The 55,301-nt window shown below is 55.6% G+C and carries 60 protein-coding genes and 1 tRNA gene (2 of these 61 running past the window's edge); 29 read left to right on the top strand and 32 right to left on the bottom strand.

Going from position 1 to position 55,301, the window contains the following annotated elements:
- On the bottom strand, window positions 1–743 hold the 5' portion of the coding sequence (locus ACZ1HV_RS16095; RefSeq protein ID WP_472715734.1) for an ATP-binding response regulator. Its footprint begins 421 nt before the window's first position; 743 of the gene's 1,164 nt are visible here — the first part of the coding sequence; it begins with the start codon at window positions 741–743; its stop codon lies off the left edge, out of view.
- Window positions 744–932: 189 nt separating this feature from the next.
- Here ACZ1HV_RS16095 and ACZ1HV_RS16100 point away from each other — a divergent pair, with 189 nt between their 5' ends.
- Window positions 933–1,901 (top strand): AEC family transporter, encoded by a 969-nt coding sequence (locus ACZ1HV_RS16100; RefSeq protein WP_472715735.1) that lies wholly within the window; start codon window positions 933–935, stop codon window positions 1,899–1,901.
- Here the strand turns inward: ACZ1HV_RS16100 and gluQRS are convergent.
- A complete protein-coding gene (gene gluQRS, locus ACZ1HV_RS16105) occupies window positions 1,898–2,782 on the bottom strand; it encodes a tRNA glutamyl-Q(34) synthetase GluQRS (RefSeq protein ID WP_472715736.1) in 885 nt (294 codons plus the stop codon). The genes ACZ1HV_RS16100 and gluQRS overlap by 4 nt on opposite strands.
- Window positions 2,783–2,882: 100 nt before the next feature.
- Between gluQRS and ACZ1HV_RS16110 the strand changes: the two genes are divergently transcribed.
- Window positions 2,883–3,524 carry a DNA-3-methyladenine glycosylase family protein gene (locus tag ACZ1HV_RS16110; protein WP_472718461.1) on the top strand — a complete coding sequence of 214 codons (642 nt, stop codon included), beginning with the start codon at window positions 2,883–2,885 and terminating at the stop codon, window positions 3,522–3,524.
- A 7-nt stretch (window positions 3,525–3,531) separates the two neighbouring features.
- On the opposite strand, the gene ACZ1HV_RS16115 is transcribed toward ACZ1HV_RS16110, so the two are convergent.
- Window positions 3,532–4,305, bottom strand: a complete 774-nt coding sequence (locus tag ACZ1HV_RS16115; protein WP_472715737.1) for an alpha/beta hydrolase — start codon at window positions 4,303–4,305, stop codon at window positions 3,532–3,534.
- A gap of 230 nt (window positions 4,306–4,535) precedes the next feature.
- Here ACZ1HV_RS16115 and ACZ1HV_RS16120 point away from each other — a divergent pair, with 230 nt between their 5' ends.
- On the top strand, window positions 4,536–5,579 hold the full coding sequence (locus tag ACZ1HV_RS16120; RefSeq protein ID WP_472715738.1) for a glycosyltransferase family 4 protein: 1,044 nt from the start codon (window positions 4,536–4,538) through the stop codon (window positions 5,577–5,579).
- Window positions 5,580–5,641: 62 nt separating this feature from the next.
- Here the strand turns inward: ACZ1HV_RS16120 and thpR are convergent, their stop codons facing one another.
- From thpR to ACZ1HV_RS16135, 3 genes are all read right to left on the bottom strand, one after another.
- Window positions 5,642–6,178, bottom strand: a complete 537-nt coding sequence (thpR, locus tag ACZ1HV_RS16125) for an RNA 2',3'-cyclic phosphodiesterase (protein WP_298816671.1) — start codon at window positions 6,176–6,178, stop codon at window positions 5,642–5,644.
- 183 nt (window positions 6,179–6,361) lie between these two features.
- On the bottom strand, window positions 6,362–7,414 hold the full coding sequence (locus ACZ1HV_RS16130; protein WP_298816673.1) for an NADP(H)-dependent aldo-keto reductase: 1,053 nt from the start codon (window positions 7,412–7,414) through the stop codon (window positions 6,362–6,364).
- 59 nt (window positions 7,415–7,473) lie between these two features.
- The gene (locus ACZ1HV_RS16135; RefSeq protein WP_298816675.1) at window positions 7,474–8,103 is read right to left on the bottom strand and encodes an arylesterase; all 630 of its coding nucleotides are present in this window, start codon (window positions 8,101–8,103) and stop codon (window positions 7,474–7,476) included.
- Between the two features lie 123 nt (window positions 8,104–8,226).
- On the opposite strand from ACZ1HV_RS16135, the gene ACZ1HV_RS16140 reads away from it, so the two are divergent.
- The 4 genes from ACZ1HV_RS16140 (at window position 8,227) to ACZ1HV_RS16155 (ending at window position 13,358) form a co-directional block, all read left to right on the top strand.
- Entirely contained in the window at window positions 8,227–8,940 is a 714-nt protein-coding gene (locus ACZ1HV_RS16140; RefSeq protein WP_298964448.1) for an ABC transporter ATP-binding protein, read from the top strand.
- A complete protein-coding gene (locus tag ACZ1HV_RS16145) occupies window positions 8,937–11,519 on the top strand; it encodes an ABC transporter permease (RefSeq protein ID WP_472715739.1) in 2,583 nt (860 codons plus the stop codon). The genes ACZ1HV_RS16140 and ACZ1HV_RS16145 overlap by 4 nt, the downstream gene beginning before the upstream one ends.
- A 160-nt stretch (window positions 11,520–11,679) precedes the next feature.
- Entirely contained in the window at window positions 11,680–12,453 is a 774-nt protein-coding gene (locus tag ACZ1HV_RS16150; RefSeq protein WP_298984246.1) for a hypothetical protein, read from the top strand.
- A 167-nt stretch (window positions 12,454–12,620) separates the two neighbouring features.
- Complete coding sequence (locus ACZ1HV_RS16155; RefSeq protein WP_298816683.1) at window positions 12,621–13,358, top strand: Bax inhibitor-1/YccA family protein; 738 nt, start codon at window positions 12,621–12,623, stop codon at window positions 13,356–13,358.
- Between the two features lie 72 nt (window positions 13,359–13,430).
- Here ACZ1HV_RS16155 and ACZ1HV_RS16160 read toward each other — a convergent pair whose 3' ends face one another.
- Complete coding sequence (locus ACZ1HV_RS16160; protein ID WP_298964456.1) at window positions 13,431–13,820, bottom strand: DUF2794 domain-containing protein; 390 nt, start codon at window positions 13,818–13,820, stop codon at window positions 13,431–13,433.
- 551 nt (window positions 13,821–14,371) lie between these two features.
- Here ACZ1HV_RS16160 and ACZ1HV_RS16165 point away from each other — a divergent pair.
- The gene (locus ACZ1HV_RS16165; RefSeq protein WP_298816688.1) at window positions 14,372–14,890 is read left to right on the top strand and encodes a GNAT family N-acetyltransferase; all 519 of its coding nucleotides are present in this window, start codon (window positions 14,372–14,374) and stop codon (window positions 14,888–14,890) included.
- Window positions 14,891–14,903: 13 nt separating this feature from the next.
- Here the strand turns inward: ACZ1HV_RS16165 and ACZ1HV_RS16170 are convergent, their stop codons facing one another.
- Window positions 14,904–15,482: a hypothetical protein gene (locus ACZ1HV_RS16170; RefSeq protein ID WP_298964459.1), complete on the bottom strand. Its 579-nt coding sequence runs from the start codon at window positions 15,480–15,482 to the stop codon at window positions 14,904–14,906.
- 130 nt (window positions 15,483–15,612) lie between these two features.
- On the opposite strand from ACZ1HV_RS16170, the gene ppa reads away from it, so the two are divergent.
- Window positions 15,613–16,152, top strand: coding sequence for an inorganic diphosphatase (ppa, locus tag ACZ1HV_RS16175; protein ID WP_298816692.1), 540 nt, complete (start codon window positions 15,613–15,615; stop codon window positions 16,150–16,152).
- A 37-nt stretch (window positions 16,153–16,189) separates the two neighbouring features.
- Here ppa and ACZ1HV_RS16180 read toward each other — a convergent pair whose 3' ends face one another.
- The 5 genes from ACZ1HV_RS16180 to ACZ1HV_RS16200 form a co-directional block, all read right to left on the bottom strand.
- Window positions 16,190–16,624 carry a metallopeptidase family protein gene (locus ACZ1HV_RS16180; RefSeq protein WP_472715740.1) on the bottom strand — a complete coding sequence of 145 codons (435 nt, stop codon included), beginning with the start codon at window positions 16,622–16,624 and terminating at the stop codon, window positions 16,190–16,192.
- Window positions 16,625–16,674: 50 nt separating this feature from the next.
- The gene (locus tag ACZ1HV_RS16185) at window positions 16,675–16,935 is read right to left on the bottom strand and encodes a hypothetical protein (RefSeq protein ID WP_298816696.1); all 261 of its coding nucleotides are present in this window, start codon (window positions 16,933–16,935) and stop codon (window positions 16,675–16,677) included.
- Window positions 16,932–17,456, bottom strand: coding sequence for a disulfide bond formation protein B (locus ACZ1HV_RS16190; protein WP_298816698.1), 525 nt, complete (start codon window positions 17,454–17,456; stop codon window positions 16,932–16,934). Before ACZ1HV_RS16190 ends, ACZ1HV_RS16185 begins: the two co-directional genes overlap by 4 nt.
- 16 nt (window positions 17,457–17,472) lie before the next feature.
- The gene (locus tag ACZ1HV_RS16195; protein ID WP_298964464.1) at window positions 17,473–18,051 is read right to left on the bottom strand and encodes a YqaA family protein; all 579 of its coding nucleotides are present in this window, start codon (window positions 18,049–18,051) and stop codon (window positions 17,473–17,475) included.
- Window positions 18,052–18,214: 163 nt separating this feature from the next.
- Window positions 18,215–18,299: transfer RNA gene (locus tag ACZ1HV_RS16200), tRNA-Leu, on the bottom strand.
- Between the two features lie 274 nt (window positions 18,300–18,573).
- Here ACZ1HV_RS16200 and ACZ1HV_RS16205 point away from each other — a divergent pair.
- A complete protein-coding gene (locus tag ACZ1HV_RS16205; protein ID WP_472715741.1) occupies window positions 18,574–20,139 on the top strand; it encodes a CYTH and CHAD domain-containing protein in 1,566 nt (521 codons plus the stop codon).
- Between the two features lie 107 nt (window positions 20,140–20,246).
- On the opposite strand, the gene ACZ1HV_RS16210 is transcribed toward ACZ1HV_RS16205, so the two are convergent.
- The 4 genes from ACZ1HV_RS16210 to phnF form a co-directional block, all read right to left on the bottom strand.
- Entirely contained in the window at window positions 20,247–21,719 is a 1,473-nt protein-coding gene (locus ACZ1HV_RS16210) for an amino acid permease (RefSeq protein ID WP_472715742.1), read from the bottom strand.
- Window positions 21,720–21,724: 5 nt separating this feature from the next.
- A complete protein-coding gene (locus ACZ1HV_RS16215; RefSeq protein ID WP_472715743.1) occupies window positions 21,725–23,113 on the bottom strand; it encodes a glutamate decarboxylase in 1,389 nt (462 codons plus the stop codon).
- 301 nt (window positions 23,114–23,414) lie between these two features.
- The gene (locus tag ACZ1HV_RS16220) at window positions 23,415–25,409 is read right to left on the bottom strand and encodes a HAMP domain-containing methyl-accepting chemotaxis protein (RefSeq protein WP_472715744.1); all 1,995 of its coding nucleotides are present in this window, start codon (window positions 25,407–25,409) and stop codon (window positions 23,415–23,417) included.
- 457 nt (window positions 25,410–25,866) lie between these two features.
- Window positions 25,867–26,607: a phosphonate metabolism transcriptional regulator PhnF gene (phnF, locus tag ACZ1HV_RS16225; RefSeq protein WP_472715745.1), complete on the bottom strand. Its 741-nt coding sequence runs from the start codon at window positions 26,605–26,607 to the stop codon at window positions 25,867–25,869.
- A 133-nt stretch (window positions 26,608–26,740) separates the two neighbouring features.
- Between phnF and phnG the strand changes: the two genes are divergently transcribed.
- From phnG to rimM, 13 genes are all read left to right on the top strand, one after another.
- Window positions 26,741–27,214, top strand: coding sequence for a phosphonate C-P lyase system protein PhnG (gene phnG / locus ACZ1HV_RS16230; RefSeq protein ID WP_472715746.1), 474 nt, complete (start codon window positions 26,741–26,743; stop codon window positions 27,212–27,214).
- The gene (gene phnH, locus ACZ1HV_RS16235; protein WP_472715747.1) at window positions 27,214–27,846 is read left to right on the top strand and encodes a phosphonate C-P lyase system protein PhnH; all 633 of its coding nucleotides are present in this window, start codon (window positions 27,214–27,216) and stop codon (window positions 27,844–27,846) included. Before phnG ends, phnH begins: the two co-directional genes overlap by 1 nt.
- A 3-nt stretch (window positions 27,847–27,849) precedes the next feature.
- Window positions 27,850–28,974, top strand: a complete 1,125-nt coding sequence (locus ACZ1HV_RS16240) for a carbon-phosphorus lyase complex subunit (RefSeq protein ID WP_472715748.1) — start codon at window positions 27,850–27,852, stop codon at window positions 28,972–28,974.
- The gene (locus tag ACZ1HV_RS16245) at window positions 28,971–29,900 is read left to right on the top strand and encodes an alpha-D-ribose 1-methylphosphonate 5-phosphate C-P-lyase PhnJ (protein WP_298816724.1); all 930 of its coding nucleotides are present in this window, start codon (window positions 28,971–28,973) and stop codon (window positions 29,898–29,900) included. Before ACZ1HV_RS16240 ends, ACZ1HV_RS16245 begins: the two co-directional genes overlap by 4 nt.
- A complete protein-coding gene (gene phnK / locus ACZ1HV_RS16250) occupies window positions 29,897–30,685 on the top strand; it encodes a phosphonate C-P lyase system protein PhnK (RefSeq protein WP_298816726.1) in 789 nt (262 codons plus the stop codon). The genes ACZ1HV_RS16245 and phnK overlap by 4 nt, the downstream gene beginning before the upstream one ends.
- Before the next feature lie 15 nt (window positions 30,686–30,700).
- A complete protein-coding gene (gene phnL, locus ACZ1HV_RS16255; protein WP_298816729.1) occupies window positions 30,701–31,405 on the top strand; it encodes a phosphonate C-P lyase system protein PhnL in 705 nt (234 codons plus the stop codon).
- 123 nt (window positions 31,406–31,528) lie between these two features.
- Window positions 31,529–32,278 carry a DUF1045 domain-containing protein gene (locus ACZ1HV_RS16260; protein WP_472715749.1) on the top strand — a complete coding sequence of 250 codons (750 nt, stop codon included), beginning with the start codon at window positions 31,529–31,531 and terminating at the stop codon, window positions 32,276–32,278.
- Complete coding sequence (locus tag ACZ1HV_RS16265) at window positions 32,275–33,420, top strand: alpha-D-ribose 1-methylphosphonate 5-triphosphate diphosphatase (RefSeq protein WP_298964007.1); 1,146 nt, start codon at window positions 32,275–32,277, stop codon at window positions 33,418–33,420. Before ACZ1HV_RS16260 ends, ACZ1HV_RS16265 begins: the two co-directional genes overlap by 4 nt.
- On the top strand, window positions 33,413–33,994 hold the full coding sequence (phnN, locus tag ACZ1HV_RS16270; RefSeq protein ID WP_472715750.1) for a phosphonate metabolism protein/1,5-bisphosphokinase (PRPP-forming) PhnN: 582 nt from the start codon (window positions 33,413–33,415) through the stop codon (window positions 33,992–33,994). Before ACZ1HV_RS16265 ends, phnN begins: the two co-directional genes overlap by 8 nt.
- A gap of 289 nt (window positions 33,995–34,283) precedes the next feature.
- Window positions 34,284–35,831: a signal recognition particle protein gene (gene ffh / locus ACZ1HV_RS16275; protein ID WP_298816737.1), complete on the top strand. Its 1,548-nt coding sequence runs from the start codon at window positions 34,284–34,286 to the stop codon at window positions 35,829–35,831.
- Window positions 35,828–36,151, top strand: coding sequence for a chorismate mutase (locus tag ACZ1HV_RS16280; RefSeq protein ID WP_298816739.1), 324 nt, complete (start codon window positions 35,828–35,830; stop codon window positions 36,149–36,151). The genes ffh and ACZ1HV_RS16280 overlap by 4 nt, the downstream gene beginning before the upstream one ends.
- Window positions 36,152–36,168: 17 nt before the next feature.
- Complete coding sequence (gene rpsP, locus ACZ1HV_RS16285; RefSeq protein WP_298816741.1) at window positions 36,169–36,573, top strand: 30S ribosomal protein S16; 405 nt, start codon at window positions 36,169–36,171, stop codon at window positions 36,571–36,573.
- Between the two features lie 47 nt (window positions 36,574–36,620).
- Complete coding sequence (gene rimM / locus ACZ1HV_RS16290; RefSeq protein WP_472715751.1) at window positions 36,621–37,175, top strand: ribosome maturation factor RimM; 555 nt, start codon at window positions 36,621–36,623, stop codon at window positions 37,173–37,175.
- On the opposite strand, the gene ACZ1HV_RS16295 is transcribed toward rimM, so the two are convergent.
- Complete coding sequence (locus ACZ1HV_RS16295) at window positions 37,124–37,561, bottom strand: VanZ family protein (RefSeq protein WP_472715752.1); 438 nt, start codon at window positions 37,559–37,561, stop codon at window positions 37,124–37,126. The two genes, rimM and ACZ1HV_RS16295, sit on opposite strands and share 52 nt — an antisense overlap.
- A 259-nt stretch (window positions 37,562–37,820) precedes the next feature.
- Here ACZ1HV_RS16295 and trmD point away from each other — a divergent pair, with 259 nt between their 5' ends.
- The 5 genes from trmD (at window position 37,821) to ACZ1HV_RS16320 (ending at window position 43,490) form a co-directional block, all read left to right on the top strand.
- The gene (trmD, locus tag ACZ1HV_RS16300; RefSeq protein ID WP_472715753.1) at window positions 37,821–38,531 is read left to right on the top strand and encodes a tRNA (guanosine(37)-N1)-methyltransferase TrmD; all 711 of its coding nucleotides are present in this window, start codon (window positions 37,821–37,823) and stop codon (window positions 38,529–38,531) included.
- Window positions 38,532–38,844: 313 nt separating this feature from the next.
- Window positions 38,845–39,315: a 50S ribosomal protein L19 gene (rplS, locus tag ACZ1HV_RS16305; protein ID WP_298816748.1), complete on the top strand. Its 471-nt coding sequence runs from the start codon at window positions 38,845–38,847 to the stop codon at window positions 39,313–39,315.
- 305 nt (window positions 39,316–39,620) lie between these two features.
- Window positions 39,621–41,033 carry a 3-isopropylmalate dehydratase large subunit gene (gene leuC, locus ACZ1HV_RS16310; protein ID WP_298816750.1) on the top strand — a complete coding sequence of 471 codons (1,413 nt, stop codon included), beginning with the start codon at window positions 39,621–39,623 and terminating at the stop codon, window positions 41,031–41,033.
- 382 nt (window positions 41,034–41,415) lie between these two features.
- Complete coding sequence (locus ACZ1HV_RS16315) at window positions 41,416–41,973, top strand: HNH endonuclease (RefSeq protein ID WP_298816752.1); 558 nt, start codon at window positions 41,416–41,418, stop codon at window positions 41,971–41,973.
- A gap of 146 nt (window positions 41,974–42,119) precedes the next feature.
- Window positions 42,120–43,490, top strand: coding sequence for a pilus assembly protein TadG-related protein (locus ACZ1HV_RS16320; protein ID WP_472715754.1), 1,371 nt, complete (start codon window positions 42,120–42,122; stop codon window positions 43,488–43,490).
- A 68-nt stretch (window positions 43,491–43,558) separates the two neighbouring features.
- Here the strand turns inward: ACZ1HV_RS16320 and acs are convergent, their stop codons facing one another.
- From acs to ACZ1HV_RS16390, 14 genes are all read right to left on the bottom strand, one after another.
- Complete coding sequence (acs, locus tag ACZ1HV_RS16325; protein WP_472715755.1) at window positions 43,559–45,496, bottom strand: acetate--CoA ligase; 1,938 nt, start codon at window positions 45,494–45,496, stop codon at window positions 43,559–43,561.
- Between the two features lie 182 nt (window positions 45,497–45,678).
- Window positions 45,679–46,077, bottom strand: a complete 399-nt coding sequence (locus ACZ1HV_RS16330) for a DUF1761 domain-containing protein (RefSeq protein WP_298964000.1) — start codon at window positions 46,075–46,077, stop codon at window positions 45,679–45,681.
- A 78-nt stretch (window positions 46,078–46,155) separates the two neighbouring features.
- On the bottom strand, window positions 46,156–46,860 hold the full coding sequence (locus ACZ1HV_RS16335; RefSeq protein ID WP_472715756.1) for a hypothetical protein: 705 nt from the start codon (window positions 46,858–46,860) through the stop codon (window positions 46,156–46,158).
- Between the two features lie 32 nt (window positions 46,861–46,892).
- Window positions 46,893–47,510, bottom strand: a complete 618-nt coding sequence (ureG, locus tag ACZ1HV_RS16340; protein WP_298984272.1) for an urease accessory protein UreG — start codon at window positions 47,508–47,510, stop codon at window positions 46,893–46,895.
- Window positions 47,507–48,289 carry an urease accessory protein UreF gene (locus ACZ1HV_RS16345; protein ID WP_363324487.1) on the bottom strand — a complete coding sequence of 261 codons (783 nt, stop codon included), beginning with the start codon at window positions 48,287–48,289 and terminating at the stop codon, window positions 47,507–47,509. Before ACZ1HV_RS16345 ends, ureG begins: the two co-directional genes overlap by 4 nt.
- Complete coding sequence (locus ACZ1HV_RS16350) at window positions 48,213–48,716, bottom strand: urease accessory protein UreE (protein WP_298984274.1); 504 nt, start codon at window positions 48,714–48,716, stop codon at window positions 48,213–48,215. The genes ACZ1HV_RS16345 and ACZ1HV_RS16350 overlap by 77 nt, the downstream gene beginning before the upstream one ends.
- Window positions 48,713–49,318, bottom strand: a complete 606-nt coding sequence (locus ACZ1HV_RS16355; protein ID WP_298963997.1) for a glutathione S-transferase family protein — start codon at window positions 49,316–49,318, stop codon at window positions 48,713–48,715. The genes ACZ1HV_RS16350 and ACZ1HV_RS16355 overlap by 4 nt, the downstream gene beginning before the upstream one ends.
- A 77-nt stretch (window positions 49,319–49,395) precedes the next feature.
- A complete protein-coding gene (locus ACZ1HV_RS16360) occupies window positions 49,396–50,166 on the bottom strand; it encodes a hypothetical protein (protein ID WP_298963996.1) in 771 nt (256 codons plus the stop codon).
- 19 nt (window positions 50,167–50,185) lie between these two features.
- Window positions 50,186–51,898, bottom strand: coding sequence for an urease subunit alpha (ureC, locus tag ACZ1HV_RS16365; RefSeq protein WP_298963995.1), 1,713 nt, complete (start codon window positions 51,896–51,898; stop codon window positions 50,186–50,188).
- A gap of 34 nt (window positions 51,899–51,932) precedes the next feature.
- A complete protein-coding gene (locus tag ACZ1HV_RS16370; protein ID WP_298816776.1) occupies window positions 51,933–52,361 on the bottom strand; it encodes a lysozyme inhibitor LprI family protein in 429 nt (142 codons plus the stop codon).
- Window positions 52,358–52,765, bottom strand: coding sequence for a lysozyme inhibitor LprI family protein (locus ACZ1HV_RS16375; protein WP_298984276.1), 408 nt, complete (start codon window positions 52,763–52,765; stop codon window positions 52,358–52,360). The genes ACZ1HV_RS16370 and ACZ1HV_RS16375 overlap by 4 nt, the downstream gene beginning before the upstream one ends.
- A gap of 15 nt (window positions 52,766–52,780) precedes the next feature.
- A complete protein-coding gene (locus ACZ1HV_RS16380; RefSeq protein WP_298816780.1) occupies window positions 52,781–53,086 on the bottom strand; it encodes an urease subunit beta in 306 nt (101 codons plus the stop codon).
- A gap of 20 nt (window positions 53,087–53,106) precedes the next feature.
- Window positions 53,107–53,409 (bottom strand): urease subunit gamma, encoded by a 303-nt coding sequence (locus ACZ1HV_RS16385; RefSeq protein ID WP_298963993.1) that lies wholly within the window; start codon window positions 53,407–53,409, stop codon window positions 53,107–53,109.
- An 18-nt stretch (window positions 53,410–53,427) separates the two neighbouring features.
- Window positions 53,428–54,339 (bottom strand): urease accessory protein UreD, encoded by a 912-nt coding sequence (locus tag ACZ1HV_RS16390; protein ID WP_298984279.1) that lies wholly within the window; start codon window positions 54,337–54,339, stop codon window positions 53,428–53,430.
- Between the two features lie 316 nt (window positions 54,340–54,655).
- Here ACZ1HV_RS16390 and ACZ1HV_RS16395 point away from each other — a divergent pair, with 316 nt between their 5' ends.
- Window positions 54,656–55,301, top strand: the start of a protein-coding gene (locus ACZ1HV_RS16395) for a D-alanyl-D-alanine carboxypeptidase family protein (RefSeq protein ID WP_472715757.1). It continues 755 nt past the right edge of the window; the window shows 646 of its 1,401 coding nt (coding positions 1–646); its start codon is at window positions 54,656–54,658; its stop codon lies beyond the right edge, outside the window.

Genomic DNA, 55,301 nt, shown 5'->3' on the forward strand with positions numbered 1-55,301 from the left:
GCCGGTTCAGGTCGTCGGTCGATTGTATCTTGTGTTTGCAACGGGATATGTACTTCAAAGCAGCTTCCGCCGCTTTTGGGCTGCGCCAGCCTGAGCAGACCCTTCATTTCTCTTACAAGTTCTGCAGTGCCCCAAAGCCCGAGACCGGTGCCTGGAGCAGAAGCTTTGCCGTGGCGGCCTCGGACAAAGGGTCTGAAGAGACGTTCTCTTTCTTCGGGATCTATGCCTGGTCCGGTGTCCGTGATTGAAAGACTGACCCAGTTATCGTCAATTGCGCGCGAAGGTGAAGGTTCATTTGACGCCACGGTCGACAATTCGACGATTATACCTCCGGTGTCCGTGTATTTTACGGCATTATCCAAGAGCGAGGTGAGCACCCGGCGCAGCGATCCGCCATCGCGGATCAGTTTCTCCCTTGTGTCTTCATCTAAAACAACGTCAAGCGTCAGATTTTTGGCCTCGGCGACCGGGCGAAAGAGATCGGTTACCTCAAGCATGATTTCGGAAATCCGATAGGTAGCCGAAGGGGCGTTTTCATCCTGCTCCCCGGCATTCAGGAGATCGCCGGTGAGCTGTGTCAGGGCGTCAATCGAGCGTATCAGAACCGACAGCTGTTCAGCCTGGGCAATGTCCAGAGATCCTTCACCGATCATTTCGGCGGTCAGCCGCATGGCCGCAAGCGGGGTTCTGAGATCATGGGCCAGAAGCGCAATCTTCGCGCCATCTTCATCATGATTTGCCATGAAGCCCATGTCCTTCGCCAGTTTCACGTCAAAAGGGCTTGCCGAACCATCTGGGAAAAGCCAATCTGACCACATTCGTGCTTACCTTGCGGGCACATCGCTGTCCATCCGGTCCTTCAGGGTCGGCGGTTTCGTCAACTGTTCTGCCTCCAAACCCGGTTGAAAAGCGCTCTTGCGGCGCAGTGTTTCATGCTTGCTCAAAACTTTGCCATTGTTGCTCCGGTTTTCCTGCTCATCGGGATTGGTTATGCGCTTGCCCGTTTCAAGGTCCTTGGTCAGACGGTCAGCGAGGCACTCGGTCAGTTTGTCTACATTGTTGCCATTCCGGTCCTGATTTTTCGCACATTGACAAATGCAGACCTGTCTGCGGGATTTCCAGTTGAGCTTTGGGCCGCCTATTTCGTTGGCGTCGGTGTTGCCTGGGCGCTTGGAACCCTGGTCATTCGGAAAGGCTTCGGACGCGATGCCCGCGCCGGAGCAATCGGAGGAATTTCTGCCGCATTTGCCAATACCGTTCTTGTCGGGCTGCCTCTGGTCGCTGCTGTCTACGGCGACGAAGGCCTGGTACCTCTGCTTCTGGTGATTTCAGTTCACCTGGCAATCATGACGGTGGCAATGGCTATCGTCATGGAACGTGCCGCTGCGGTCGACAGCGGTGAGCCTTTGCCTCCACTTGGCCGGTTGCTTTCAGGCGCGCTGAAGAGCCTGATGAAAAATCCTATTGTTGTCACCATCGCGCTCGCCTTTTTATGGCGTCTCACCGGGTTCGACCTGCCGGATATCGGGCAGGATGTCCTTAACAGGATCGCCGCTACGGCTTTGCCACTTGCCCTCTTGTCACTCGGTATGAGCCTCGTGCAATACGGCATGCGCGGAAATGTGCTTCCGGGTGTTCTGCTCAGCGTGATCAAGATCCTGATCATGCCAGGTGTGGTCTTTGCTGTTAGCGCTTTTGTCTTTCAGTTGCCGCCGCTCTGGACCGCCGTTGCAACTTTGACCGCCGGATGCCCGACCGGTATCAACGCTTATATTTTTGCAAACCGGTACGGAACCGGCCATGCCATGTCGGCCAACGCGATCACCATGACGACACTTTGCGCTATCGTAACGACCAGCCTCTGGATCGGTTTTTTGGAAATCTGGTTCAAATTGAACTAGAGCCCGAGGCGCCGTCGCAGGTCAGCGTGTGTCATGCCTGATGCACGCAAGGATCTGAGGCTCGTATCCTTGTTGGATTTTGACAATTTGCGTCCGTCGACTCCCAGTATCAGACGATGATGGCGATATCGCGGTTCGGGCAGCTCTAGCAATTCCTGTAAGACCCGATGCACGCTGGTTGCGTGATAGAGGTCCTGTCCCCGCAAGATGTCAGTAATTCCCTGGCGCGCGTCGTCAACCACAACGGACAGATGATAACTCGTCGGCGTGTCCTTGCGAGCGAGGATCACATCTCCCCAATCTGCCGCTTTGGCTTCGATCTTCTGATCGGACCGGAACAGCGCTTTGCCCTCTGAACCACCTTCCTGCCAGCTCAGTGACTTGCCAATTTTAGCAAGAGCCTTTGCCATATTCAGGCGCAACGCAAAGGGAGCGTCGCTTGAGGCCCTGGCCTTGCGTTCATGTTCGGCCAAAACGGCATGATCCCCAGGATAGACCGGTGCGCCGTCCGGATCCCGCGGCCAGTGTCTGCCGGTCGATTCGTAGTCGGCGACGAATGTCCGGATTTCGGCGCGCGTCAGGTAGGCGGCATAGACAAGACCCAGGTCCTGGAGGTGTTCAAGTGCCTTGCGGTAATGTTCGAACGCCTGCGATTGGCGAAGCATGGGCTCTTCCAGCGGCACCCCCAACCAGTCGAGATCTTCAAGCATCTCCCGCTCCAGATCCGGTGTACAACGCGCCAGATCAATATCTTCCAATCTCAGCAGAAATCGACCGTTCAACGCATTGGCAGCTCTGACATTCAATAGCGCGGACAGGGCATGCCCGAGGTGCAGATGTCCGTTGGGGGAAGGTGCAAACCGGAAAATGGGTCTGGACATGAAGGTGGTGAGCCGGGTTGACGGATTGGAGTTGGTCGTTCAAGTCCTACCTATCACTCCCTGTCTCTCATGCAAATCTGCCGAAGCCTTCACGCCGACCATGAAACCGATTGCCGCACCAGATGATATCAAGAAAGGTCTGCGTGACCTGGTAGCCCTTGATCCAAGACTTTCGCAAATAGCCTCGGCTGCGGGAGATCTTCCGTTGCGACGCAGAGCTGCCGACTTTGAGGGCCTTGCCCAGATCATCACTGGACAGCAGGTTTCCGTTGCGAGCGCAGCTGCGATATTTGCGCGATTGCAAAAGCTCGTGGTTCCGCTGACGTCAGATCGCCTGATGGACTTTTCGGACGAGGATCTTGCCGGCGCTGGGCTGTCGAGGCCGAAGATTCGGACACTGCGCGCCGTTTCAGAGGCCTGCCAATCCGGTCTGGACCTCACTCAACTGGCCGAGGCACCTGCCGACGAAGCACATGCCCGGCTGTGTTCGATCAAGGGTATTGGCCGCTGGACGGCAGATATTTTCATGCTTTTTTGTGCCGGTCACCCCGATATTTTTCCAAGCGGCGATCTTGCGCTTCAGATTGCGGTTCGTGATGCGCTTGAACTGAAAGAAAAGCCGGATCCCAAACAGCTCGACGAGATTGCGTCAGCCTGGTCTCCACACCGTGGTGTGGCCGCACGTCTATTCTGGGCCTGGTATCGTGTTCAAAAGCAGGGCCGGGAAACACTTCCTGTTTGAGGTTGTCTCAGTTGCCGGTCAATGTATCGACCGATCTCAGCAACAGTTCGATGTCTTGCGGTCTCGACAGACGATGATCTCCGTCCGGAACGACGGACAAGGTCACATCATCTTGCGGCAATGCGTCGACAAGTCGTTCTGCGTGTTGTCTTGGAACGTCGGGATCCTGTGCACCCTGCAGAATTGTGATCGGGCACCCAAGATAGAGCGGTTTGCCGAAAAGCAGGTGCCGACGACCGTCTTCGATCAGTCTGCGCGTAATCACATAGGGGCTTTCGTCATAGGCCGATGGCTGAGACCAGCGTCCGCTGGTCAGGATGGTTTCCCGGATCTCGTCGTTAAATCGCTGTTTCCACATCAGCTCCTCAGTGAAATCGACTGCAGGTGCAATCAGGACCAGTCCCTTGATCTTGCCGGTTTCCTTCCGTTTCAATGCAAGCAGAAGCGCAATCCAGCCTCCCATTGAAGATCCGACCAGGACTGTTTCCTTGTCCGCGAAGCGGTCGAATACGGTTATCGCCTCCTCCAGCCAATCCGTAACGCAGGCATCTTCAAACTTGCCACCGGATTGCCCGTGACCTGAATAGTCAAACCGCATCACCTGTTTGCCGAGACTTTCACCATGAGCAGCAAGCGCCTCGGCCTTCGTGCCGGACATGTCGGATTTGAATCCGGACAGCCAAAAAAGGCCAGGGCCTTCTCCGGGGTCGTTCAAAACCGCGATCTTCCGCAAAGAGTCGTTTTTTCCGACCGAGATGAATTGCGGTTCTGGCGCACCCATATTAAGGCTCTCAACATAGTTTGTTTCTTCTATCCTGCCTTTGGCACACACATCCCGTCTTGAAAAGCACTTTGGAGGCTACACTTGCCGCCCCTGCCCCCGGCCACGACAGTTCTGCAAGTGATCCCGGATTTGAATTCGGGTGGGGCCGAACGCACGACGATCGATGTTGCGCGGGCAATCGTTGAAGACGGCGCTCAGGCATTGGTCGTCAGCGAGGGGGGCAGTTGGTGCCGGAATTGGAATCTTTCGGAGCCGAGCACATCGTGCTTCCGGTGAAGTCCAAGAACCCGGTGACTCTCTGGAAAAATACCAAAAGGCTCGCCTCTCTCATTTCAGAGCGTGGCGTAGACCTCATACATGCAAGAAGCAGAGCACCTGCCTGGTCGGCACTCAGGGCAGCGCGGCGCACGAATATCCCATTTGTGACCACCTACCATGGCACCTACAATCAATCGAATGCGCTCAAGGCATACTACAATTCCGTGATGGCGCGAGGCGATGCCGTGATCGCCAATTCTGAATTCATTGCCAAACTGATTGGCAAAAGACATCCCTTTGCCAAATCCCGCATCACCGTTATCCCGCGCGGGTCAGACCTGAAGAGCCTCGATCCGGATAATGTCAGTGCGTTGCGCCAGCAGGCACTCAAAGACAGCTGGGGCATTCCAAACGGCCATCCGATCATCATGAACATGGCTCGTCTGACGGCCTGGAAGGGACAAGCCGTTGTGATCGAGGCAATGGCGCTTCTGAAAGATGATGGCCTGAGAGAGCCGATTGCGATTTTGGCCGGTGATGCGCAAGGCCGAGATGGATATGTTGCCGAGTTGAAAAAACAGATCGCGGATCATGGCCTTCATGATCGGGTGCGGCTTGTAGGGCATTGTGCTGATGTCCCTGCAGCCATGGCACTGTCGGACCTCGCAGTGGTTGCCTCTGTTGAGCCGGAAGCTTTTGGCCGTGCTGCCGTCGAGGCGCAGGCCGCGTCGGTACCGGTGATTGTTTCCAATCTGGGTGCTGTGCCAGAAACAGTGCTGGCGCCCCCGGACGTCCCGGGTTCTGAACGAACAGGCTGGCGGGTCACCGCAAGCGATCCGGAGGCTCTGTCTGATGCCATAAGGTCGGCGCTGCTTATGGATGACAAATCAAAAAAAGACCTGACAAGCCGTGCTCTTTTGCATGTGCAACAGAATTTTACTGTCGAAACGATGTGCGCCAGGACGCTTGCGGTCTATGAGGGTCTCTTGACCCGCCCTTCCAAGGCAGATTGAGATCAATTTGGTCTTTGCGACGTGAAGTCCGGTCAGTCGTCGATCAAACCGCAGCGATCGGCTCAAGCCGCGAGCGGGTAAGCCTCTTCAACCAGATAGGGTCCGCCGCCTACGCTCGATTTGGCGGAAAACAGGACAAATCTGCCGGCAACAAAGGGCTGTGCCTGAAAGTTGCCGCGCTCGCTGAGCCATTTGGCCACATCTTCGTTGGTTGATGACCTGCAACGGGCGACCGTGACATGTGGAACGTATTTTCGACGTTCTGCGGGCAAGTGCAGCCGTTGAATGAGACGTTCTTGCTCGGCCTGCAATTCCGCGAGCTCTGCGTTCGGCTCGACACGGGCCCAGACTGCATGTGGCTTGCCATTGCCGAAAGAACCGAGCCCGTTCAGCCGAATTTCAATCGGATCCCGGCGGATCCGCTCGAGTGCAGCTGCAACTTCATCTGCTGTCCGGTCATCTATGTCACCGATGAACCGAAGTGTAATGTGAAAGTTCTCGGGATCGATCCAGCGAGCACCCCGAAGGCCTCCCCGGAGCATAGAAAGCATGAGTGCCGTCTCTGACGGAATCTCAAGGCCTGTAAATAGGCGCGGCATGGGTGTTCCCTCCGCTGTCGCTGATGAATCCCATGAGGAATCAACTTCATGAAAATCGCAAGACAAAAATCTAAATCTTTGACAACACGATGAAAATCCCAGCCCGAATGTGAAAATGCCGCGCCAGACGGTCTCTGGCACGGCATCCGATGTCATTTGATTCTCAATGACCAGCAGCTGCAATCAAGGAGCAGGATTGCCGAATTCCTGATGGATCTCGTCGATTTTTTCCAGGACGTCATCGCTGAGAACGAGGTCGGCAGCACCAATGTCTGTTTCAAGCTGATCCATTCTCGTAGCGCCGATGATGACAGAAGTCATGAAGGACCGGGATTTGGCAAATGCGATTGCCAGCTGAGACGGGTCGAGACCTGCTTCGCCGGCAAGTGCGTGATAGGCGTCCACTGCCTGGAGCGTGCGTGGATGCTCATAGCGCTGCATGCGATTGAAAAGCGTTTTGCGCGCGCCGGCCGGCAAGGCACCATTGCGGTATTTGCCGGTCAAATAGCCTTGAGCCAGGGAGGAATAGGCCAAAAGCCCCACATCTTCCCGGCGGGCGATTTCCGCAATGCCCGTCTCAAAGGTGCGGTTGACGAAAGAATAGGCGTTCTGAATGGAGACCACTCGTGGCAGGTCGAAGACATCAGCGGCCGCCAGATATCGCATTGTTCCCCAGGCGCTTTCGTTCGACAGGCCGATATGACGTACCTTTCCCGATTTAACCAGGTCGGACATAACTTCGAGTGTCGATTGGATGCTGTTTTCGTCCTCGGCCGGAATCGCATCCTTCCAGCGTGTCGGCATGGAGCCGAAGCCGGCCTGATTCCGGTCCGGCCAGTGGATCTGGTAGAGATCGATATAGTCTGTCTGAAGGTTCATCAGGCTGCGATCAACAGCCTGCTCGATCTGCTCACGGGTCAGTTTGCTCTTTTCACCGTTCTTGCGGAACCAGTTCATCTCGGAACGGCCAACAACCTTGGTGGCCATGACAACCTTGTCCCTGTTGCCGCTTTTCTTGAACCAGTTGCCAATGATCCTTTCCGTGCGGCCCTGGGTCTCCTTTTTCGGAGGGATCGGGTAGAGCTCGGCAGCGTCAAAGAAATTGATGCCCCTATCGAGTGCGTAGTCCATCTGGGCATGGCCTTCGGCTTCTGAGTTCTGCTCGCCATAGGTCATCGTTCCGAGGCAAAGGGCGCTCACATTGATGTCTGTGCGTCCAAGCCGGCGCTGTTCCATCTGGTCTTCCTTCAATTTTCAAGAAAAGGGCGTTTCTGGCTGCCGAGTGGCGCCAGCCCTTATGACGATTGTGCTTTGGCCAACAGGTCTTCGACCTTTGGCAGAATGTTTTCAACGATTACAGCGACACCATCCGCGTTCGGATGCATGCCGTCCGAGAGGTTCAAATCCGGATTCAGAGCGACGCCTTCCAGAAAAAATGGATAAAGCAGGGCTCCATGGGCCTTGGCAACCTCCGAGTAGATCGGATCGAAGACATCGGCGTATTCCGGGCCAAGGTTTCGAGGTGCAAGCATACCGGCCAGCATCACCTCGATTCCACGCTCGCGCAGACGCGTGGTGATCTCCTCTATGTTCTTTCTCGTAATCTCCGGAGAAATACCTCTGAGGGCGTCATTGGCACCAAGTTCAACAATCACGGCGTCGGTATCCGGCGCAACAGACCAGTCCAGCCTGGAGAGGCCGCCTGAAGTCGTATCGCCACTCACACCGGCGTTGATGACTTCGACAGAATGTCCCCGTGAGTCCAGTGCTTTTTGCAGCTGAGTGGTGAACCCTGCGTCTGACGGAAGCTGATATCCAGCCGACAGGCTGTCGCCCAGAACCACTAGCTTCAGGTCAGCCGCCTGAGCGGAAACCGGATAAAAGGAAAAGAACAGTATAAAGACAACAGTGATAAGACGGTTCACGCTAACATTCTTTCAGGACTGGAATAGGCGCTACATCGGTCCCATATGGTCGCAATGCGACCAAATGTCGAGGGCATGCAGGCGTCGGAACGACGATCCAGTGTCCATTATAGAGGCCTGACGATGACAAATGCACCCGCGATTGCCCTAAAAAACGTTCATTTGACACTCGGTGAAGGTGCCGGGCGTGTTCATATTCTAAAGGGCATCGATCTGGATATTGAAAAAGGAACATCCGTCGGACTTGTGGGTCCGTCCGGCTCCGGTAAATCCACCCTGCTCATGGTTATGGCCGGCCTTGAACGCGCTGATGACGGGTCCGTCAACGTGGCAGGCTCGGAACTCGGGCCCCTGAGCGAGGATCAGCTTGCGCGCTTTCGGGGTCGCAACGTCGGGATCATCTTTCAGTCTTTTCATCTCGTTCCCAATATGACTGCGCTGGAAAACGTCACGGTTCCACTTGAGCTGGCTGGAGACCCCGCTGCCTACGAGAAAGCGGCTGCCGAGCTTGAAGCTGTCGGTCTTGGCCACAGAATGCACCACTACCCGGCACAGATGTCTGGTGGTGAACAGCAGCGGGTGGCGGTCGCAAGAGCGCTGGTGGTTGAACCTGAAATTCTTATCGCCGACGAACCGACCGGTAACCTGGATGACAGCACAGGAACACAGATTGTCGATCTGATGTTTTCTGCGCAGCGTGATCGCAACACAACGCTTGTGCTGGTGACACATGATCCATCGCTGGCGGAGCGATGCGACCGCATGATCAGAGTTCGATCAGGCGAAATCGAAGAAGCGCAGTCGGCCAAATCCGGCATGGAAGAGGTTTCCGCGTGAGCGGCTTTGTTCCCGGTGCGACCGGGTCCGGCAACCAGACCTTTCCTCTGGCAACCCGCTTTGCGTTGCGAGAGCTGCGCGGTGGGCTCAAAGGGTTTTATATTTTTATCGCCTGTATCGCGCTGGGTGTTGCCGCAATCGCAGGCGTGACATCCGTTTCACGGGCACTCACGGAGGGGATCTCGCGTGAAGGTCAGGCGATTCTTGGTGGCGATCTGTCTTTCCGCCTGATCCACCGTGAGGCCGGTGCCGAAGAAGCCGCCTTTCTTGACAGTCTTGGTGCCGTCTCAGGCGTTGCAACGATGCGCGCTATGGCCCGGCGGCTGGATGGATCGGAACAGGCTCTGGTCGAATTGAAGGCAGTAGATGATCCCTATCCCCTTTATGGATCGCTCGACCTTCAATCGGGTCAACCGCTGAAAAACGCGATCTCACAACAAGATGGTGTCTGGGGTGCGGTGGCAGACCTCGCCCTGCTTGCGCGCCTGGACATTTCCGTTGGAGATACGATTGCACTTGGGCGCGCGACCTTGCGCATCTCCGACGTCATCGAAACTGAACCGGACAAGCTTGCCGGTGGCATGGAGTTTGGTCCGAGGCTGATGGTATCAGAAGCGGCGCTTCCCGATACCGACCTTGTCCAGCCCGGCAGTCTGATACGCTGGCACTACCGTGTCCGGATGGATCCGGCCCCCAGCCTTGAAACACTTTCGGGTGTGGTGGAAAGTGTGAAACAGAACCAGCCCGGTGCCGAATGGCGCATTCGCTCGCGTGCGAATGCCTCGCCTGGATTGCAGCGCAGCATCGGCCGGTTCGCCCAGTTTTTGACGCTTGTCGGCCTGACCGCGCTGGTTGTTGGAGGCGTCGGCGTGGCAAACGCCATCCGGGCGTATCTTGAAACCAAGCGGGAAGTCATTGCCAGCTTCAAGTGTCTGGGTGCGACCGGCGGTTTTGTTTTCCAGATTTACCTGGTTCAAATGCTTGTTCTGGCTCTGATCGGCATCGCCATCGGCCTTGTCATCGGCGCTCTGATACCATTTGCAGCCGGTGCGGCTTTGTCCGGCGTGTTGCCTGTTCAACTTGCCGCAAACATTTATCCTGCCGAACTCGGCCTTGGTTTGCTCTATGGGCTTCTGACGGCCCTTGCGTTTGCTTTGTGGCCGCTCGGCCGTGCTCATGATGTTCCTCCGACCGCCCTCTTCCGGGATATCGTAACGGGAGGCTCCAAGTTTCCGCGCAAGCGTTATCTGTTCGCAACCATGGTGACCGTCGTGGCTCTGGCTGCCATTGCAATTCTGCTTGCTCATGACAAGACCATTGCCGGAATTTACATCGTCGCGTCGGCGGGCGCGTTCCTGTTGCTTGTGGTTGTTGCGCGCCTGATCATGTTCGCCGCGAAACGCCTGCCGAGTGTCAGGTCAACGGAGCTGCGTCTGGCTATTGCCAATATTCACCGCCCCGGTGCCTTAACGCCTTCTGTTGTTTTGTCGCTGGGTCTTGGGCTGTCCCTGCTGGTGGCGCTCGCATTGATCGATGGCAACCTTCGCCGGGAATTGACTGCCACGATTGCCGATCAAGCGCCGAGCTTCTTCTTTGTCGATATCCAGAGCCATGAACGCGATACGTTCCAGAGCCTACTTGAGGATGAAGCGCCGAGCGCAAACCTTCGAAGCGTGCCCATGTTGCGCGGTAGAATTGTCAGCTTGAACGACATCCCGTCTGAGGATTTCGTGCCGGCACAAGATGGCTCTGACTGGGTTCTTCGCGGTGATCGCGGCATAACCTACGAGGCCATTCTTCCGGAAAACTCGACGTTGTCGGCGGGAGAATGGTGGCCGGAAGACTACAGTGGCATCCCCCTGGTTTCGTTCGATGCCGAGGCCGCCACAGACCTTGGACTGGTGATCGGAGACAAGGTTACGGTCAATGTGTTGGGCCGCGAGATTACGGCGGAAATCGCCAACATGAGAGATGTTGAATGGCAGTCTTTGGCGATCAACTTCGTCATGGTCTTTTCACCGAATACGTTTGCAGGTGCTCCCCATGCCCATCTCATGACACTCGGCTGGGACGAAGAAGTGCCGACGGATGCTGAGCTGGCGCTTTTGAAAACCGTATCAAACACCTTCCCGACCGTGACTGCGGTTCGCGTCAAGGACGCCATATCCCAGGTCAATGATCTGGTGGCACAGCTTGCCTGGGCCATCCGAGGAGCAAGCTCGATCACGTTGATCGCGAGCGTGCTTGTGCTGGCAGGTGCGTTGGCTGCTGGTCACCGCAGCCGTATTTACGATGCCGTTATTCTCAAAACCCTGGGCGCGACACGCACACGCTTGATCATTGCCTACGGCCTCGAATACGCGATCCTCGGATTGGTGACCGCCCTTTTTGCTCTGGTGGCCGGGGGTGTGGCAGCCTGGTACGTGATTACCCAGATCATGGGTGGATCGTTCGTGGTGATGCCGGTGACGGCTGCTGGTGCGGCACTTGTCGCGCTCGTATTGACGGTCGGATTCGGCCTGATCGGCACCTGGCGCGTGCTGGGTGAAAAGCCGGCCCCGGTTCTTAGAAATCTGTAGAACATCGACTTCCAAGAGCGACCTGATGTGGAAATTATCCATGTCAGGAAACTTTCACGAAAAACAGGCCCTTTCAGACAAACTTCGGCCCGACGCCGCTTGCATGCTGTTTTGATCTTGGCTATCCGACTAGGGCCTAGAGTAAACAGGGGCTTGTGCCATGCTTGAATTCACTAAAAAAACCGTTCTCAAATCACTTGCCAAAGGCGTGGTACTTGCTGCCGTAGCGACCTTTACGTGGGGTCAGCCCGCATTTGCCGAAAGCCCGTTTCACACTGGCGTCTGGCAGCTGAACACAAAGGATGGGCCGCGCGGACTTGTGGTCAGCGACTGGCTGGTGTTCGAAGACGGGCTGCCGAAGCGCTGGCTCTATCGCCGCGCCGGCACCAATGATCAGAACCAGTTCGATTTCTTTACCCGGACAATCAATGACAGCGGCTACACGCCCGTCGGTATTCGTGTTTACCGGACGGGTGAACATGCGATGAAATACACGCTGGCACCTAAGGGTGAAGAGCCGTTTGAAGTTACCGCTGAGCGCTTGTCCATTCCGAACTACAAGAACTCCTGTCTTTCGGTTGAGAAAAAAGGCAACCGGTTCTACAGAAGCTGGAACGGAACCGCGTCTTCAAAACTCAAGAAGTTGAAGCTTTCCAAAAGTCGGCTGACCGTTGACGGGGAAGCTCGTAATGTCACCGTTGAGGAAGTTCGTGTCGGCCGCATGGGCATTATGGAAGACGGCAAACCGTTGGCGTTTTTGACGGATGCCGGTGGCGACTACGCTGTTCTACAGTGGTTCAAACCTGGCGTTTCGGTCGAACAAATGCGGGACAAGGAACGCGAAATCCTCGATTTTGCCTCGGAAGAAGTGGTTCGCAATCCCGGTGGGGACTGCGACAGGCAGATTGCCTCGCGCCTGAAAGCGATGAAATAAGCGCAGAATTCGGACTATTTGGGTTATTGTTGCGGGTTTGAGCGGAAAAGATTACGATTTTTTCAGGAAAACCGTCTTGAGCTTGTGTTCGCATTTTCCCATATGTTGAGGGAGCTGTGCTGCACGTAAGTTCACGTGCTTCTATCTAAGAGGGGAATACCACGACCATGTCGAGCTTTGACCGTCAATCTCAGGGTGCCTACTCGGTTGCCGGCGCACGCGCCGAGGCCGGCATCGATCAGGGCCTACGCAGCTACATGCTGGGTGTCTACAACTACATGACACTCGGCCTCGCGCTGACCGGCTTCCTCGCACTCGGTACATATTTGCTGGCTGTCAGCAATCCTGCCGTTGCACAAACACTCTTTAGTGGACCGATTTACTTCGTTCTGCTGTTTGCGCCGCTCGGAATGGTCCTTTGGCTTTCCGCACGCATTCAGTCGATGAGTGCAAGCACTGCCAGAACAATGTTTCTGGTCTATGCGTCCATCATGGGCATTTCGCTTGCGCCGATCTTCATGGTCTATACCGGTGGCTCCATTGCACGGGTGTTCTTCATTACCGCCGCATCCTTCGGCGCATTGAGCATCTTCGGTTACACCACCAAGAAAGATCTGTCCGGCTGGGGTTCGTTCCTGATGATGGGTCTGATCGGCATCATCATCGCTTCGATCGTCAACATCTTCCTGGCATCGTCTGCCCTGATGTTTGCCGTTTCAGTAATCGGTGTTCTGGTGTTTGCAGGCCTGACGGCTTACGACACCCAGCAGATCAAGGAAATGTACTACGAAGGTGACAGCAGTGAAGTCGCAACGAAGAAGTCCGTCATGGGCGCACTTCGTCTCTACCTCGACTTCATCAACCTGTTCCTGATGCTGTTGTCGCTGTTCGGCAATCGCGAATAAGCTGCACAGAAGTTCAAACCGAAAAGCCCGGCTTCTCGCCGGGCTTTTTTGTGTCTGGGGCGGGAAATCGGATCAGGCGTCGACGACCCGAAGATGCTTCTTCTTTTCAAGGACCTTGAGCACCTGTGCGAGGTCGTGGCCACGCTTCAGAATCATGCCGCCCGTGGCGACCACTGAATATGCGCCTTGACGACGCGCAAGCTTCGGGTCTTTCTCAATTCGAAAAAGCGGCATCTCCGAAGATCGGCGGAATACGGAAAAGACGGCCTTGTCCTTCAGAAGATCGATTGCGTAGTCACGCCATTCACCATCCGCAACCATGCGGCCATAGAGCCGGAGGATGGTATCAAGTTCTTTTCGATGAAAGGAAACAACAGGTCTTGGAGGGGGAGCCGGTTGGCTTTGCGGTGAGAGGGTCAACCTCGCACCGCGCTTAAACGCGCTGTCATCGGCTTCGCTCATTCCGCCTCCATTTCCGTATGCGGTTTCGCTTGAAACGAGAATCATGCCTGACGCCCGCTTGTCACCCAAGCGTCATGATGCGTTGGCATAGGCCCCGATGGCAAGCCCGCAAATGAAAGAACGGCAGATGGGCCAGTTTTTAGGTCAAAATCACCGAGTAAAAACCCGCTGGAATGCGGGTCCTCAATGTAACAGCGGTTTGCCTTGAAAGAACGCCTAAATTTCCTTGATTTTGCCGCATTCCAGCCCTTGGCCAGCCATTTTGGGGCACCATATTAGCAGCATACCCTGATGGGTATGGCCAGTGGGGATCGCGGAATGCATTAGCCCCCCAGCCCCCCGGGGTTCTTGCCGGCCAGCCAGATTTAGTGAGTCAAACATCAGGGCACCTGAAGGGCCGGCGTAAAGCCGGCCCTTTTCAATTTCAGAGCCCTTTGTCGAGCGCCGTCATTCGCGCGCCATGAATCGGGCTGCCGGCGAATTTATCTTTTTGCCAATCGCATTGGATTGCCTCTTTTCCGTCCCGTTGCTTGATGTATCCTTTCAAAAGGATGACTACGGACCTGATTGATCTCCGTGCGGCTCGAGCCGCTGATTGTGAGGCGCTAGCCGGTATTCATAGCGAAGCCTGGCTTGGAGCCTATCGAGGCGTATTGCACGGTGTTGATCTTCAGAAGATGATCTCCCGCCGAGGAACCGGCTGGTGGCGCGGTGCCCTTGCAAGAGGCGTCGAAATCAAAATCCTCAGCATTGCCGACACGCCGGCAGGATATGCAACCTATGGCCCCTGCCGTCTGCATAGAACCGGAATGGACGGCGAAATCTATGAACTCTACCTGAAGCCCGAGTATCAGGGTCTCGGGTTCGGCCGCACCCTTTTTGAAAGCGTTCAGGAAACACTGGCAACCAGGAATCTGTCCGGTATTGCGATCCAGGTGCTCAGCGAAAACAAACCAGCCCGAGCCTTCTACAAGGCCGTTGGCGGGCGGCTTGCGGCAAAGTCCTGGTACCGGCTGGGCGGTCGACGGCTGGAACTGTCGATCTATGTATGGCCCGCCAAGGGCGGTTGAGCCCACCTATTCATCATTGATAATTCCCCGCGTTTCCAATTGTTTCGGGCGGTCTGGAACAGTCGAATTGCCCAGCCATGGTGTCTGCTGCCTGCCTTGCAAGAAAGTTGGCATTCTTGTTCGCTTGCGCGTCAACCCGCGCAATCTGACAGGTCTCGCCGCCCGGTTTCAGCTGGGTGACAATCAGGACGCTGCCTGTCTTGCTGCCATCACCGTAACTTGGAAACCAGCGCAGGATGGTCGCAAATGGACGACCGTCTCTGAGCCGCCATTCCAGTGTGTCATTGACTGTATTGAAGTTCGGCAGGGTTTGACCGGCTGCAGGTTCGTCCGCTGCAAATGGTCCGAAGGAGACAAACATGCGAAGATCGCCCTCGGCGACGTATACCGGTTGATCCTCAAATCCGGGGCATTCCCACGAGCCGCCAAATGTGCCCTCTTCCGCAGCGGTTTCCAACTGCACGCAATTCTGAAGCTGGATTTTGGTATAAGTACTGTCGATGGTTTCTGCGGTGCCGTTTCCTGTTGTCAGCGCCACGACTGCCGCGAAAACGGCCAATATCCGCGATACCTTTCGGAAAAATGGTGACATGGAATCCCCTTGACTGGCTTTTCTGCCATTAGAGGCATGCTCATCAATTAGGTGCAATGCAATAATTAAGGACTTGCACTTATCCGGCTGGGTTGCGATAGACGCAGCACAGATCAACAGGAGTGTTTCAATGCGTATGGACGCTGTGCCGATCGGCAAGAACCCGCCCGAAGACATCAATGTCATCGTCGAGGTTTCCGTCGGCGGTGAACCAATCAAGTATGAGATGGATAAGGAAGCCGGGGCAATGTATGTCGACCGCTTTCTCTATACACCCATGCGGTATCCTGGAAACTACGGTTTCGTGCCACATACGCTCTGTGGTGACGGCGATCCGATCGATGTAGTGGTTGTCAATCAGCGGCCTATCGTTCCAGGCGCGATCATGAACTGTCGCCCGATCGGTGTGTTGCTGATGGAAGACGAGTCTGGTCAGGACGAAAAGATCATCGCGGTACCGTCACACAAGCTGAGCAAGCGCTACGACGCGATTTCAGATGTCACTGATCTGCCGGAAATCACCGTTCAGCAGGTGAAGCACTTCTTCGAGCACTACAAGGATCTTGAGCCCGGCAAATGGGTAAAGGTAACCGGTATGGAAGGCGCGGAAGCGGCCAAGAAAATGATCATTGAATCGATTTCGCGGGCGCAAAAAGAAGCCGCTGAATAAGTTCTGCGCACAAAATCGCTGGAAGCCGTGACTGGGTCTATCGTTCGGTTGCGGCTTCTATTCGTTCCATGTCCTGGTCGGACAGCCCGAAATGGTGGCCGATCTCGTGTATGAGGACATGCGCGACGACGTCGCCAAGCGTTTCGTCCATCGCCGCCCAGTAATCCAGAATGGGCCGTCTGAACAGCCAAATCCGGTTGGGCATCTGGCCGGTGCCGACGGCATCGCCTCCGTGTGCCAGCCCCTGGCCTTCAAACAGGCCCAGAAGATCATGGGGATCCTCGATCCCGAGTTCATCCAGTACATCGTCAGGTGCATAATCGGCCAGGCTGATCTGCAGGTATCCGCAGCGCAGCAGCAAATCATCCGGCAGACCGGCCAGAACTTCGCTGGCCATGGCCTCGAAATCCTTGAGGCCCGGCGCTCTGCGCTCGGACCATCCGCTTCTGCTTATCGGGTTGATAGATGCCATCTTGTTTCCCTAACGGCCCGCAATGCGCGCCGTCGCTCAATTTGTCTTCGCTAACCCATGACGTAGGTAACGAAGAGATAGATCACCAGTCCCAGCGCAAATAGAACACCGAGAGACCGGCCGATCCGTGTGCCGATTATCTCGATCCGGTCTTCCGGATCCTTGTCAGCGGCGTTGAGGTGGTTTTTGGCTCTGTCCGCCATGCGCACGAATGTGGACCCGACAATGGTTTCGCTTTCGGCCTCAACCCTGTCGATTGCCCTTAGCGCTTCTTCGCGCTGCTTTTCCTTTGGGTGCTTGGATCCGCTCATGCGCCTATCGTTGTTTGATTTTCGCGCCGTTTCAACAGGAAAGCGGACAAAAGTGCAAGAGCGGCAAGGCCGGCCGAGGCGACGGCGTTCCAGCCGGCAAAGGATAGGCCGAGCATCCGCCAGCTGGCCTCCGTGCAGCTGACAACGCGTGTCGACTGAAGTGCCTGAAGCATGTTTGCGGCTGAAGCTGGAGCAGCACTCCCGCCGCCGCAGTCATTCGGGCCGTCCCAGAATTGCCACTCTGCGCCCGACTGGTAGATGCCCAACCCAGCGCCATAGGCAAAAACGGTTGCCACCGCCAGCAGGGTCAGCAATGCCAAACCGCCTCGGCCTCGAATATGGAGGATGAGGGCCAAGACAGCGAGCGGCAGGCCAACATAGTAGGGAATTCGCTGTTCCAGACAGAGCTTGCAGGGGATATAGCCGCCGATCAGCTGGAAACCCCAGGCAGTTGCAATGACTGCCAGCCCCGCGACAATAATCAGCCCAATCAGGTTTTGCGCCATCCGGTCCGCCGACATCGCACCCTCGTTCAGTTTAAATGAATTTGATCAACAGGAAGCCGCCGACCAGCAGTACCACAAATATGGTGAACATGAGACCGAGGCGTTTTTCGATGAAGTCCTTGATCGGCGGGCCGAAGACATAAAGCAGCCCGGCGACGAAAAAGAAGCGTATTCCCCTGGAGACAATGCTTGCCAGTATGAACACCGGCAAACTCAAGCCTGCGACGCCAGAGGCAATGGTGATGACCTTATAGGGAAAGGGCGTCAGCCCGGCAATGAAGACAAACCACCAACCCCATTCATTGAAGACGAGCCGAAACTCGTCGAACTTGTCCATTTTTCCGTAGAAAGACAGGATCGGCTGTGCCACCTGCTCAAACAGGAACATGCCGATCAGATAACCGAGGATACCGCCGGCGACAGAGGTCAAGGTGCACAAAAGTGCATACCACCAGGCCTTTTCCCTGCGGGCGATTACCATCGGGATCAAAAGGATGTCGGGCGGGATCGGAAAGAAGGAACTCTCGACAAAGGAAACGGAGCCCAGCGCAGCAGGTGCGCGCGGTCCGGCGGCGAGGGACAGTGTCCAATCATAAAGGCGTCTCAACATGCCGCCTCCATAGCTGGAGAGGGGTTAAAAGTCACCTACGGAAATGAGCGCAGTCCGTCACTTTTTGGGTCACCCGGCACAGGAATGCGGATCGAGTTTGTTTTTGTGGACGGGCAAATGGATTTAACGCGTGGCTGTGAAAATGGGCTGAGCGTTTGAAAAGTGGTGCCCCCCGCCGGAATCGAACCGGCACTCCCGAAGGAACGGGATTTTGAATCCCGCGCGTCTACCAGTTCCGCCAGAGGGGCAACTGACACCGGAGAGGGTGCCTATCACGCAGTCCCGGAGGATGCAAGTGGTTAGAGGAGAAAGCGGCGTGTCCGTTCTGAGCAGTCAGGTCAAACGGGTATCTGAAGCCTCGAAACTGTCCCGGGTATCAGGCCGGTGCTTCGGATAATGCATCTTGAGCCCAAGTGTTTTCCGCTATCCCAAGCGCCGACTGAAATTACTTAGCCTGCGAAGAAAAGCGCAAATTGTGCGCTTTTTCTGGACAAGCGGATTTACCTTGGATAGAAAATTTGCATGAGTAAATCAGGACGTGAAATCGAGCTTAAGCTCGAACTTGACCCAATGGCACAAGATGCCATGAAACGCGCTGGTGCCATTGAAGGTTTTACGGCCAGCCGGTCGGTTACCAAGACCCTGCAATCCATTTATTTTGATACGCCGGATCAGGCGTTGCGCAAGGCCAAGATCTCCTTGCGGGTAAGGAAATCCGGTCGCAGCTGGGTGCAAACGGCGAAACTGGGCACCGGTGTGATGGGCGGTCTGTCATCACCAATTGAATCCGAACACCCGGTGAAGAGCCGTGCCCTCGATTTTTCAGTTATCGAGGATCCATCCGTCCAGGAAAAGCTCATCAACATCATCGGCGACAAGCCTTTGAATGAATGCTTTGAAACGGTGATGAAGCGGACCACCCGCGAGCTGACCCGTGCGTCTGACGGTGCGCATATCGAGATTGCCTTCGATACCGGAAACATTCTTGCCGGTTCCGGGAGCCAGCCGCTGGTTGAGCTGGAAATGGAACTGAAAGCAGGTCCAAGCCTTGCGATCTTCGAAGCGGCGAAAGCGCTATTGAAAGATGTTCCCTTCCGATTTTCCCCTTTCAGCAAAGCCGAGCGCGGCTTCCGGTTTTCCGAAGGCGTTGCGGAGGATGAACGAAAACCGTTTTTTGCCAAAGCGATCAGTTTTTCAAAGGGATCCAGTGTCGAACTTGCGTTCCGCGATGTCCTGCGCTCCTGTCTCACACAGATTTCAGGAAACCGGCTTGCGGTCCTTGCATCGGAAGACCCGGAAGGTCCCCATCAGCTTCGTGTGGGTTTGCGCCGCTTGAGAAGCGCATTCCGGCTTTTCAAGCCTATCCTTTATCCGGCAACAGCTGCGCCACTGGATCAGATGGCGCGCACGGTTGCGGTCGAAGCAGGAGCTTTGCGCGATCTCGATGTTCTGATCGAAGAGATCGTGTCGCCGCTTGTCGACAAGGCTCCGGAAACGCTTTCTTTCGATGCCCTGCTGGACACGCTGAATGCTTTGCGAGGGCAAGACACGCGCAAGACACTGACCGATCATTTGAAATCGGAAGAAGTGAACGCCTTTTTGCTGGACCTTGCCGCCTACACAGAGGGCCGGGGTTGGCTCGATCCGGAAAACTTCGATCAAACGGCACTGCTTGCACAGCCCATCGAAAGCCACGCCAGCAAAGCGCTTGCCAAACAATGGAAGAAGGTTCTGAAATTCGGCAAGCGCCTGGAGGACCTGACGATCCCCGAGCGACACGAAATGCGTAAGTCTATGAAAAAAATGCGCTACGGCATTGAATTCTACGGCAGCCTTTATCCGCAGGAGACGGTCAAACCATTCCTGAAGCGAATGAAGAAACTCCAGGACATTTTCGGCTACCTCAATGATGTCGCCATGGCGGAAAGCTTGCCGGACAAATGCCGCGTCAGCGGAGCGGGCGAACTTGCCGCAACCCAGGCGATCGGATTTGTCATCGGTTGGCATGAGGCTCAATGCCAGTCCAAATGGCAACATGCCAAAGGCTATTGGGAAGCGACACGCGAAACGCCCAAGTTCTGGACCTAGCCGAGCCGTCAAGACTGGGAGACTTGGTCCCTGTAGCTGTTGTATTTGCCTGTGGTCAGGCCATCCTTGCCAAGGATCTTTGCTTTTTCAGTCGCGACACCGGGATCTCACGTTTCTTCCTCTTCCACCTTCACCCAGGAAGGTCGTTTCAGCGCATGTATGAGGATCGGCAGACCGGTGAAAACGACAAAGCCTATCGCCACGACGGCGACATAGCTCGTCGGACTTCCAACCGGCAGCTGGCTGGGCGGAAAGAACGAAGTCACGAAAGCAAAGGCAACGCCGACAAAGCCGATACCCGCAATTGCCATCATCCCTATCATGCCACCTGGTACCTTGTAGGATCGGGGCATTTCGGGATGGGTGATGCGCAGGCGTACCGCAGCTGCATACATCATCATGTACATCACCAGATAGAGCGTAATCGTCATTGCGGAGAGCAGAAAAAAAGCTACCGAGACGTCTTTTAGGAAGAAATAGAGCGAAGCGAGTACCGTTACGATGCAGCCCTGCACCAGCAAGATGACCACCTGAATGCCATTCTTGTTGGTCCTTGCAAGAAGGGGCGGCAGTTCGCCATCGCGCGCCGTACGCAGGAGCCCTCGGCTCGGTCCGGTAATCCACGACATCACGCCAGCAAGTGCCCCAAGCGCAATCAGAAGAGCGAGAACTGGAACCAGCCAGCTTAGGCCGAAACCTCCCAGCGCGATGCTAAAGGCCTGCATTGGCCCCTGGTCCAGCGCAATCTTGTCGGCAGGGACAATTGCGGCCAGGGCCAGTGACCCAAGCAGAAACAGTACCACGATGACAAGCACTGAAAGCAGAATGGCTTTCGGGAAATCGCGATGCGGATCCTTGAGTTCATTGGCGTGAACCGCATGAACTTCAACGCCGGCGAACAACAGCACGATACCGCCCAGAAAAGCGATGGACGATAGTCCGGTGATGTGCGGGAAAAGCCGGATGTGAGCGTGAGCGCCTTCCGCCGCGGCCGGCAGAAACGCGATGACATTGCCTTCGGCGATCCACGCTGCACCAAGAGCGATGATCAGAAGGCCGGGAACGACGGTCCCCAATACAAATCCGATGGATGTAAAGCGCGCCGCGGCGCTGGTGCCGGTCAATGCGATGGCGGTTGCGAACCAGTAGGCGCAGATGATGACCGTTCCTGTATAAATTCCATCATCGGCCAAGCCTGGTTTGCCGATGACGTAAGCCAGAGAAGCTGCCGCAAAGGCCAGTACTGTCGGGTACCAGACCACATTCTGGATCCATTGCAGCCATATGGCGACAAAGCCGGCACGCGCTCCGAAGGGCGCTTTCACCCAGTCGTATACGCCGCCCGTGGACCGGGCGAACATTCCGCCGAGCTCCGCCGCAACAAGTGCGGCGGGAACCAGAAAGATGATTGAGGCAAATCCGATGTAGAAAAGCAGTTCCGTGCCTTCGTCCGCCATTAGCGGCAGGCCGCGCAGGCTGACCACGGCGGCAACCGTCATCATGGCAAGACCAAGCACGGAGATCCTTGCTGCTCCCGAAGTTGCAGGGGCCTTCCCGGCGGGCTGTACTGGTTTGCTCATGAGTTTCACTTCCCGTGATGAAAGGTTGGTCCGGCTTCTATGTTCGACAACGGATTACGGTCCAGGAAAGCAATCGTTCGTTTCATGTCTTCCACCAGCAGCGCCATGAGGTCACGCCCCATTCCGTGTCGAACGAGCACACGCTGCACGACCAGCTCATGCCTGTCTCTGGGAAGCGGGTAGGAGGCGATCTGCCACCCTCTCATTCGCATGCGTTCGGAAACATCGTAGAGCGTATAACCGCGCTCGGTGCTGTTCTTCAAAGAGTAACAGGCCGCCGGCAAACCGCCGTCTCCGTTGTAGAGAATGTCGAAGTGACCGGTTTTTTCCAGTTCGTCTGCCAGGTACTGGGCAGCCGCCGCGCATGAGCCCTGAACATCGGTGTAGCCTTTTTTGCCGAGCCGGAGGAACTGATAGTACTGCGCGATGATTTCACCGGCAGGCCGGGAAAAGTTCAGGGCGAAAGTCGGAACCTGGCCGCCCAGATAATCGACATTGAAGATCAGTTCTTCAGGCAGGTCCTGTTTTTCTCGCCAGACAATCCAGCCGACCCCTAGCGGGGCCAATCCATATTTGTGGCCGGAAGCATTGATGGATTTAACACGGGGCAGTTTGAAATCCCAGACGACGTCCTTGTGCAGGAAGGGTGCGATAAAGCCGCCGGAGGCAGCGTCGATATGCAGCGGAATATCAAGACCTCGTTCGGCTTGGATCTGATCCAGAATGGCCGAAATCTGCTCAACGGGCTCGTAAACGCAGGTGAAGGTCACTCCGAGCGTGGCGACAACGCCGATGGTATTTTCGTCAACTGCATCCGCCACCTGGTCCGGACGCATTCCTAATTCGCCATCGAGGATCGGCAGCTCACGGAGCTCGATGTCGAAGTACCGGGCGAATTTGTGCCAGCAGATCTGAACGGGTCCACAAATCAGGTTTGGTTTGTCGGCAGGCTTGCCTTCCGCTTCGCGCCGTTTGCGCCATTTCCATTTAAGGGCCAGACCGCCCAACATGGCCGCTTCCGAGGATCCTGTTGTTGAGCAACCTTGCGTCGCTCCCGCCTCGGGCGCGCTCCATAGATCGGCCAGAATGTGTACGCAGCGGTTCTCGATTTCCGCGGTCTGAGGATACTCGTCCTTGTCGATCATGTTCTTGTCGACACAGTCCGTCATCAGCTTTTGAACCTGCGGGGATGCGTAGGTGGTGCAGAAAGTTGCCGTGTTCTGGCGAGAGTTGCCGTCAAGAAGCAGCTCATCGTGAATCAGATTGTAGACCGTATCCGCGAGAGAGGAATTCTCGGGCATCCTGTATTTCGGCAAGGGCTGTTCGGATAAGTCGCGAGTGTAGATATCGAAAACTTCGTCACGCCGGCTGGAAGACGTTTGATAGAGAGGCAAGTGAGATCTCCTCTTGGTCACGGTGTCGCGAAAACCACGCACACCGCACCTTAGGCGTGTCCCGAAAGCCCTTCAAGCACAGGTTCACCGCAAATTTAAGAACGGCTCCTTCAACAAGATTGAAACGTAGAGGTGAAAAAGATCAATGGGTTATGCGGGAAAGGCAATCAATCAAGGCCCATCCGGTGCCAACACGCTGCCGGGCAGGTTCTTTGTTCCGCGAAAGTGACCGAGTTGGTCAGAATGACAAAAAAAGGCGCTGTCATGCGCCCCTTTCCTAAGTTTCTCTGTGAAATTGTCTCTATGCAGCACGCACTTCTGACAGGAACGTCTCGATTGTACAGCGCATATCTTCAGCCCTTTGTGCCAGCTGCGCAGTGGCTTCGAGGACGCTATGGGCAGCGGTATCCGTTTCACTGGCTGCGCCGGATACTTTGGCGATCTGTTCGCTGACCACCGTTGTGCCGCGTGAAGCCTGATCCACATTGGAGGCAATTTCCGACGTCGCGGCTGTCTGCTGATCGACTGCGGAAGCGATCGAGGCGGAAACGGTGTTCATTTCCTCGATGATTTCTCCGATTGCCTCGATGCCACCAACGGCGTCTCGTGTCTCTGCCTGGATTGCTGAGATTTTTTGTGAAATCTCTTCTGTTGCCTTGCCGGTCTGGCTCGCAAGTTCTTTCACTTCTGCGGCGACAACTGCGAAGCCTTTGCCAGCCTCTCCGGCGCGTGCGGCCTCAATTGTTGCATTGAGGGCCAGTAGATTTGTTTGCTCAGCAATGTTCTGAATGAGGCTGATGACCTCTCCGATGTCTTCTGCAACGGTTGCCAGTCCACCAATTTGAGAGTTGGTTCTTTTGGCCTCCGAGGAGGCCTTGTCGGAGATTTCCGATGAATGACTGACTTGCTGGCTAACTTCCTGCAAAGAGGCTGCAAGTTCCTCAGTCGCGCTGGCAACGGTCTGAACATTGGTCGTTGCTTCTTCGGCAGCTGCTGCGACGTCACTCGCCTGACCGCTCGTGTCCTGTGCGGTCTGGGTCATCTGAGTGGCCGTTGATTGCATCGAAACCGTTGCACCCTTGACCGAGTTCAGCATATCGCTGATCTGAGCGCTGAACGTTTCAAGGAGTTCCGCAATACGCGCATTCCTCTTTTCGCGTTCCTGCTGTTCAGCTTCCTGGCGGATTGTCAGTTCCTGACGCTGGACCACAGCATCGCGGAACCCGGCCACGGATCTCGCCACATTGCCGATTTCGTCCGGGCGGCGCGCTTCGGCGAATTCAACTGACGTGTCGCCATCAGCAAGCCTGCCGGCGTCACCTACGAGACGTGCGAGTGGGCGCGTAATGCCGAAAGAAATGAATATTGCGAGGGTTATTGCCAGCACGAACGCAAATGCGGATGCGCCGATGATCTGCCATTCGGCGACGAATGCTTCGTGGAGTGTTTTTTGTCCAAGGGCACTGTTGTCTTGGACGGCACTTTCCTTGACTTGTGCAGCCCATCCATTGACCTCAAATCCGGTCTTGTCGAGCACGCCTGTTCGAATTGAATTGCGCTCAACAATGATGTCATGAACGCGCTGGGCCGAAGACCTATAGTCCACGATCATGGGAATTGTAGCTGCCAAAGTTGCTTTGCGTTCCGGGTTTTCGATGCTGTTGTCCAGCAGGGCCAACTCTTGCTCTATGACGCCCATTTCCATCATGGCGCGTTCAAAGTCCGCCGTGTTGTTGGATGCAAGAAATTTTAAAACGTAAAGACGTGCCAGCAGAAAGTCCTGCGACGCTCTGGCCGCAAGGTTTGCGGTTTCGTAGTCACCATCTTCTGTTGCCGTCTCGTTTATGGAGGAAAGATTCTTTCGGGCTATTGGGCCGATCTTGTCGAGCTTGTCCTGAACAAGCACGTCGCGCTCCCGATACAGCGCTATGACCTGTTCAAGGCCGCCGGTAAAGTCGGTCAGACCGGATTTGATCTTTTGAACAAGTTCGACACGCACCGGGTTTCGAATTTCAACCTCGGCCGTTTTGATCCCGTCTTCCATCTGCCGAAGGAACTCGTTTGTGGCTTGAAGAGCCTCCTCTGACCGGGTCTGAATATACTTGTTGGTATTGACCAGAACCTTGGCCATATCGGCATTCATTTCGGATGCCAGAAGGGCGTCACCGCTCATGTCTTCCATGGCGGCAATGTCCTCACCGACCACCGACAAGCTGACATAGGCCCAGATTCCAACGGCGGCGATGAATAAAGCAATGAGCCCAAAACCCATCAGTATTCTATGCTGAACAGTCATTCTTCGAGCCTTTCCAGTCCCTACTTGCCGGAACGGATAGCGTTCAAAGATTTTACGTAAGGTAAAATACGTACTCAGGCAGCATAGGCAGCAATACCAAAAGTTGTATTTGAGACAAAATAATCGTTACAAATAAGAAGTGGAAATATTAATGTATACATCGTAGTAAGAGACTGAATCAGTTCAGAAATACACTCACTCGTGAACGTTGATAGTTTGCTTTTGCTAAGACTGAAGGCCTTGTATCCTTCAAAACAGGTGGCCTATTGCCTTCGAAAACGAAAAGATATTTTTCCATGAAGGAAAAAATAAGCCGGGTTGAACTTCCCAGTTGAGTTTGGGGTAATCGGCGATCTGAAGGAAACCGGACGACACCAATCGTTGAAGGAATCGCATCGCGGTGTTTCCTGATTGGCTGAATAGGCCTGCTAGAAAAAATGAAAAGAGGTGTTCGCGCCTAGCCATCGCCATTGACGACGAGCTGGATCCTGTCAGCTGGAACGCGCGCGCGGGTGTATTGGAGAGGCTTTCCGCTGTCGTCGAGATTCAGGCTTTCCATCACCAGTACCGGCTGACCCAGGGCGAGACCAAGCTGGCGGGCGTCCTGAGCGTCGACAAGCTCGGCTGTTATCCGCGTTTCCTTGCGCTGGTAGTCTTCAATGCCGGCAGCCTTCAATGCCTTGGTGATTGATCCGTTTTCGGCATAGTCCGCAACAAGGTTGGGTACGCGAGACTGTTCGAACCAGCTTGTTGCGACAATCATTGGAGTTCCGTCCGCCACTCTCAATGTTTCCACCCTGATCAAGGGCTCTCCTAACGGTACGCCAAGTTGACTGGAAAGAAATGCGTCGGCTTCTTCGATGGCGGAGCCGATCAGTCGGCCGCTTGGTGCCCGGTGTTGTCCCGATACGATTTCCGAAAATCGAGTACGCGGGCCGATTGGATAACTGAGCGGAGCTGAGGCGACAAATGTTCCGCGGCCCTGGTCGGCCCGCAATATGCCTTCCGACGTCAGTGCAGCAATTGCGCGGCGAACGGTATGCCGGTTCACGCCGAAACGCGCGGCAAGATCGGATTCCGGCGGCAAGCGGCTGCCCTTCTCAAAGACACCGCCAATAATGTCAGCCTTGAGTGTTTCCATGATCTGTCGCCAAACCGTTATTCCGGCGCCACGATCAACTGAGCTGTTGTTCGTCATGCGAACGTCATCAAATTTCAGTAGCAATTAGTCAATCAGTTTATTTGTATAGACAAATAGACAAATTCTGCTTAAGCAGATCCTGCCCTGCATTTCTTCTTAGGAACCGCCCAACCCGACAAAGGCGCGCTTCATGACTGAAAACTCTTCTCAATCCAACACGGACGGAACGGTGGAAGCCCGCCGGAAAGTCATGGCAACGCTCGCTGCTGCCTCTCCCGAGGCTGTTGCGGAAAGATATGAGACGCTGTCGCCACCCGACTATGATCTTGTCCGTCAACCGGAAACGGGTCTGGTGATGGTGCGCGGCCGAATGGGGGGCACGGGCAGCCCATTCAATTTGGGTGAGGTGACAGTAACGCGCTGTGTCGTGCGCCTGCGAACGGGGGAAACCGGGAGCAGCTATGCACTTGGCCGAAACAAGACAAAAGCGCTGCAATCGGCAGTGATCGATGCACTTTGGCAAACAAGCGATGGCCGCGACAAAATTGAGATGGACATCATAAGGCCGCTCGATGGTTCGCAAAGCACGGCAAAAGAGACCGTCAAACAAGAGACTGAAGCGACCAAAGTCAACTTCTTCACCATGGTACGCGGAGACAACTGATGGACACTGCAATCGATGCAAGTGAGCACACCACCCCGCTTGCCGCGGGATTTCAGGATCCGGTGCATGATGCGCAAGAATGCTTTCGGGCGATCATGAATGCCATGGCGCGGCCTGGAACGGAGCAGCTGATCCGGGAAGACGGCTTGGTGCCGCCGGCCCCTCTCACGCCGACCGTTGCGGCCATTGTTTTGACGCTGCTGGATTATGACACACCCGTCTGGCTCGACAGGCCTTTGATGACGAGTGACGCGGTCAAGTCGTTCCTGCGTTTTCACACCGGTGCTCCAATTGTGAAGGAACCTGTCGAGGCAGCCTTCGCGATTGTTGCAGATCCTGCTCATCTGGTGCCTTTGGCCAGCTTCAATCAGGGTTCCGCAGAATATCCGGATCGATCGACCACAGTGGTCCTGTCATCGCAGGAATTCGGCAAACACGCACCAGTGACGCTTGAAGGACCCGGCATCAAAGATAGGGCTGCACTGTCGACCGGTCCGTTACCACCAGTTTTCTGGGATCAGGTCTCGGCCAACAGCCGGCTGTTTCCGCGAGGTGTCGATCTGATCTTTTCCGGCAAGGGGCGCATTAGCGCCCTGCCCCGGTCTACCCGCATTCTGCCTTCGGAGGTTTGAGTCATGTATGTTGCCGTCAAGGGTGGCGAGAAAGCCATCCGCAATGCTCACAAGCTGACCGCAAAACGCCGGCGCGGCGATACCTCTGTTCCCTCGCTGACACTCGAACAGATTGCCCAGCAGCTCAGCCACGCTGTTGCCCGTGTCATGGGAGAAGGGTCTCTTTACGACGAGACACTCGCGGCCCTGGCCATCAAGCAAGCGCGGGGTGATCTGATCGAGGCTGCCTTCCTGATGCGGGCCTACCGCACGACGCTGCCACGTTTTGGGTACAGCAAACCGGTCGATACCGCAGAAATGCTGGTCGAGCGCAGGATCTCTGCAACCTACAAGGATCTTCCCGGCGGGCAGGTGCTCGGTCCAACCTTCGATTACAGCCACCGCTTGCTCGACTTCGCCCTAGCGGCGGAAGACGACAGTGCAGAGCCTGCCGTCGAAACGTTACCGCCTGAGGACGTAGCAATGCCGCGGGTCACGGACCTCCTGGGCGATGAAGGGCTGATGGAGCCGGACCCAGTGTCAGACGAGACGGCTCCTGTGGGCGATCTGACGCGGGAGCCACTGTCGTTTCCGGCAGACCGTGACCTGCGCCTTCAGAACCTTGCCCGGGGCGACGAGGGTTTTCTGCTGGCGCTCGCCTATTCCACGCAGCGCGGCTATGGCCGAACGCACCCCTTTGCCGGAGAAATCCGCTATGGCGAGGTCGAAGTTGAGTTCTTTGCCGAAGAGCTGGGGTTTGCGGTCACGCTCGGGACCATCAAGGTCACCGAATGTCAGATGATCAACCAGTTCAAAGGCTCGGCCAAGACAGCGCCGACTTTTACGCGGGGTTATGGTCTCGTCTTTGGCCAGGTGGAACGCAAGGCCATGTCCATGGCAATGGTCGATCGCTCCATGCGCTTTGAAGAATTGGGCGAAGAGCAGGTCGCGCCGGCACAGGATGTCGAATTTGTGCTGTCTCACTCGGACAACATCCAGGCAACCGGATTTGTCGAACACCTGAAACTGCCGCACTACGTCGACTTTCAGGCTGAACTCGTCCTGGTGCGCCAGATGCGTGCCGAATGGTTCGAAAAACGCCGGCAGGAAGAAGACAGCGGCGATGCTGCCCAGGAGGCTGCGGAATGAACGATACGGCTCAGATCTTCGACCAGGGCGAGTACAATTTCGCTTACCTGGATGAACAGACCAAACGCATGATTCGGCGAGCGATCCTCAAGGGCATCGCCATCCCCGGATATCAGGTTCCTTTTGCCTCCCGGGAAATGCCGATGCCGTATGGCTGGGGGACGGGTGGTGTCCAAGTGACGGCTTCGATACTGGGCAAGGACGATTGTCTGAAGATGATCGATCAGGGTTCGGACGACACCACGAATGCGGTCTCGCTCCGTGGCTTCTTTGAAAAGACGGCGGGTGTCAGAACCACCTATGAGACCTCTGAAGCCACCGTCATACAGACACGGCACCGGATACCGGAAAAGGGATTAAGGGAAGACCAGGTTCTGGTTTTTCAGGTGCCGATCCCCGAGCCGCTTCGGTTCCTGGAGCCTCGAGAAACCGAGACCCGCAAGATGCACGCTCTTGAAGACTATGGTCTGATGCACGTGAAGCTTTACGAAGACATCGCGAAAAACGGCCATATTGCTACGACCTACGCCTATCCGGTGAAGGTCAATGACCGCTATGTCATGGATCCTTCTCCGACGCCCAAATTCGACAACCCGAAAATCGACCAGATGCCGGCGCTGCAGCTTTACGGCGCTGGCCGCGAGAAACGGATCTATGCAATCCCGCCCTATACGAAGGTGAAGAGCCTGGACTTCGATGATTATCCCTTCGAAGTTCAAAAATTTGACAAGCCCTGCGGGCTATGCGGTGCGGAAAATGTCTATCTCGACGAAGTCATCCTCGATGACCAAGGCGGTCGGATGTACGTCTGTTCCGACAGTGACCATTGCGAGGAACGCCGCGCGAACGGGCATCTTGGCCCGATGGCAGCCGACCCGGCAGCCACACACTTCGCCGGTGGCGCATCAGAGGAGACGGTTCAATGAACGTGTTCCAACCCGAAGCCCCTTTGCTGCAGGTTCATAATGTCACTCGATATTATGGCGACAGGATCGGGTGTCTGGACGTCTCGTTCGATCTTTGGCCCGGTGAAGTGCTGGCCATTGTCGGAGAAAGCGGTTCCGGCAAAACGACTTTGCTGAATTGCCTTTCAACGCGTCTTGCGCCAACCGCAGGCGCAATCGAATATCGCATGCGAGATGGCGCTATGCGCAATCTCTATCAATTGACGGAAGCCGAGCGCCGTCTGCTGATGCGCACAGACTGGGGCTTTGTGCACCAGAATGCGGCTGACGGCCTGCGCATGAATGTGTCTGCCGGCGCGAATGTCGGTGAAAGGCTGATGGCCGTAGGTGATCGGCACTATGGAAACATTCGTTCCACGGCAGATGACTGGCTTGGGCGTGTCGAAATCGAGAGTGACCGGATCGATGATGACCCGCGATCTTTTTCCGGTGGGATGCGTCAGCGTTTGCAGATTGCCCGAAATCTTGTGACACGTCCCCGGCTGGTCTTCATGGACGAACCGACAGGCGGGCTCGATGTTTCCGTCCAGGCTCGTCTGCTTGACCTTTTGCGCCGTCTGGTGGCTGATCTTGGCCTTTCCGTGGTCATCGTCACCCATGACCTTGCCGTTGCAAGGCTGCTCTCGCACAGGATCATGGTCATGCGCCACGGCAATGTGATTGAGGCCGGGTTGACGGATCAGGTTCTGGACGACCCGCGCGAGCCGTATACGCAGCTGCTTGTCTCTTCCATTCTTCAAGTCTGAACGGGGTCAATTCCAATGGCTGTTCGTCTCTACCTTAACAGTGTCGGCAAGACATTCACCATGCACCTGCAAGGGGGCACTGTCATTCCTGTCGTCGAAAAGGTCGAATTTTCGGTCGATGCCGGCGAATGCGTCGTGCTGGGCGGCCCGTCCGGTGCCGGCAAAAGCTCAATCCTGAAGATGATCTATGGCAACTATCGTTGCGACCAGGGCCAGATTCTGGTGACTGTCGGTGACGAGATTGTCAATGTGGCCGGCGCCAAACCCCGCGATATCCTGAAACTGCGTAGCGATACCATTGGGTATGTCAGTCAGTTTCTACGCACGATCCCCCGTGTTTCAGCAGAAGACGTTGTTGCTGAACCGTTGATCGCGCAAGGTTCAAGCGAAGAGGAAGGCCGAGACAAGGCCAGGACGCTCCTGGCGCGCCTGAATGTTCCGGAACGCCTTTGGACCTTGCCTCCGGCAACCTTCTCGGGCGGTGAGCAGCAGAGGGTCAACATTGCGAGGGGTTTTATCGCGCATTATCCGATCCTGCTGCTCGATGAGCCGACAGCGTCACTCGATGCCGCCAACCGGGCGGTGGTCGTTCGGCTGGTGGAAGAGAAGAAAGCGCAAGGCGTCGCTATGGTCGGCATTCTGCATGATCAGGATGTGCGTCAGGAAATCGCCGACCGCATAATAGATGTCACGTCATTCAGTTCCGAGGTGGCCGCTTAGCGGCCGTGGGAAAAAGGTCAAAAAGGCGGTCTGGACTTGCGGGCGGGCGACAATTGTCACAGAACGGTCATTGCCCACCGGTAGGCCGTCCGCAGCCACCCGCCTTTCACATGATTGTTCACCATGCGCTATGCAATTTATTTCGCCGCTACGGCCGATGACAGCCTGATGCTCCTAGGCAATGCCTGGCTTGGCAGGGACACCTTCACGGGAGATCCATTGCCACAGCCCGGCATCGAAGGATTGTCTCAGGCTCGGGTTGCTGAGCTGACATCCAGTCCCCGACGTTACGGCTTTCATGGGACACTAAAAGCGCCGTTCTTTCTGCGCGAGGGTGAAACGGAAAATGACCTGGTGAGCGCTTGCGAAGACTTTGCAAGCAGCATTGCACCTTTTGAAATCCAAAAACTGGGAGTCAACAGGCTGGGAAAGTTTCTGGCACTCACACCTGACCAGGACGAACCGGATCTGAAGGCCTTTGCCGGGTTGTGTGTCCGTCACTTTGACAAGTTCAGAGCGCCACTTTCCGATGCCGATCTGGAGCGGCGCCGCAAGAGCGGCCTGTCCCCGAAGCAGGACGCTTACCTGCAAGACTGGGGCTATCCATACATCTTCGATGAATTTCGCTTTCACATGACGCTTTCGAACAAACTCGACGCGGAAAAGGAGGCGGAATTTCTGACAGAATCCGCGTGCGCCTTCTTCGCAAAGGTGACGGGAAACCGCCGCAGATGCAGTCATTTCGGGCTTTATGTAGAGCCTGAACCCGGGGCACCTTTTCAGGTTCAGAAAATCTTTGAACTCACCGGCGGCACGGCGCCATGCAACGTCCAGTTTCCCGACGACAGTCTCACCCGCAAGGAGAACGTATGAGCACGCAGCCCAAGGTCTTCAAGAACGCCAAACTTGTTCTGCCCGACGACGTGTTGGACGGCTCGCTTCAAATTGACGAAGCGGGACTGATCGCCGGCGTCGCGTCTCCGACCGAAACAGACGGCCACGATTGCGACGGTGACTATTTGCTTCCAGGCCTGGTTGAGCTGCATACAGACCACCTTGAAACACACTATGCGCCCCGTCCGAAAGTTCGGTGGAACCCGGTTTCAGCCGTTCAAGCGCATGACGCGCAAATTGCGTGCGCGGGCATTACGACTGTTTTCGATGCGTTGCGTGTCGGCATGGATGAAGACGCTGACCTCAGATATCCGGATATGCGCACGCTTGCGGATGCGATCGAAACCGGCCAGCAGGAACATCGGCTGCGCGCCGATCACTTTATCCATCTCCGCTGTGAAGTCTCGGCACCGGATGTGCTCGAGGCTTTCAAGGTCTTCGAAGATGACGACAGCATTCGCTTGATTTCCTTGATGGATCATACGCCCGGGCAGCGCCAATTCGTTTCGCTCGATGCCTACAAGATCTACTATCAGGGTAAAAAGGGCTTTTCGGACGAGCAGATGGAAGAATTCATCCGCCGGCGTCAGGAGCGCGCCAGTGGCCTGGCGCCCGAAAACCGGCAGAAACTCTCGGAAATTGCCCAGGCGCGGGGTATCGCCATAGCAAGTCATGACGATGCAACGCAGGATCATGTCGACGAGGCGATTGAGCTGAAAACGAAGATCGCTGAGTTCCCGACCACGGTTGAAGCGGCAAAGGCCTCGCATGCCGCCGGCATGGCGGTCCTAATGGGCGCGCCCAACGTTGTCCGGGGTGGCTCACACTCTGGCAACGTGTCTGCGAAGGAACTTGCCGAAGCCGGTGTCCTGGATGTTTTGTCCTCCGACTATGTTCCAGTGTCCCTTCTCCAGGCTTCGTTTCAACTGGCGGAAGAGACTGAGAGCATCTCTTTGCCCCAAGCGGTTGCCATGGTGACGTCGACGCCGGCCAACGCGATTGGATTGTCTGACCGGGGTGCATTGTCGCCAGGTCTGCGGGCGGATCTTATTCAGGTGAAGATGGTCGGTAACATTCCGATTGTCAGGGGCGTATGGCGCGAGGGCCGGCGGGTTGCCTGACGTTACGGTTGAGGATGCCGGACTCGGCCCAGGCCGCATGGTTTTGGTCGTTGGGCCTAGCGGCGCAGGCAAAGACACGCTTATGGCAGCCCTCCATGAACGCTTGAAGTTCAGAAGCGATGTGGTGTTTGCCCGTCGTGCCATCACGCGCGACGCCGATCCGGAAGCAGAAGACCACGATACGCTCAGCCGGGACGAATTCGACCGCCTTGTCGACACGCAGGAGGTCGCCCTGTCCTGGGAAGCACACGGTCTGGGCTATGTCATTCCAAAATCCTATGACGAGGCCATCGCCAAGGGCGTGACGGTGATTGCCAACGGGTCCCGGAAAGTTCTCGAGCGGTCGGCGCAAAAGTATCAATCGGCCATCGTTTTTCTGATCACGGCTCCAATTGACGTACTGGCCGAGCGGTTGTCCGCGCGCGGGCGAGAAACCAAAGACGATATCAGGCGGCGGCTTCAACGGGCAGATCTAGAGCCAGACTCGCTCGCGAATCTAGTCCGAATTGAAAACACGGGCACAGTCGAAGATGGCGTCGCCGCTATGATGAAGGCGCTGGGCTACCAGGCGTGATTTCGCTTTGCTTTGAGCGGCACCGTTGAAGGAAGGCAAATTCCGCAGCTTGCTTGACTCCTTCCATCGTTTCAGGCATAGACCCGCCAACTCCATTTGAGTGACTGAAATTCGAATTGCCGACCGGGACCCGCAAAGGTGTAAAGAGAGCCCGGAGGTTAACACCCGACAGCGCGTTGCGCCCTCGGGTGCTAAACTGCTTTGCATGGCTCGACCCGTTTGGATTTGCACACCGGTTGCCCATATGGATCGGGAGTTCTCCCGAAACTGGCGAGTTTAAGGACCACTGATGTTTGAAAGCCTGTCCGATCGACTAAGCGGAATTTTCGATAAGCTCACGGGTCGTGGAGCACTGTCGGAAAACGACGTCAATGAAGCGCTGCGCGAAATACGCCGCGCGCTGATTGAAGCCGATGTCGCGTTGCCGATCGTTCGTTCCTTTACCGACAAGGTCCGCAACCGGGCTGTTGGCGCGGAAGTGGTCAAATCGGTCACGCCTGGCCAGATGGTCGTGAAGATCGTGCACGATCAGCTGATTGAGATGCTTGGCGAAGAAGGACAGCCGATCGATCTCAATGCGCCGGCGCCGGTGGCGATCATGATGGTCGGTCTGCAGGGTTCGGGCAAAACGACCACAACTGCAAAGATTGCACGACGCATGACCTTGCGCGACAAGCGCCGGGTTTTGATGGCATCGCTTGATACCCGCCGTCCGGCAGCTCAGGAGCAGCTGAAGGTTCTTGGCGAGCAGAACGAGATCGACACGTTGCCGATCATCGAAGGCCAGGGACCCGTTGAGATCGCCAATCGGGCCATGTCGGCTGCAAAGCTTGGCGGCTATGACGTTGTCCTGCTCGATACTGCAGGCCGCATTCATATCGATGAGCCACTGATGGTCGAGATGGCGGAAGTCAAATCCGCTGCACAGCCTCACGAAATCCTGCTCGTAGCCGACTCCTTGACTGGTCAGGATGCTGTCAATCTCGCCAAGAGTTTCGACGAACGGGTCGGCATAACGGGTATTGCACTGACCCGTATGGATGGTGATGGCCGCGGCGGTGCGGCTTTGTCCATGCAGGCGGTTACGGGCAAGCCGGTCAAGTTGATCGGTACCGGCGAAAAATCCGACGCACTTGAAGACTTTCACCCGAAACGGATTGCCGACCGTATTCTGGGCATGGGCGACATCGTATCGCTGGTGGAAAAGGCGGCTGAGGCCATCGACGCGGAAAAAGCCGCGAAGATGGCCAAGAAGATGCAGAAGGGTCATTTCGACCTGGACGATCTTGCCGAACAGCTGCAGCAAATGGAAAAACTTGGCGGCATGTCCGGAATGATGGGCATGCTTCCCGGCGTCGGCAAAATGAAAAAGCAGATCGAAGCGGCGAACATCGACGACAAGATGTTCAAGCGGCAGGTTGCGATCATTCAATCGATGACACCGACGGAACGGCAGAAGCCGGATCTGCTGAAGGCCAGCCGCAAAAAACGTATTGCCGCGGGCTCCGGTGTTCAGGTGGCCGACGTCAACAAGCTTTTGAAGATGCACCGCCAAATGGCGGACATGATGAAGAAGATGGGCAAGGGCAAAGGTATGCTCGGTAAGCTTATGGGCGGCATGGGCGGTGGAATGCCTGATGTCGATCCGAAGCAGCTTGAGGAAATGGCCAAGTCCGGTCAGCTGCCGGGTGGCATGGAACTGCCAAAGGGATTGCCCGGAGGCATGCCTGGCGGTTTGGGCGGTGCCGGACTTCCGCCCGGCATGCCGGGCCTGCCTGGTCTGGGGGGCCCAAAGCTGCCCGGATTGCCGGGAATGGGTAAGGGTAAAAAGCGATGAGCGAAGCGGAAACACGGCTCGGAGAGAGCGAAGCGCTTGGCGAATTGAAATCACTTAGAGCTTCCATCGACAACATCGATGCGGCGCTCATTCATATGCTCGCAGAGCGGTTCAAGTGCACCCAGAAAGTGGGCGTACTGAAAGCCACAAACGACCTGCCGCCGGCTGATCCGGCGCGGGAAAAAATTCAGATCGAGCGGCTGAGGCAACTGGCCGGTGACGCCAATCTCGATCCTGACTTTGCCGAGAAACTGCTGAACTTCATCGTTCGTGAAGTGATCCGGCACCATGAAGCCATTGCCGCGAAAGCCGGCAGCTAGAAACTGGAGAAAGAAAAATGGCTACGAAAATTCGTCTGGCACGCGGCGGTTCCAAGAAGCGCCCGTATTACCGTATTGTTGTCGCGGACATCCGCTCCCCGCGCGACGGCCGTTTCATTGAAAAGGTCGGTTCCTACGATCCGATGCTGCCGAAAGACTCCGAAGAGCGCGTCAATCTGAACGTCGAGCGCATTCAATACTGGCTCGATAACGGTGCAAAGCCGACAGACCGCGTACACCGTTTCCTGGATGCTGCAGGTCTTTTGAAGCGCGAAGCGCGCAACAACCCGCAAAAGGCTGAGCCGGGCGCGAAAGCGAAAGAGCGTCTGGAAGCCAAGCGTTTGGCTGAAGAAGAAGCCGCCGCAGCAGCTGCTGAACCGGCAGCCGAAGAAGCAGCGACCGAAGAAGCTGCTGCTGAATAAGCAATGATGTTTAAGCGTACCGGTCTTGCCGCTGGAGGTCTTTTGACATGACTTCGTCTGAAGATCAGAAGATCCTTCTTGCCAAGATCGGTGCAGCTCACGGCATTCGCGGGGAAGTGCGGGTCAAACCTTTTGGGGATGATCCGCTTTCCTTCACCGACTATGGCATTCTGACCACGAAAGACGGCAAACGGTCGTTTGAGGTCAAGAATGCGCGTGTGCAAAAGACGGTCGTGATTACCAGCTTCAAAGGCGTCACCGACCGCAATCAGGCGGAAGAGTTGAACGGGGTTGAGCTCTATGTCGACCGTGACCAGCTTCCGGAGACTGATGACGATGAATTCTACTATTCGGATTTAAACGGCTCGACCGTGCTGGATCAGGATGGCGAGGTTCTGGGCAAGATTGTTGCGGTACAGGATTTCGGTGCCGGCGATCTGCTCGAGATTCGTCCCAAACGCGGCCGGACGTTCTACGTGCCCTTCACGAGGGATTTCGTACCGGAAATCGACCTCGCCAATGACAGGGTCCGTGTCGAACTGCCCGAAGACTATTTTTCCGAAGGAACGCCAGAGCCTTCCGAAGGCGCGCCCGACAGGTAACGTGTCGGGACGGGTTCAAGACCCATACCACTGAAATCAAGTTCTTCCGGAGCGTCTTTGACAGCCTGCCGTGCTTCGGACCGGATGAGGGCAATCAGCGCAACAACCAGGGTGACGCCGATACCGTTGGCGAACGCGTCTGGAAGCGACATTTCGTGATGTGGCAAGAACCCTTGAACCACTTCTCCAGCCAACCCCATGGCAAAGGCGACAACCGCCGAAATCCTCAAGCGACAACAAAACAGCGCGTGGATGGAAAGGGTCAGTAACGCGAAAAAGCCGATATGGATGACCTTGTCATAAGGGTGGCCGACGCCGGTATTGAATACCAGTCCAACAAGCACGCCGAAACTGATCAGGATGACCAGCGGCAACAGACGGCTCATGGAGATGTCAAGGTAATGCCGGTCGATCCGGTCTTGTACGAAAGCCGGTAGTTTGAAACGGAAGACTGGAAACCTGACCACCTTGAGATACCTGACTGAAACGCACTTGCCACATGATGGTCCGTACCCTAATCAGTGCTTCCTCCAGGTTAAGAACCTGTAAGGGTGTGTTGACTTTTCTTGTTATGGTTAACGCATTCCTAACCGCACAGTCCCGGTCACGTAATCTGGCCGGAGTAGCACTGAAAGACAAAGCGCGATGGCGTTCAAGGCGACACTGTTGACCCTTTACCCGGACATGTTTCCGGGTCCGCTTGGACATAGTCTGTCCGGCAGAGCGCTGGAAAAAGGTTTATGGGACCTTGAGAGATGCCAGATCCGGGACTTCGCAACAGACAAACATCGGTCGGTTGACGATACGCCCGCAGGCGGCGGCGCTGGGATGGTCCTGCGTGCAGACATCTTGGCAAAAGCGATCGATGCGGCAGCGTCTTCCGAAGACCCGCGCCCGCGAATATTGATGAGCCCGCGCGGCCTCCCCTTCACGCAAGAACGCGCACATGAGCTGGCCGCCGGGCCCGGCGCAATTATCGTCTGCGGCCGGTTTGAAGGAGTTGATCAGCGTGTGATCGATGCGCGGGGTCTCGAAGAGGTTTCGATTGGTGACTACATTCTGTCAGGCGGCGAGATAGGCGCGATCACGATGCTGGACACGATCATCCGCCTGATCCCAGGTGTCATGGGTAATATGGAAAGCGCTGATACGGAGAGTTTCGAAACCGGGCTTCTGGAGCATCCGCATTACACGCGCCCCGCGGAGTTCGAGGGTCAAATCATTCCGGAGGTGCTGACGTCGGGCAATCACAGGAAAATCCATGATTGGCGCATGGCTGAAGCCGAGCGCCTCACACGCGAACGCAGACCGGATCTTTGGGATGCCTATATGGCGGACGAGGATGACGTGGATTGAGCAGCGTCGTAAATGCGCCGGTGGAGGTCGCGGCGGAGCCAAGTTTGCCAATCAGCGGCAAATCTCGGGTTAAGTTGCCTTTTTACATATTCTCTGATGACATTTTTCAAGAATTCCTGTATACGCCCGCGAAGTCGGAAGAAGCATGACCATCCTGATAGGGGGCGTGTTTCCTGAATTGCTTCTCTTGAGGCGCAAATATTCAGAAAATTCCGGCGGATAATGCACCATGGCCCAAAGTCGGTGAACCCGTTTCCGGCCTTAAAACCGGACAGCGCTCTGACCGCTTTGTAAATGAAAAGGGAAAAATGCCATGAACATCATCGAACAGCTTAATGCTGAGGAAATGGCGAAAATTGAAGAGCAGCGCAAGCTGCCGGAATTTTCGCCAGGTGATACCGTTCGCGTCAATGTGAAGGTCACTGAGGGTAACCGGACTCGTACACAGGCTTACGAAGGTGTCTGCATCGCCCGTTCCGGCGGCGGCATCAACGAGAGCTTCACGGTTCGCAAGATTTCTTACGGTGAAGGCGTGGAACGTGTCTTCCCTATTTATTCTCCGATGCTGGAAGGCGTGGAAGTTGTTCGCCGCGGTAAAGTACGTCGCGCGAAGCTTTATTATCTGCGTGACCGTCGCGGTAAATCCGCCCGCATCACCGAAAACACCAATGTTCGCTCCAAGCGTCTCAACGAAGAGCAGCGCGCTGAAGTGGCTGCTGCAAAAGTTGCCAAGGCAGAAGCGAAAAAGGCCGAAGCTGAAGCAGCTGAAAACGCTGCAGAATAAGCCGAAACGGCTTGGAAATGTTTTGGAAAGGCGGTCCCGGAGGCCGCCTTTTTTGCAACTAGGTGATGGCTGATCGTCTGGCGGTCAATCTCAGTTGAATTCAACTCAACTCGGCAATGCTTGACCTTCAGGCGGCGCTGCGCCATTCACTAAGGCAACCGGTGCTGCGCAAGGCACCAGCAAGCTTTTCATGGCTTGAGTTTACAGGACGCGACTTGCGGCTCAGCCGAGCCCGAAGAAGATTCCGGAGAAATGCGCTGCCCCACGAAATGCGCGCATTGCCGGGCAAAAATGAGGAGAGATCCATGGCCAAGGCACGGACGCTTTACGACAAGATCTGGGACGACCATGCGGTCGATATGCAGCCGGACGGGACAGGGCTGCTTTATATTGACCGGCATCTGGTACATGAAGTGACAAGCCCGCAGGCGTTTGAGGGTTTGCGCATGCATGGCCGCAAGGTGCGGCAGCCGCAAAAGACACTGGCTGTCGTTGACCACAACGTCCCGACCACAGACCGAAGACACGGTATCGACGATCCGGAATCTGCGTTGCAGGTCGAAACGCTTGCCAAGAATGCCACAGAATTCGGCATCGAATACTATTCAGAACTGGATATGCGCCAGGGCGTTGTTCACATTGTGGGTCCCGAACAGGGCTTTACCCTGCCTGGAATGACAATCGTCTGCGGCGACAGCCACACGTCAACACATGGCGCTTTCGGATCGCTCGCACACGGCATCGGCACGTCCGAGGTGGAGCACGTTCTGGCAACGCAGACGCTGATCCAGAAAAAAGCGAAGAACATGCTGGTCAAGGTCGAGGGGCAGATCCCTGAAGGCGTGACTGCCAAGGATATCGTTCTGGCGATTATCGGCAAGATCGGCACAGCCGGTGGTACTGGCTATGTGATCGAATATGCAGGTGAAGCCATTCGTTCGCTTTCCATGGAAGGCCGGATGACGGTTTGCAACATGTCAATTGAGGCCGGCGCCCGCGCAGGTCTGATCGCACCTGACCAGACCACGTTTGACTATATTGACGGCCGGCCGAAAGCGCCAAAGGGTGAGGCTTGGGATATGGCGCTTGCCTATTGGAAAACCCTGCATTCCGACGCTGATGCCTATTTCGACAAGGTCGTAGAGCTTGACGCGGCCAACCTGCCGCCAATCGTTTCCTGGGGATCTTCTCCTGAAGATGTTGTGTCGGTAGAAGGTGTCGTGCCTGATCCTGCTGAAATCGATGACGAGAACCGGCGTGATTCCAAAAAGCGTGCTCTTGATTACATGGGCCTTGAACCGGGCACAAAGATCACGGACATCAAGATCGACCGGGCCTTTATTGGTTCTTGCACAAATGGGCGTATCGAAGACCTTCGGGCAGCTGCCGCTGTCATCGGGAATCACAAGGTTGCCTCTCACGTCAGTGCCATGGTTGTTCCAGGATCGGGTCTTGTGAAAGAGCAGGCTGAGGAAGAAGGTCTGGACCTTGTATTCAAGGAAGCAGGATTTGAGTGGCGCGAGCCGGGCTGCTCCATGTGTCTTGCCATGAATGCGGACAAGTTGAAGCCGGGTGAGCGCTGCGCGTCGACGTCGAACCGGAATTTCGAAGGCCGTCAGGGACACAAGGGCCGGACGCATCTGGTGTCCCCTGCCATGGCCGCCGCGGCTGCGATTGCAGGTCATTTTGTCGATATCCGGGACTGGACGACAAATTGATTCGACTGAGATAAAGCAAATCAAGGGCGCCTCCGGGCGTCCTTTTTCATTTTAAACGTAGATCTGTCACAGTGACGCAGCTGGCGTGGCTTTTGCGCAAATGATTCATAGATTTACGAAAAATCCTTTGACGGAAAACACCTTTCAACAACTGTGACCAGAATTGAAAAAGGCGGGCTTCACAAGACTGTCACCTCGGCACTACAATACTCCCGTCACATAAGGACATGTTCCGCTGTCCGATTGTCCGGACGAAGAACATTCCGGCGCGATCATCTTGGTTTCCTGCGCTGACGCAGGAATGCTGGCTGATCGGACTTTAAGAGTTGGAGCGATCTTTCCCGATCAAGGGAAAGCCGCTCTGAACGATAAGGAGCGGAGAGTGACGATAGCGGTTTCCCAGGGAGCCCATCCGGCGTTGGTACTTAATGCGGACTACCGGCCCCTGAGCTACTACCCTTTGTCCCTGTGGAGTTGGCAGGACACCGTCAAGGCTGTTTTTCTGGATCGGGTGAACATCGTTGCAGAATATGATGCGGCGGTTCGAAGTCCGAGCTTTGAATTTCGATTGCCTAGTGTTGTCTCGCTCAAGACTTTTGTAAAACCCAGCCGATATCCCGCCTTTACCCGCTTCAACGTCTTCCTCCGCGACAAATTCCAGTGTCAGTATTGCAGCTCCAAGGAAGAGCTGACATTCGACCACCTGATTCCTCGCTCAAAGGGTGGCCTGACGACCTGGGACAATGTCATTACCGCTTGCTCCCCCTGCAATTTGCGCAAATCCAACAAGTCGTGCGAACAGCTAAACATGTGGCCAATGCACATGCCGTTTCAGCCGACTATCCAGGACCTGCACAACAATGGCCGCGGATTCCCGCCCAACTACCTGCACGATAGCTGGCTCGATTTTCTGTATTGGGATACTGAACTGGAGCCGTGAGGCTTTGGGTCTTTTTGCCAGTATCGACTTTGTATTGTCTAAGATTTTTCTAATAGTGTTAATTGTTTATTCATAATTGCTACAATGACAGTTTAAGAAATTAGGTACTTTTTTGTAGTACTGTCTCTCGAAACAATGAGGCAGTCATGCGTTTTCAACTCAATAAATCTTTCGGACAACATGTTCGCCGCTTAAAAAATTCTACTGAGGGATCGGTGTTGCCGATCTTTGCGATTTGTGCGGTGTTTTTGATTGTCATCATCGGCGCATCAGTCGATATTTCACGCACGGTGAATGCGCGGGAAAAGTTGTCCTATGCACTTGACGCGGCTGCCTTGTCCGTCGCCGCCGATTTGTCCACTTCTGTAATGTCAGACGATGAGATCAAAGCCGCGCTCGAAGATTCCTTTCGAGCCAACTTGGCCGACGCGCATTTCCTGGACGAAGCGATCGACAATCTTGACTACACGGTCGATCCGGAAAATGGCCTTGTCACCGTTACGTCCAATGCGACCATCGATAACTACTTTCTGGATATGGGAAATCTGATTGACGACAGCCTTGGACCGGAATCCTTTGTGTTCGGCACAAGCTCACAGGTTACCTATTCAAAATTTGATGTTGAGTTAACGCTCGTTGTGGACGTGACAGGCTCGATGTCAGGAGAAATTGAAGACCTTAAGGATGCGGCCGAAGCCGTCGTAAACATTTTGATCCCAGACGATACCAAGGACGGGAAAGTCAAAATTTCGATTGTGCCCTATAGCGTTGGCGTCAATCTCGGGGACTACGCTGAAACGGCAACAAAAAAATTCAGCAGTCGGTGCGCAACCGAACGCACAGGTAAACAGCAATATACCGACGCTAGTTATTCCAAGACGGCAATTGGCGACGGGTCGGGCACATATCGTGCAGAGGATTGTTCGGACTCAGAAATCCTTCCCCTAACGGATGACAGGTCGAAATTGTTAAAGGCAATCGGCGATTTGGAAACGGATGGCTACACGGCTGGCCATACGGGCATTGGATGGGGTTGGTATACACTCTCTCCAAATTGGAGTGACTTGTGGCCTTCTGAGTCCGTAGGTGCAGCTTACACTGATGATGATGTCCTCAAGTTTGCGCTTATTATGACAGACGGTGATTTCAACACTCACTATGAGAAAGTCAAAATGACTTACAATGAATGTGAGGAATTGAAGAAGGATGGTGAATACACTGGTACCTGCAAAGCAAAGAAAAGCGGTAAAGAGCGGAATTATTGGCTTGAAAGGTCAGAGTGGGGTTACGACGGCGAGTCGTCGGTACGCGCAAGATCTCTTTGTGATGCAATGAGAGACGAAGAAATCGAAATGTTTGGCGTTTATTTTGGAACAAACGGAAATTCAAATGGCGCCAAAGTAATGAAGGCTTGTGCTGACACAGGCAACTACTACCAGGCTAGTTCATCGAGTGACCTGATACAGGCATTCGCAAACATCGCCAAGAAAATTCAGCAAATCTATATTTCAAGATAAACAGCAGTAAGAAACTGAAAAGCCCGCCGAAACGGCGGGCTTTTTGTGTCTGGTCTGGGCGCGTCAGGTCAAGCTCGGTTCTGGCGATTGTCGATAAGGTCGTCGACCACCGTTGGATCTGCCAAAGTTGACGTGTCGCCCAGATTGTCAAAGCTGTCTTCCGCGATCTTGCGCAGGATACGGCGCATGATCTTGCCGGAGCGAGTCTTGGGCAGGCCGGGCGAGAACTGGATCAGGTCCGGCGACGCGATCGGGCCGATTTCGGCGCGCACATGCTTGACGAGTTCCTTTTTCAGTTCGTCGGTAGGCTCCTCGCCCTCCATCAAGGTGACATATGCATAGATGCCCTGACCCTTGATATCGTGCGGGTAGCCGACCACCGCCGCTTCGGACACCATCGGGTGGGCCACGAGCGCGCTTTCGACCTCGGCCGTGCCCATCCGGTGGCCGGAAACATTGATGACGTCATCAACACGGCCCGTAATCCAGTAATAGCCGTCTTCATCCCGCCGGCATCCATCGCCAGTGAAGTATAGGCCTTTATAGGTCGCGAAATAGGTCTGTACGAAGCGGTCATGATCGCCATATACCGTTCGCATCTGGCCAGGCCAGCTGTCCTTGATCACGAGGTTGCCTTCCGTTGCCCCCTCCAGGAACTTGCCTTCCGCGTCGACAACGGCAGGCTGCACACCGAAGAACGGACGTGTTGCGGAGCCAGGTTTCAGATCCGTCGCGCCCGGCAATGGGGTGATCAGAATGCCGCCGGTTTCCGTCTGCCACCAGGTGTCGACAATCGGACAGCGCTTTTCGCCAACCACGTCGTAATACCAGTTCCAGGCTTCGGGGTTGATCGGTTCGCCAACGGACCCAAGCAAACGCAGGGATTTGCGGGACGTATTGGTGACGTGCTCGTCCCCGGCGCCCATCAGCGCACGGATGGCGGTCGGTGCGGTGTAGAAGATGTTGACGTTGTGTTTGTCGCAGACTTCCCAGAACCGGCCTGGTCCGGGATAGGTCGGGACCCCTTCGAACATCAGCGTGGTGGCACCATTCGCGAGCGGTCCGTAGACGATATAGCTGTGTCCCGTGACCCAACCGACATCAGCCGTACACCAGTAGATATCGCCTTCGTGGTAGTCGAAGACGTATTCATGGGTCATGGACGCATAAACGAGGTAACCGCCTGTGGTGTGCAGCACGCCTTTCGGCTGTCCCGTTGAACCGGAGGTGTAAAGGATGAACAGCGGATCTTCAGCGTTCATTTCCACCGGTTCGCAGTGATCGGAAACTCGGGCAGCCTCTTCATGGTACCAAACGTCGCGCCCGCCCTGCATCGTGATATCACCGCCGGTGCGTCTGACAACAACAACGCTTTTGACAGGAGCTTTTTCGGCTGCCTTGTCGACATTGGCCTTGAGTGGAACTTTGCGACCGCCGCGCAGGCCTTCGTCTGCCGTGATCACACAGTCTGACTTGCAGCCTTCAATCCGCTGAGCAAGGCTGTCCGGGGAAAAACCGCCGAAGACAATGGAGTGAACGGCGCCGATACGCGCACAGGCCAGCATGGCATAGGCCGCTTCCGGGATCATCGGGAGGTAGATGGTAACACGGTCACCCTTTTTGACACCCTGCCCATGCAGGACGTTGGCGAACCGGTTCACTTCCTTGTGCAGCTCCTTATAGGTGATGACCTTGGATTCGCTCGGGTCATCGCCCTCCCAGATGATTGCCGGCTGGTCGCCACGCGTTGCCAGATGCCGGTCTATGCAATTGGCTGAAACGTTCAAAGTGCCGTCTTCGAACCATTTGATCGACACGTTGTGGTAGTCATAAGACGTGTTCTTGACCTTGGTATACGGCTTGATCCAGTCGACCCGTTTGCCGTGCTCGCCCCAGAACCCGTCCGGATCGTCCACAGAGCGCTGATACATTTCCAGATATTTGGTATTGTCGACATGCGCCCGGGCGGCAACTTCCGCAGGAACGGGAAAAACTGAGTCAGACATACGAGAACCTCCCACAAACAACTGTCGGGCCGGCAGCCGGGTATCCTCATGCCCAACCGATGACCTATTTTCCGGGGCCATTATGCGTACGGCCCTCACCAAGTCCAGAACCAAGGTTTAGTGCTTTAGTCTCCGATTCCTTGGTCTAATGCGTTCAAAACATGCGAGGAATTACGTAGTCGTCAGCTCAACAGACCGAGTACGATGCCCTGAACAAGGAAGACGCCGAGCCAGTGGCCGCCGTCAATCAGAGTGAGGCTCCAGGGTTTCCCCTGAAAGCGATGATTGATGATCTGCGTGGTCATCACGATCCCGACCCAGACCATGAGGGCAGATATGATGCCCGCTCGGACGTCGGTTGAGCCGGTGTGATAGATGATGCCGGCAAAAACGAACGCCATGACGAGCTGACAAAAAAAGGTCAGTCCCAAGGTAACCGGATCCGGTTTTGTCTGTGCCTCGGTCAGGCTGGCCGCCTTCATCCACGCCTTGCCGAGCAAACCATACCAGACAGACCCGAAGATAAAGGATGCAACTGCCGCTGCTGCAACCGCAACCAGGTTAATGCCATCGAACATCATTGGCGACCCTCCCTATTTTTCACGACAGCGTGGTCGGTATTGCGGCAAAGATCAAGCTGCAGTTTTCGCTTGAAGGGGTCAGATTTTTGTCCAAACGCGCAGGCGGCCGCACTCTTCAAATCCGAGCTGACGATAGACGGGCAAAACAGTCTCATCTTGCTCGTAGGTACACACGGATTTATGGGGAAAGGGTGCCAGAAGATCGTGAAGTGCGCTGTAAAGCCAGCTTTGGCGGCAGAATATGTTCGACAATCCGATAACTTCGCGGCCTTCCAGCTTAGGTCCGGAGTTGAAAACCGCGCCGGCTCGGAACTCTCCGTCTTTCTGGATGGCTGCAAATTCGACTGCCGGGACGTCCATAAGCCTGGCAGGCAGCACTTTGTGCAATGCTTCGTTGCTGTTCCAGTTCTGGAGCCATTTTTTGAAAGCCTGCAGATGATTGATTTTCAACCAATCTGAAGATGCCGGGGGTTTTCGATTGGCATGATCAGACCGAAACAGCCATGTAGCTGAGAAAAGTTTTTGAAATCCAAGTGCCGAAAGATCAAGTGCATCGAAACTGTCCTTGACCGAGGCCCCGGACGGCAGGGCCTTCAAAACACCATAGAGCTCTGCACCCGGTTTCTTTGTAAGTGTTACGACATTCGGATAAAGCGGGAGAACCTTGTCTTCTGCAGACCAAAACCCCGTCTGAAAACGGGAGTTGGCGCCAGCGGCCTTCAGAACCGAGTCGCACCAAAGCGCATTGTTTTGTGCGCAGGTGCTTTGTCTGACGGAATCCATGAAAAACGTTGCCTTGGATTGAGGGCTGGTCCTTACGCGCTCAGGCCTCCCTTATCGATGAGAAACCTTACCACTGCGTCAACTCCGTCGCCTGCTTTCATGTTTGCAAATACAAACGGGCGCTGTTTACGCATTTTGGCCGCATCCCGGTCCATAACGCCAAGATCAGCGCCGACATGTGGCGCCAGGTCGGTCTTGTTGATGATCAACAGATCCGAGCGGGTGATTCCCGGCCCGCCCTTGCGAGGAATTTCCTCACCTGCAGCGACGTCAATGACATAAAGCGTCAGATCTGCCAGCTCCGGCGAAAACGTAGCTGCGAGATTGTCGCCACCCGATTCGATCAGGATCAGATCGAGATCCGGGATCGACCGGTTCAGGTCGTGGATGGCAGCCAGATTGATTGAGGCATCTTCCCGGATTGCCGTATGCGGGCACCCGCCGGTTTCCACCCCGCGAATGCGGTCGCTGGTCAGAGCCTGGCTGCGCATCAGCGCTTCGGCATCTTCGCTTGTGTAAATGTCGTTGGTGATGACAGCGACTGAAAAGTCATCGCGCATGGCCTTGCAAAGGCGGTCGGTCAGCGTGGTCTTGCCAGCACCGACCGGGCCGCCGATGCCCACGCGAAGAGGGCCGTTTTGGGATGTCATGAACGAAACAACCTCGAATATTGGGTTTCATGGGCCATAGAGGCGATATCTGCCAGAAACGTGGAGGACCCGATGTCTTCCAGGCTCGCTGAGTTGGCCATTGCCGCGACCGCGAAAACTGTCGGCTCGAGTGATGCCAGGACGGATTGTCCGTTGCTTTGACCGAGTGGCACCGCGCGTATGGCTGCAGAGACAATATTGCCCGCAAAAGCATGAAGATACGCCACCAGAGCCGCTTCTTCAGGGATCTCGTGAGCGGCGGCGGCGAGACCAAGCGCAACCGGATAAGGCCAGCTTTGGTTTGAGTCTTCGGCCCGCTGATTGAAAAGGTCGGCGGCCGGCGACCTGCCGTCAGGGCGCCAACTCTGTCGTACGGCCACCAAGAACGCCGTACCTTGTGCGCTGGTTTCCAGATGGCGCTCCTTGGAAGGCTGCAATGCGAGAGCGAGGTTCTGCAGTTCAGTCAGAGTGCTGTCATCGCCCATCAGGGCAGCCTGATAGCTTTTCTTCAGCAATATTGCGTCGCTACGCCCGGCACCATGGCGCAAGACATCCTCAAGCCAGCTCAATAGATCCTCTGCAGTTTTGACCGTTCCGTCTTCAATCACCTGTTCAAGACCGTGACTGTAGGTAAACGCACCGACCGGAAAGCTCGGAGAAAGGAAGGCCAGTAGGCGATAGAGCGCTGGAAGCGTAACGGTTTCAGTCATGTGCGTGTTTGTGGGCGTGATGGTGGTGCCCATGACCGGGCCCGTGATCATGGCTGTGGGTTTGCCCATGGCCGTAGGCCCCGCCTTCCGGATCAAAAGGTGCCGCAACGGGGGTCAGCTTGCCACCAAGCTTCAAAACCATGTCTTCGATCACATGATCCCGCCGGATCCTGACACGATCGTCCAGGAGTTGGGTCGGCAGGTGACGGTTGCCGAGGTGCCATGCGATCTTGACAAGATGCGCGGCGTTCGCCGCCTCAATTTCCACCAGGTCTTCGGGTTCGGCCAAGACCTCGACGAAGCGGCCATCTTCGAGTTCCAGTCCGTCACCGTGACGAAGGTGAATGGCCGTCGGCTCGTCCAGGAGCACAGTCAGTCCATGGTCGCATGTCAGAACGGCCCGACGGCGATGCCGGTCTTCTCTGTCGAGCGTTACCTGATCGGTGGCCCTGCCCTGCCAGTTTCCGTGAGGATGAATTTGGGCGATCCTGATCATTGTGCGGCGTCTACCTTTTGTTTCATAGCCTTGAAACCCGGCCGGGCCCGCAAGAGCTTGAAATAGTCGAAGACCGGCCCCTCCATCGGCAGTTCGAAATTGGCTGATATGGCCCAGCCGGAACAATGCCCAATAATGATATCGGCGATTGTGAATGTCTCACCCATGACATATGGCCCGCCGGCCAGCATCTTCTCAAAGGTTTTCAAGCCTTGCTTGAATTCGAACTTGCAGACGGGCTTGATCTGCGGCACCCGAATATCCTCAGGCAAGATGAAGGAGTTCTTTGCTGCTGTCCAAAGAGCGCCTTCCAAAACGTCGACAGCGAATTGCGTGAAACCATCCTGTCTGGCGCGCTCCAGAGAGCCTGCGGGAAATGTGAACTGTCCATGCTTGTCTGCCAGATAGGTGCAGATCGCAATTGAGTCCGTGATGGTGGCTTCGCCATCGATCAAGACCGGTACTTTGCCGCTGATATTGACTTCTCGTACAGGTTCAGACTGCGGAAGTGCCGGATCAATCTCGTATGGTTCGCCCAGCTCTTCCAGCAGCCACATGACCCGCATGGCACGGGTGCGCGGAAAACCGATGACTTTGTACATTCTTGTTTCAACTCCCGAACTCGGTGCTGTTCGCCCATCCGCTTCTTGAGGGTCGACGACAGGGCATTTGAGGCTCCTCAGAGGTCCAGCGCTCTGCCTGATATTGATCCGTCACTTGTAAAACGCTCATAGCACATGCCATCGGCTACAATTGACAAGCCTGAGGGTGGGACAGCCTTTTCAAACGCTCTTTCTGCTTCTTCTGTATAGAAGTCGAAATGAAAATTTCCGTATTTGCAAAGCGTCGCAACCGTTGAGGACCCCTTGGCGGAGACAAGAGTATAGGGTGCGGATGCATTGCAACGCGCAATCCAGAAGAGATCTCCAACGATTGCCTCAAGTCCCTGCCTGTCGACGACCAGGCCGTTCGGTGTTTCTGCGGTGAGGCCGAACCCCGCCAGTTTTTCCTGCGCAGCTTGAACAGGCGGATGATCGTTTTCCTGCGACAGTATGGATCTCCGGCAATCAGAGATGATCGCAAATTCCGACCAATCCAACTCTTTTGCCAGCAAGGAGCATGCCTTTCCAATCTGCTTTGTGAAATCCTCAAACGATGGCGCGCTTTGATCCACAATCAACGTGGTCAATGGGGATGACAAGGGAATGTCATCTTCAAAGGGGTCCTTCAGATTGGCGAGTTCCTCCTCGGCCTCACGATTGAGTTCCCGTGCTTTGCTTTCGCTCAGCACTGTCGGTTCCTCGTCATCAAGGTTGAGAAAGACCTCCTCACCGGCCTCATACGTCAGATCCTCCAGTCGGTAGGTCTCGTGCTGCCAGTTCTTCAGAGCAATCGCAAGGGTTGGATAATCTTCAAAGATCCGGGGTCGTGTCGTTGGCAGGAGTTTCATGACGAATGCCGATTTGAAACTAGAACAGGAAATACCGCTGAGCCATCGGCAGGACGTCCGCCGGCTCACAGGTGAGCAGCTCACCATCCGCGCGCACCTCGTAGGTTTCCGGATGCACCTCGACTTCCGGCGTCGCATCGTTGAGCACCATGGATTTCTTCGATATGCCACCTCTGGTGTTCTTGACCGGCAAAACCAGGCTTGAGAGCTCGGCCTTGTCCTTGACGCCAGTCTCATAGGCAGCCTGAGAGACGAAGGTTACACGGCTTTCGGTCATGGCTTTGCCGAAGGCGCCGAACATTGGCCGGTAATGAACCGGTTGAGGTGTCGGGATCGATGCGTTCGGATCGCCCATGGGGGCCGCAGCGATGGTGCCGAGTTTCAATACCATGTCAGGCTTTACGCCGAAGAACTTCGGATCCCACAAGACAAGATCGGCGAGTTTGCCGACTTCGACAGAGCCGATATGCTCATCAAGACCGTGAGCAATTGCCGGGTTGATCGTGATCTTGGACATGTAACGTTTGACCCGGAAATTGTCGTTTTCGCCGGTCTCATCTGAAAGACGCCCACGTTGTACCTTCATCTTGTGAGCTGTCTGGAGCGTGCGGATAATCACCTCGCCGACCCGTCCCATGGCCTGGCTGTCGGAAGCGATGATCGAAAACGCACCCATATCGTGAAGGATGTCTTCGGCGGCGATCGTTTCCTTTCGAATTCTGCTTTCTGCAAAGGCAACATCTTCCGGAATGGAATTGTCGAGATGGTGGCAGACCATCAACATGTCGAGATGTTCTTCCAGCGTGTTGACCGTGTAAGGCCGCGTCGGGTTGGTGGAAGAAGGCAGAACATTTGTTTCGCCGCAGACCTTTATGATGTCGGGCGCGTGGCCGCCGCCGGCACCTTCTGTATGAAAGGCGTGAATGGTCCGGTTCTTGAAGGCGGCTGTCGTGTTTTCAACAAAGCCACTTTCGTTCAAGGTGTCGGTGTGGATCATCACCTGGACGTCGTATTCATCAGCAACTGAAAGGCAGGTATCGATGGCTGCCGGAGTCGTGCCCCAGTCCTCGTGCAGTTTCAGCGCCGAGGCTCCCGCCAAAATCTGTTCCTCAAGCGCTGCCGGTAGTGACGCATTGCCTTTCCCGGCAAATGCCAGGTTCATCGGAAAGCTGTCGGCCGATTGCAGCATGCGGGTGATATGCCATGGGCCAGGTGTGCATGTTGTGGCATTTGTGCCTGTTGCCGGCCCGGTCCCGCCACCAAGCATGGTTGTTACGCCGGACATCAGCGCTTCATCAATCTGTTGCGGGCAGATGAAGTGAATATGGACGTCGAGCGCTCCGGCTGTCAGGATCCTGCCTTCACCGGCGATGGCTTCCGTGCCAGGGCCGACGACAATGTCGACACCGGGCTGTACATCCGGATTGCCGGCCTTGCCGATGCCGATGATCCGTCCGTCTTTCAGGCCGACATCCGCCTTGACAATACCCCAGTGATCAACAATCAGGACGTTTGTGATTACGGTATCGACAGCTCCGGCACTGCGTGGCGCCTGTGATTGGCCCATGCCATCGCGAATGACCTTGCCACCACCGAATTTCACCTCTTCGCCATAGGTAGTGAAGTCTTTTTCGACCTCGATCACCAGATCCGTGTCGGCAAGGCGAAGCCTGTCGCCGGTAGTAGGTCCGAACATGTCCGCATATGCGGCGCGGGGCATCTTGTAAGCCATAATGTCTCCAATCAGCGATCAGAAATCGTTTCGTTTAATTGCCGTAGTCATCGAGTGTTGCAGTCAGATCTTCCGTGCGTGTCATCGTGAGAACGATCTTGCAGTTCCGGTAGAGTTCCTGCCCGCGCGTCCCGCCCATAAACGGAAAGGCGTAAGCCTTGCAGTCCTTGTCGGAATAGTCCGACCATGCCGCCTGTGCTTCCTCCAGCGCTGCCGGGCTGCCTTTCAGATGTTCCGGGAGTGCGTCATCCATTTCGACCACTTTCGCGTGGAGTTTGACGTATGCAGATGCCATTTTTGCCTCTGCATCTTTCAACGCCTTGTCCGCGCAATAAGTTCGCTCGCTGTTGTTAAGCGGATACCCGCAATCGATGGTTTCTTGCGCCTGTGCAGCAGGAGCGTTGATCGAGGACACGCAAACGATGCCGAGTATCAGGAAGATGAAGCGCGAATTACGGGTCAATTGCCCAGTCCTCCCGTCAACTCTTCAAGCTCCTTGGTGCGTTGCGCGGTCAGCTTTGCGCGGCAGCCGTATACCAACATTGGTTCCATGGTCCCGCCTCTTGCCTGAAATCCGTAGGCCTCGCACGCGTTGTCCCGGTACGGGATCCAAGCACGCTGGGCCTTGCGAAGCGCTTCGACCGCACCTTTCTGTCCCTCGGGCAGAAACCCATCGGTTTCGCGCATTTTCGTCATCGCTGCTTTATAGGCCGCGTTCAGTTCCGCATCTGCCGTTTGCCAATCCAAATTGGCGCAAGAGGTCATTTCCATCTGGGTCATGGCATTGTTGCAATCGACCTTTTCTTCGGTCAGCGCGGGTGAGACAAACACCGCCGAGAGGATCAATCCACATAACAACCGAAACATGCTTGTCTCCTGGCGCTAAAGCTCGCCCATGACCTTCTGATTGAAGCCGTAAACGGTCCTTGCGCCCCGGTAGGCAACCAGCGTGACCGTCCTTGTCTGACCCGGCTCAAAGCGCACAGCTGTGCCGGCCGGAATATCGAGGCGCATGCCACGTGCCTTTTCGCGATCGAATGAAAGGCCCTCATTCGTTTCGAAGAAATGATAGTGGCTGCCAACCTGAACAGGGCGGTCGCCAGTATTGGCAACGTCTAGTGTTGCGGTCTCCAGACCGGCATTGAGTTCTATCTCGCCCTCGGCGGGAAAAAGTTCTCCGGGGATCATGTCTTTGTCCTCAAGTCAGGTCAGCGGATCGGTTCGTGAACGGTGACCAGTTTGGTGCCGTCGGGAAAGGTGGCTTCCACCTGGACATCATGGATCATCTCGGGGATGCCTTCCATGACCTGCTCGCGGGTCAGTACCGTTGCCCCTGCCGCCATCAAGTCGGCAACAGAGCGGCCATCCCGCGCCCCTTCAACGACGAAATCGGTGATGAGCGCTATCGCTTCCGGATGGTTCAGTTTCACGCCACGCTCCAGACGGCGGCGCGCGACCATGGCTGCCATGGAGATCAGCAACTTGTCTTTTTCGCGGGGCGTCAGGTTCATGAAGAAGGCTCCTTATTGTCAACAATGCCAGACCCGCGGCAGTGATGCCGAGCGGTATCCGGTCAAAAAACTCATCAGTGCGGTGCGAAGGTCCTGTCCGTCTGCAGCCGTCAACCGTGCGATCAGCTGGCCGTTCCATGCGCTGGCGGCCGCCCGGACGCGGTCCGCTGGCAGGGCATCAAGTAAAGACCTTGCAAGGCTCAGGCGGTCTTCTGCTTGTGGTGAACAGTCCAAAAGGGTCGCAACACAGAGATTGCCAGAAGCCGTTGCCGGTCCGGACAGAAAATCATACGGATCACCTTCCAGGCGCACCTCATCGGCGAAAACCAGTCTTCCACCCCGCCGAATGCGCCAGCTGTCCCTGAAGAACACGGACCTGACCTTTTCGCCCATGGCCTTGCGCCCGAGAATGACCGATTCAAGCATGAGCAAACTTGCCTCTTCCGCCAGCTCGGCTTCGATCGTGCGGCTCAGGTTCGATGCGTCAAAGAGGATTGTTTCCTGCGGCAGCCATTCGAGTGTTGCACTTGCACCGACTTGAAACTTCGCGGCTACTTTTGCCGTACCCGTCTGGCTGCGGTAGGCGCGTTCGGCCGCCTGACTGGTCACAATCGCGTGTGCGCCGTCATCAAGAGCGAATTCAAGAGACAGCCGATCCCCTCCGGTCAAGCCGCCGGCGGTGTTGATGAGGACAGCTGTTGTCGGTTCATCATAGACTTTTGGCAATCTGATCTTCGCGGAGCCGCTTTGATAGAGGTCGGCGAGGCGGGTCGAGCCACCAGAAACGCGGAAACTGGCGCGCGCACGGCCATTCACGCGCTGCATTGAGCGCGTGGACGCAGCCGATTGTGATGCTATGCCAGCATCATACATGAAGTTGCGTGCCTCCCAGGCTTCCCGGTTTATTGTTGTCCGACGTCCGATCGCCACCTTGTTCCCAGCTTCCTCCGGGATGCAATAGGCAAGATGCCCTTGGTAATCTTAGCAAGACCCGGGCCAAAGTAGTTGGGCTCTTGCCGTGATGGACTGCGAAGGCCAAACGCCCAATTGTTTCAAAGGTTAGGGCGATTTTGCCGGGGGCGATGCCTAAAAAAACGGCAACTGACAAAAGTTTTGGCGCGGGACGGTGGCAAGGAAGGGGTTGCCCTAACGGACATGTTCCGGTTTTTTAGAGTTCAACAGTCGTTAGGCTATGTACCTTAGACTGAGATTGCAGTTTGTGCGTTTCCCTGTTTTACAGGATGACATGCGAGGGATTCCCGTGATTGCAAGCCTGGCCGGCCGCCTGACATCCGCGGTTGTAACGTTTGCCGTATTGTTTTTCTGCCTGGTTCCCGGTGATGCCAAGGCCGACATCGGTGCGTTCATTCTCGTCGATGCGAAATCGGGTGCGGTGGTCGACCAGAAAAACGCGACGCGCAAGTGGTACCCAGCTTCCCTGACGAAAATGATGACGGCGTATGTGACCTTCAAGGCGATCCGCGAAGGCCGTGCGACGCTGAACTCCGCGGTGGTCCAGTCGAAGAATTCTCTTTCTGAGCCTCCCAGCAAGATGGGTTTCAAGGTTGGAACGCGTTTCACCGTTGATACCGCGCTCAAGATTATTCTTATCAAGTCGGCAAACGATGTTGCCGTTGCGCTGGGCGAGGCAATCTCGGGTTCGGAAGCCGCCTTTATTGCGGCCATGAATGCCGAAGCCAGGCGTCTTGGCATGACCAACACCCGTTTCACCAATCCTCACGGTCTGCCGGACAACGGACAGGTGACAACCGCGCGGGACATGGCCATTCTGGCAATGGCGCTTCGAAGGGACTTCCCGGAATCGCGGGATTTCTACAAATATCCTGGTATTCGCTTCGGCAAGAAGACGCTTCGTTCGGCCAATCGGGAGT

This window comes from Roseibium sp. JB4-4, assembly GCF_055693425.1.

Excerpts from the sequence above, each read along its gene's own strand:
- ACZ1HV_RS16165 (WP_298816688.1), top strand. The coding sequence starts at position 14,372 with ATGACTACGGACCTGATTGATCTCCGTGCGGCTCGAGCCGCTGATTGT.
- ACZ1HV_RS16110 (WP_472718461.1), top strand. The coding sequence starts at position 2,883 with ATGAAACCGATTGCCGCACCAGATGATATCAAGAAAGGTCTGCGTGAC.
- ACZ1HV_RS16115 (WP_472715737.1), bottom strand. The coding sequence starts at position 4,305 with ATGGGTGCGCCAGAACCGCAATTCATCTCGGTCGGAAAAAACGACTCT.
- phnG (WP_472715746.1), top strand. The coding sequence starts at position 26,741 with ATGACTGAAAACTCTTCTCAATCCAACACGGACGGAACGGTGGAAGCC.
- ACZ1HV_RS16100 (WP_472715735.1), top strand. The coding sequence starts at position 933 with ATGCTTGCTCAAAACTTTGCCATTGTTGCTCCGGTTTTCCTGCTCATC.
- ACZ1HV_RS16260 (WP_472715749.1), top strand. The coding sequence starts at position 31,529 with ATGCGCTATGCAATTTATTTCGCCGCTACGGCCGATGACAGCCTGATG.
- ACZ1HV_RS16350 (WP_298984274.1), bottom strand. The coding sequence starts at position 48,716 with ATGATCAGGATCGCCCAAATTCATCCTCACGGAAACTGGCAGGGCAGG.
- ureG (WP_298984272.1), bottom strand. The coding sequence starts at position 47,510 with ATGACATCCCAAAACGGCCCTCTTCGCGTGGGCATCGGCGGCCCGGTC.
- ACZ1HV_RS16385 (WP_298963993.1), bottom strand. The coding sequence starts at position 53,409 with ATGAACCTGACGCCCCGCGAAAAAGACAAGTTGCTGATCTCCATGGCA.
- ACZ1HV_RS16210 (WP_472715742.1), bottom strand. The coding sequence starts at position 21,719 with ATGAGCAAACCAGTACAGCCCGCCGGGAAGGCCCCTGCAACTTCGGGA.
- ACZ1HV_RS16140 (WP_298964448.1), top strand. The coding sequence starts at position 8,227 with ATGACAAATGCACCCGCGATTGCCCTAAAAAACGTTCATTTGACACTC.
- ACZ1HV_RS16360 (WP_298963996.1), bottom strand. The coding sequence starts at position 50,166 with ATGAAACTCCTGCCAACGACACGACCCCGGATCTTTGAAGATTATCCA.
- rplS (WP_298816748.1), top strand. The coding sequence starts at position 38,845 with ATGAACATCATCGAACAGCTTAATGCTGAGGAAATGGCGAAAATTGAA.
- ACZ1HV_RS16335 (WP_472715756.1), bottom strand. The coding sequence starts at position 46,860 with ATGGATTCCGTCAGACAAAGCACCTGCGCACAAAACAATGCGCTTTGG.
- trmD (WP_472715753.1), top strand. The coding sequence starts at position 37,821 with ATGGCGTTCAAGGCGACACTGTTGACCCTTTACCCGGACATGTTTCCG.
- rimM (WP_472715751.1), top strand. The coding sequence starts at position 36,621 with ATGACTTCGTCTGAAGATCAGAAGATCCTTCTTGCCAAGATCGGTGCA.
- ACZ1HV_RS16245 (WP_298816724.1), top strand. The coding sequence starts at position 28,971 with ATGAACGATACGGCTCAGATCTTCGACCAGGGCGAGTACAATTTCGCT.
- leuC (WP_298816750.1), top strand. The coding sequence starts at position 39,621 with ATGGCCAAGGCACGGACGCTTTACGACAAGATCTGGGACGACCATGCG.
- ACZ1HV_RS16170 (WP_298964459.1), bottom strand. The coding sequence starts at position 15,482 with ATGTCACCATTTTTCCGAAAGGTATCGCGGATATTGGCCGTTTTCGCG.
- ACZ1HV_RS16355 (WP_298963997.1), bottom strand. The coding sequence starts at position 49,318 with ATGTACAAAGTCATCGGTTTTCCGCGCACCCGTGCCATGCGGGTCATG.
- ACZ1HV_RS16380 (WP_298816780.1), bottom strand. The coding sequence starts at position 53,086 with ATGATCCCCGGAGAACTTTTTCCCGCCGAGGGCGAGATAGAACTCAAT.
- ACZ1HV_RS16185 (WP_298816696.1), bottom strand. The coding sequence starts at position 16,935 with ATGAGCGGATCCAAGCACCCAAAGGAAAAGCAGCGCGAAGAAGCGCTA.
- rpsP (WP_298816741.1), top strand. The coding sequence starts at position 36,169 with ATGGCTACGAAAATTCGTCTGGCACGCGGCGGTTCCAAGAAGCGCCCG.
- ACZ1HV_RS16345 (WP_363324487.1), bottom strand. The coding sequence starts at position 48,289 with ATGGGCAAACCCACAGCCATGATCACGGGCCCGGTCATGGGCACCACC.
- gluQRS (WP_472715736.1), bottom strand. The coding sequence starts at position 2,782 with ATGTCCAGACCCATTTTCCGGTTTGCACCTTCCCCCAACGGACATCTG.
- phnH (WP_472715747.1), top strand. The coding sequence starts at position 27,214 with ATGGACACTGCAATCGATGCAAGTGAGCACACCACCCCGCTTGCCGCG.
- ACZ1HV_RS16205 (WP_472715741.1), top strand. The coding sequence starts at position 18,574 with ATGAGTAAATCAGGACGTGAAATCGAGCTTAAGCTCGAACTTGACCCA.
- ACZ1HV_RS16150 (WP_298984246.1), top strand. The coding sequence starts at position 11,680 with ATGCTTGAATTCACTAAAAAAACCGTTCTCAAATCACTTGCCAAAGGC.
- ureC (WP_298963995.1), bottom strand. The coding sequence starts at position 51,898 with ATGGCTTACAAGATGCCCCGCGCCGCATATGCGGACATGTTCGGACCT.
- ACZ1HV_RS16375 (WP_298984276.1), bottom strand. The coding sequence starts at position 52,765 with ATGTTTCGGTTGTTATGTGGATTGATCCTCTCGGCGGTGTTTGTCTCA.
- ACZ1HV_RS16155 (WP_298816683.1), top strand. The coding sequence starts at position 12,621 with ATGTCGAGCTTTGACCGTCAATCTCAGGGTGCCTACTCGGTTGCCGGC.
- ACZ1HV_RS16190 (WP_298816698.1), bottom strand. The coding sequence starts at position 17,456 with ATGTCGGCGGACCGGATGGCGCAAAACCTGATTGGGCTGATTATTGTC.
- phnF (WP_472715745.1), bottom strand. The coding sequence starts at position 26,607 with ATGACGAACAACAGCTCAGTTGATCGTGGCGCCGGAATAACGGTTTGG.
- ACZ1HV_RS16195 (WP_298964464.1), bottom strand. The coding sequence starts at position 18,051 with ATGTTGAGACGCCTTTATGATTGGACACTGTCCCTCGCCGCCGGACCG.
- ACZ1HV_RS16220 (WP_472715744.1), bottom strand. The coding sequence starts at position 25,409 with ATGACTGTTCAGCATAGAATACTGATGGGTTTTGGGCTCATTGCTTTA.
- ACZ1HV_RS16240 (WP_472715748.1), top strand. The coding sequence starts at position 27,850 with ATGTATGTTGCCGTCAAGGGTGGCGAGAAAGCCATCCGCAATGCTCAC.
- ACZ1HV_RS16180 (WP_472715740.1), bottom strand. The coding sequence starts at position 16,624 with ATGGCATCTATCAACCCGATAAGCAGAAGCGGATGGTCCGAGCGCAGA.
- ACZ1HV_RS16130 (WP_298816673.1), bottom strand. The coding sequence starts at position 7,414 with ATGGAACAGCGCCGGCTTGGACGCACAGACATCAATGTGAGCGCCCTT.
- phnL (WP_298816729.1), top strand. The coding sequence starts at position 30,701 with ATGGCTGTTCGTCTCTACCTTAACAGTGTCGGCAAGACATTCACCATG.
- ACZ1HV_RS16320 (WP_472715754.1), top strand. The coding sequence starts at position 42,120 with ATGCGTTTTCAACTCAATAAATCTTTCGGACAACATGTTCGCCGCTTA.
- ACZ1HV_RS16280 (WP_298816739.1), top strand. The coding sequence starts at position 35,828 with ATGAGCGAAGCGGAAACACGGCTCGGAGAGAGCGAAGCGCTTGGCGAA.
- ffh (WP_298816737.1), top strand. The coding sequence starts at position 34,284 with ATGTTTGAAAGCCTGTCCGATCGACTAAGCGGAATTTTCGATAAGCTC.
- ACZ1HV_RS16160 (WP_298964456.1), bottom strand. The coding sequence starts at position 13,820 with ATGAGCGAAGCCGATGACAGCGCGTTTAAGCGCGGTGCGAGGTTGACC.
- ppa (WP_298816692.1), top strand. The coding sequence starts at position 15,613 with ATGCGTATGGACGCTGTGCCGATCGGCAAGAACCCGCCCGAAGACATC.
- ACZ1HV_RS16330 (WP_298964000.1), bottom strand. The coding sequence starts at position 46,077 with ATGATGTTCGATGGCATTAACCTGGTTGCGGTTGCAGCAGCGGCAGTT.
- ACZ1HV_RS16295 (WP_472715752.1), bottom strand. The coding sequence starts at position 37,561 with ATGAGCCGTCTGTTGCCGCTGGTCATCCTGATCAGTTTCGGCGTGCTT.
- thpR (WP_298816671.1), bottom strand. The coding sequence starts at position 6,178 with ATGCCGCGCCTATTTACAGGCCTTGAGATTCCGTCAGAGACGGCACTC.
- ACZ1HV_RS16265 (WP_298964007.1), top strand. The coding sequence starts at position 32,275 with ATGAGCACGCAGCCCAAGGTCTTCAAGAACGCCAAACTTGTTCTGCCC.
- acs (WP_472715755.1), bottom strand. The coding sequence starts at position 45,496 with ATGTCTGACTCAGTTTTTCCCGTTCCTGCGGAAGTTGCCGCCCGGGCG.
- phnK (WP_298816726.1), top strand. The coding sequence starts at position 29,897 with ATGAACGTGTTCCAACCCGAAGCCCCTTTGCTGCAGGTTCATAATGTC.